The sequence below is a fragment of the Kribbella flavida DSM 17836 genome (genome assembly GCF_000024345.1).
Classification (GTDB): domain Bacteria; phylum Actinomycetota; class Actinomycetes; order Propionibacteriales; family Kribbellaceae; genus Kribbella; species Kribbella flavida.
In genome coordinates this window covers 2,189,045-2,246,715 of record NC_013729.1, presented here as the reverse complement: position 1 = coordinate 2,246,715, position 57,671 = coordinate 2,189,045, and the positions used below count along the sequence as shown (strand labels likewise).

General features: G+C 70.9%; 45 protein-coding genes and 1 tRNA gene (2 of these 46 running past the window's edge). 19 read left to right on the top strand and 27 right to left on the bottom strand.

Annotation, left to right across the window (positions count from 1 at the left end; genetic code table 11):
• From KFLA_RS10595 to KFLA_RS10575, 5 genes are all read right to left on the bottom strand, one after another.
• Positions 1 to 186, bottom strand: partial view of a hypothetical protein gene (locus tag KFLA_RS10595; RefSeq protein ID WP_012919783.1) — the 5' portion only. It extends 363 nt beyond the left edge of the window; only the first 186 of its 549 coding nucleotides appear in the window; it begins with the start codon at positions 184 to 186; the stop codon falls past the left edge of the window.
• A gap of 1 nt (position 187) precedes the next feature.
• Entirely contained in the window at positions 188 to 1,687 is a 1,500-nt protein-coding gene (locus KFLA_RS10590) for an Nramp family divalent metal transporter (protein ID WP_012919782.1), read from the bottom strand.
• A 108-nt stretch (positions 1,688 to 1,795) separates the two neighbouring features.
• Positions 1,796 to 3,940, bottom strand: coding sequence for an acetate--CoA ligase family protein (locus KFLA_RS10585; RefSeq protein ID WP_012919781.1), 2,145 nt, complete (start codon positions 3,938 to 3,940; stop codon positions 1,796 to 1,798).
• Between the two features lie 60 nt (positions 3,941 to 4,000).
• Positions 4,001 to 5,227: a formyl-CoA transferase gene (gene frc, locus KFLA_RS10580; protein WP_012919780.1), complete on the bottom strand. Its 1,227-nt coding sequence runs from the start codon at positions 5,225 to 5,227 to the stop codon at positions 4,001 to 4,003.
• 58 nt (positions 5,228 to 5,285) lie between these two features.
• Positions 5,286 to 7,010, bottom strand: coding sequence for a thiamine pyrophosphate-binding protein (locus KFLA_RS10575; RefSeq protein WP_012919779.1), 1,725 nt, complete (start codon positions 7,008 to 7,010; stop codon positions 5,286 to 5,288).
• A 266-nt stretch (positions 7,011 to 7,276) separates the two neighbouring features.
• On the opposite strand from KFLA_RS10575, the gene KFLA_RS10570 reads away from it, so the two are divergent.
• The gene (locus tag KFLA_RS10570) at positions 7,277 to 7,561 is read left to right on the top strand and encodes a hypothetical protein (RefSeq protein WP_012919778.1); all 285 of its coding nucleotides are present in this window, start codon (positions 7,277 to 7,279) and stop codon (positions 7,559 to 7,561) included.
• Positions 7,562 to 8,148: 587 nt separating this feature from the next.
• On the opposite strand, the gene KFLA_RS10565 is transcribed toward KFLA_RS10570, so the two are convergent.
• A complete protein-coding gene (locus tag KFLA_RS10565) occupies positions 8,149 to 9,540 on the bottom strand; it encodes an MFS transporter (RefSeq protein ID WP_012919777.1) in 1,392 nt (463 codons plus the stop codon).
• A 149-nt stretch (positions 9,541 to 9,689) separates the two neighbouring features.
• Between KFLA_RS10565 and sucC the strand changes: the two genes are divergently transcribed.
• The 3 genes from sucC to KFLA_RS10550 are packed head-to-tail and all read left to right on the top strand — an operon-like array spanning position 9,690 to position 12,643.
• Positions 9,690 to 10,844, top strand: coding sequence for an ADP-forming succinate--CoA ligase subunit beta (gene sucC / locus KFLA_RS10560; protein WP_012919776.1), 1,155 nt, complete (start codon positions 9,690 to 9,692; stop codon positions 10,842 to 10,844).
• A 14-nt stretch (positions 10,845 to 10,858) separates the two neighbouring features.
• A complete protein-coding gene (gene sucD, locus KFLA_RS10555; RefSeq protein WP_012919775.1) occupies positions 10,859 to 11,752 on the top strand; it encodes a succinate--CoA ligase subunit alpha in 894 nt (297 codons plus the stop codon).
• A gap of 12 nt (positions 11,753 to 11,764) precedes the next feature.
• Positions 11,765 to 12,643, top strand: coding sequence for a 2-hydroxy-3-oxopropionate reductase (locus tag KFLA_RS10550; RefSeq protein WP_012919774.1), 879 nt, complete (start codon positions 11,765 to 11,767; stop codon positions 12,641 to 12,643).
• A gap of 37 nt (positions 12,644 to 12,680) precedes the next feature.
• Here KFLA_RS10550 and KFLA_RS10545 read toward each other — a convergent pair whose 3' ends face one another.
• Both KFLA_RS10545 and KFLA_RS10540 read right to left on the bottom strand, forming a co-directional pair.
• Positions 12,681 to 13,109 carry a protein-tyrosine phosphatase family protein gene (locus KFLA_RS10545; protein WP_012919773.1) on the bottom strand — a complete coding sequence of 143 codons (429 nt, stop codon included), beginning with the start codon at positions 13,107 to 13,109 and terminating at the stop codon, positions 12,681 to 12,683.
• A 155-nt stretch (positions 13,110 to 13,264) separates the two neighbouring features.
• Positions 13,265 to 14,296 (bottom strand): LacI family DNA-binding transcriptional regulator, encoded by a 1,032-nt coding sequence (locus KFLA_RS10540; protein WP_012919772.1) that lies wholly within the window; start codon positions 14,294 to 14,296, stop codon positions 13,265 to 13,267.
• A 90-nt stretch (positions 14,297 to 14,386) separates the two neighbouring features.
• On the opposite strand from KFLA_RS10540, the gene KFLA_RS10535 reads away from it, so the two are divergent.
• From KFLA_RS10535 to KFLA_RS10515, 5 genes are read left to right on the top strand one after another with little or no spacing between them, the layout of a single operon-like run.
• A complete protein-coding gene (locus KFLA_RS10535; RefSeq protein ID WP_012919771.1) occupies positions 14,387 to 15,334 on the top strand; it encodes a carbohydrate ABC transporter permease in 948 nt (315 codons plus the stop codon).
• A complete protein-coding gene (locus KFLA_RS10530; protein ID WP_012919770.1) occupies positions 15,331 to 16,197 on the top strand; it encodes a carbohydrate ABC transporter permease in 867 nt (288 codons plus the stop codon). The genes KFLA_RS10535 and KFLA_RS10530 overlap by 4 nt, the downstream gene beginning before the upstream one ends.
• A 10-nt stretch (positions 16,198 to 16,207) precedes the next feature.
• Positions 16,208 to 17,671, top strand: coding sequence for a ricin-type beta-trefoil lectin domain protein (locus tag KFLA_RS10525; protein ID WP_012919769.1), 1,464 nt, complete (start codon positions 16,208 to 16,210; stop codon positions 17,669 to 17,671).
• Positions 17,672 to 17,715: 44 nt separating this feature from the next.
• Positions 17,716 to 19,068 carry an ABC transporter substrate-binding protein gene (locus KFLA_RS10520; protein ID WP_041289968.1) on the top strand — a complete coding sequence of 451 codons (1,353 nt, stop codon included), beginning with the start codon at positions 17,716 to 17,718 and terminating at the stop codon, positions 19,066 to 19,068.
• Between the two features lie 48 nt (positions 19,069 to 19,116).
• A complete protein-coding gene (locus KFLA_RS10515) occupies positions 19,117 to 20,865 on the top strand; it encodes a glycoside hydrolase family 35 protein (RefSeq protein WP_012919767.1) in 1,749 nt (582 codons plus the stop codon).
• A gap of 35 nt (positions 20,866 to 20,900) precedes the next feature.
• On the opposite strand, the gene KFLA_RS10510 is transcribed toward KFLA_RS10515, so the two are convergent.
• The 14 genes from KFLA_RS10510 to KFLA_RS10445 all read right to left on the bottom strand — a co-directional run bounded on the left by KFLA_RS10510 (position 20,901) and on the right by KFLA_RS10445 (position 42,146).
• A complete protein-coding gene (locus KFLA_RS10510; RefSeq protein ID WP_012919766.1) occupies positions 20,901 to 22,163 on the bottom strand; it encodes an MFS transporter in 1,263 nt (420 codons plus the stop codon).
• Positions 22,164 to 22,521: 358 nt separating this feature from the next.
• Positions 22,522 to 23,571, bottom strand: coding sequence for a 2-dehydropantoate 2-reductase (locus KFLA_RS10505; protein WP_012919765.1), 1,050 nt, complete (start codon positions 23,569 to 23,571; stop codon positions 22,522 to 22,524).
• A gap of 11 nt (positions 23,572 to 23,582) precedes the next feature.
• Complete coding sequence (gene gcl, locus KFLA_RS10500; protein ID WP_012919764.1) at positions 23,583 to 25,358, bottom strand: glyoxylate carboligase; 1,776 nt, start codon at positions 25,356 to 25,358, stop codon at positions 23,583 to 23,585.
• A gap of 12 nt (positions 25,359 to 25,370) precedes the next feature.
• A complete protein-coding gene (locus KFLA_RS10495; protein ID WP_012919763.1) occupies positions 25,371 to 26,198 on the bottom strand; it encodes a hydroxypyruvate isomerase family protein in 828 nt (275 codons plus the stop codon).
• Between the two features lie 236 nt (positions 26,199 to 26,434).
• Positions 26,435 to 29,092, bottom strand: coding sequence for an FAD/NAD(P)-binding protein (locus KFLA_RS10490; protein WP_012919762.1), 2,658 nt, complete (start codon positions 29,090 to 29,092; stop codon positions 26,435 to 26,437).
• 120 nt (positions 29,093 to 29,212) lie between these two features.
• A complete protein-coding gene (locus tag KFLA_RS10485; protein ID WP_012919761.1) occupies positions 29,213 to 30,250 on the bottom strand; it encodes an ABC transporter ATP-binding protein in 1,038 nt (345 codons plus the stop codon).
• Positions 30,235 to 30,894, bottom strand: a complete 660-nt coding sequence (locus tag KFLA_RS10480; protein WP_012919760.1) for an ABC transporter permease — start codon at positions 30,892 to 30,894, stop codon at positions 30,235 to 30,237. Before KFLA_RS10480 ends, KFLA_RS10485 begins: the two co-directional genes overlap by 16 nt.
• A complete protein-coding gene (locus KFLA_RS10475; protein WP_012919759.1) occupies positions 30,891 to 31,712 on the bottom strand; it encodes an ABC transporter substrate-binding protein in 822 nt (273 codons plus the stop codon). Before KFLA_RS10475 ends, KFLA_RS10480 begins: the two co-directional genes overlap by 4 nt.
• A complete protein-coding gene (locus tag KFLA_RS10470; protein WP_202797109.1) occupies positions 31,709 to 33,631 on the bottom strand; it encodes a molybdopterin biosynthesis protein in 1,923 nt (640 codons plus the stop codon). The genes KFLA_RS10475 and KFLA_RS10470 overlap by 4 nt, the downstream gene beginning before the upstream one ends.
• Positions 33,632 to 33,641: 10 nt before the next feature.
• Positions 33,642 to 34,868 carry a molybdopterin molybdotransferase MoeA gene (locus KFLA_RS10465; RefSeq protein WP_012919757.1) on the bottom strand — a complete coding sequence of 409 codons (1,227 nt, stop codon included), beginning with the start codon at positions 34,866 to 34,868 and terminating at the stop codon, positions 33,642 to 33,644.
• Positions 34,869 to 34,877: 9 nt separating this feature from the next.
• Positions 34,878 to 36,575 carry an NAD(P)H-dependent oxidoreductase subunit E gene (locus tag KFLA_RS10460; protein ID WP_012919756.1) on the bottom strand — a complete coding sequence of 566 codons (1,698 nt, stop codon included), beginning with the start codon at positions 36,573 to 36,575 and terminating at the stop codon, positions 34,878 to 34,880.
• Positions 36,572 to 39,487, bottom strand: a complete 2,916-nt coding sequence (gene fdhF / locus KFLA_RS10455) for a formate dehydrogenase subunit alpha (protein WP_012919755.1) — start codon at positions 39,485 to 39,487, stop codon at positions 36,572 to 36,574. Before fdhF ends, KFLA_RS10460 begins: the two co-directional genes overlap by 4 nt.
• Positions 39,484 to 41,292, bottom strand: a complete 1,809-nt coding sequence (locus tag KFLA_RS10450) for an aldehyde ferredoxin oxidoreductase family protein (RefSeq protein ID WP_012919754.1) — start codon at positions 41,290 to 41,292, stop codon at positions 39,484 to 39,486. Before KFLA_RS10450 ends, fdhF begins: the two co-directional genes overlap by 4 nt.
• Positions 41,293 to 41,297: 5 nt before the next feature.
• Positions 41,298 to 42,146, bottom strand: coding sequence for an NTP transferase domain-containing protein (locus KFLA_RS10445; protein ID WP_012919753.1), 849 nt, complete (start codon positions 42,144 to 42,146; stop codon positions 41,298 to 41,300).
• Between the two features lie 84 nt (positions 42,147 to 42,230).
• Here KFLA_RS10445 and KFLA_RS10440 point away from each other — a divergent pair, with 84 nt between their 5' ends.
• From KFLA_RS10440 to KFLA_RS10415, 6 genes are all read left to right on the top strand, one after another.
• Positions 42,231 to 43,352 carry a sensor histidine kinase gene (locus KFLA_RS10440; RefSeq protein WP_012919752.1) on the top strand — a complete coding sequence of 374 codons (1,122 nt, stop codon included), beginning with the start codon at positions 42,231 to 42,233 and terminating at the stop codon, positions 43,350 to 43,352.
• On the top strand, positions 43,349 to 44,011 hold the full coding sequence (locus KFLA_RS10435) for a response regulator transcription factor (RefSeq protein WP_012919751.1): 663 nt from the start codon (positions 43,349 to 43,351) through the stop codon (positions 44,009 to 44,011). The genes KFLA_RS10440 and KFLA_RS10435 overlap by 4 nt, the downstream gene beginning before the upstream one ends.
• A gap of 59 nt (positions 44,012 to 44,070) precedes the next feature.
• Positions 44,071 to 44,787: an ABC transporter ATP-binding protein gene (locus KFLA_RS10430; protein ID WP_012919750.1), complete on the top strand. Its 717-nt coding sequence runs from the start codon at positions 44,071 to 44,073 to the stop codon at positions 44,785 to 44,787.
• Positions 44,784 to 45,551: an ABC transporter permease gene (locus KFLA_RS10425; protein WP_012919749.1), complete on the top strand. Its 768-nt coding sequence runs from the start codon at positions 44,784 to 44,786 to the stop codon at positions 45,549 to 45,551. Before KFLA_RS10430 ends, KFLA_RS10425 begins: the two co-directional genes overlap by 4 nt.
• Positions 45,544 to 46,248: an ABC transporter permease gene (locus tag KFLA_RS10420; protein WP_012919748.1), complete on the top strand. Its 705-nt coding sequence runs from the start codon at positions 45,544 to 45,546 to the stop codon at positions 46,246 to 46,248. Before KFLA_RS10425 ends, KFLA_RS10420 begins: the two co-directional genes overlap by 8 nt.
• Before the next feature lie 249 nt (positions 46,249 to 46,497).
• The gene (locus tag KFLA_RS10415) at positions 46,498 to 46,701 is read left to right on the top strand and encodes a cold-shock protein (RefSeq protein WP_012919747.1); all 204 of its coding nucleotides are present in this window, start codon (positions 46,498 to 46,500) and stop codon (positions 46,699 to 46,701) included.
• Positions 46,702 to 46,765: 64 nt separating this feature from the next.
• Here the strand turns inward: KFLA_RS10415 and KFLA_RS36570 are convergent, their stop codons facing one another.
• Together KFLA_RS36570 and KFLA_RS10405 are read right to left on the bottom strand one after the other, a co-directional pair.
• Positions 46,766 to 47,635 (bottom strand): GNAT family N-acetyltransferase, encoded by an 870-nt coding sequence (locus tag KFLA_RS36570; RefSeq protein ID WP_012919746.1) that lies wholly within the window; start codon positions 47,633 to 47,635, stop codon positions 46,766 to 46,768.
• 33 nt (positions 47,636 to 47,668) lie between these two features.
• Complete coding sequence (locus KFLA_RS10405; RefSeq protein WP_012919745.1) at positions 47,669 to 50,875, bottom strand: AfsR/SARP family transcriptional regulator; 3,207 nt, start codon at positions 50,873 to 50,875, stop codon at positions 47,669 to 47,671.
• 115 nt (positions 50,876 to 50,990) lie between these two features.
• Between KFLA_RS10405 and KFLA_RS10400 the strand changes: the two genes are divergently transcribed.
• The 4 genes from KFLA_RS10400 to KFLA_RS39290 all read left to right on the top strand — a co-directional run bounded on the left by KFLA_RS10400 (position 50,991) and on the right by KFLA_RS39290 (position 53,760).
• Positions 50,991 to 51,896 (top strand): class I SAM-dependent methyltransferase, encoded by a 906-nt coding sequence (locus KFLA_RS10400; protein ID WP_012919744.1) that lies wholly within the window; start codon positions 50,991 to 50,993, stop codon positions 51,894 to 51,896.
• Between the two features lie 75 nt (positions 51,897 to 51,971).
• Positions 51,972 to 52,580, top strand: coding sequence for an oligoribonuclease (gene orn / locus KFLA_RS10395; protein ID WP_012919743.1), 609 nt, complete (start codon positions 51,972 to 51,974; stop codon positions 52,578 to 52,580).
• A gap of 46 nt (positions 52,581 to 52,626) precedes the next feature.
• Positions 52,627 to 52,699 (top strand) — tRNA-His (locus tag KFLA_RS10390).
• A gap of 545 nt (positions 52,700 to 53,244) precedes the next feature.
• Positions 53,245 to 53,760, top strand: a complete 516-nt coding sequence (locus KFLA_RS39290) for a hypothetical protein (RefSeq protein ID WP_012919742.1) — start codon at positions 53,245 to 53,247, stop codon at positions 53,758 to 53,760.
• Between the two features lie 124 nt (positions 53,761 to 53,884).
• Here KFLA_RS39290 and KFLA_RS10380 read toward each other — a convergent pair whose 3' ends face one another.
• The 3 genes in view from KFLA_RS10380 to KFLA_RS10370 are tightly spaced (at most 22 nt apart) and all read right to left on the bottom strand, a layout consistent with a single transcriptional unit that may run on beyond the window.
• Positions 53,885 to 55,252 (bottom strand): Gfo/Idh/MocA family oxidoreductase, encoded by a 1,368-nt coding sequence (locus KFLA_RS10380; RefSeq protein WP_012919741.1) that lies wholly within the window; start codon positions 55,250 to 55,252, stop codon positions 53,885 to 53,887.
• 22 nt (positions 55,253 to 55,274) lie between these two features.
• On the bottom strand, positions 55,275 to 57,353 hold the full coding sequence (locus KFLA_RS10375; protein WP_012919740.1) for a hypothetical protein: 2,079 nt from the start codon (positions 57,351 to 57,353) through the stop codon (positions 55,275 to 55,277).
• Positions 57,350 to 57,671, bottom strand: partial view of an ABC transporter substrate-binding protein gene (locus KFLA_RS10370; protein WP_012919739.1) — the end only. 998 nt of this gene lie beyond the right edge of the window; the window shows 322 of its 1,320 coding nt (coding positions 999-1,320); the start codon falls outside the window, past its right edge; the stop codon is at positions 57,350 to 57,352. The genes KFLA_RS10375 and KFLA_RS10370 overlap by 4 nt, the downstream gene beginning before the upstream one ends.

The following is a 57,671-nucleotide window of genomic DNA, read 5'->3' as shown; positions in this document are numbered from 1 at the left end:
CAGGGCGGAGTACCCGACGCCGAACACGACGAGCGGAACCGCCAGGCCGAGCCCGGTGACCACGGCCCAGCCGAGGGGCTGACCGGCGAAACCGCCCAGCAGCGCGGCGATCACCCCGGCAGCCACCCCGACCGCGGCGGCCGGCAGCGCGAACTCGACGAGCTGTCGAACGTTGAGCGAGGTCATGTCAGTCCAGTACCACGCCGAAGCGGATCAGGCTGTAGAACAGCATGCCGAGGTAGAACACGGCACCGAACCCGATGATGGCGTTGCGGAACGGCCCCGGCCGGATCGGTTTGGGCAGCAACTTGTTGTTCACCAGGAGCAACACGATGCAGTACGCGCCCATCGCGAAGGTGGACAAGAAGGCGAGCACGTCGAGGATCGCCGCCGGTCCGTCGGCCGGCCCGAACAGCAGGATCAGGATGCCGAACAGGATGACGCCCCACAGGAACCCGGCGTAGATGCGCGACATCGAGAACCGCTTCGCGCCCGGGACGAAGTAGTACGTCATGTCCGCCTGGCCGCGGCTGAACGAGTCGAACAGGCCGAGCGTCGCGTTCAGGCCGATCAGCGCGATGAAGCCGAAGAACAGCGAGCCCAGGAACGGGCTGCCGGCCGAGGCGAACGCGTCCGACATGGCCGCCAGCGCGGCCTCCCGGTCACCGCCCTCGATCAGGCTGCCCACGTTCGGGTTCTCCCGGGCCGCCGACAGCGCGAGCACCGTGAAGGAGATCGTGACCAGCATGGTGATGCCCCAGAAGAGCAGCAGCGCGTCGAAGGTGACCCACTTGCGCCACCCCTTCCACTTCTCCATCTCCTCGGGGTTCTCGGTGTCGAACATGTAACCCCGCGACGGCATCGCCTCGGCCTCGCCGGACGACCGCAGACCGCGGATCTTCGGGATGTGCGCCCCCATCGCGGCACCACTGTCGCGCAGCTGCAGGGTGTACCACATCTGCTGCATGCCGGACGGGCCGGCGAACGCGATCGAGCCGACCACGATCGGGAACCAGGCCGCCGACAGCGCCTTGTCCGGGAAGTAGCCGAACGCGAACATGCCCGACAGCGTGTCGGCCAGGTCGCCCCAGCTGCCGACGATGGCCGCGATCACCGAGGTCCCGACGACCAGCAGGCCGATCAGGAACCCGAGCAGCTTCTCCAGGAAGTTGTAGATCACCGAGAGCAGGCTGAACAGCACCCCGACGAACACCAGGGCCACGCACGCTGTCGCCTGCCAGGGAATGCCGCTGACCTCCTCGAACGCCGAGGCGCCGGCGGACAGGTGACCCGGCCAGATGTAGATCAGGATCGCGGCGACGTAGAAGAACCACATCATCGGTTTGAACACCCGCGCGGCGCCGAAGAAGATGCTCTCCCCGGTCGCCATCGCGTACCGGGCCATCTCCAGCAGCACGAACGCCTGCAGGGTCACCCCGACCAGGAACAGCCACCGGATGTCCGGACCGAACACCAGGACGAGCCGGGGCCACATGTAGGACTCACCCATGCCGACGCCCAGCGCGACCAGGAAGACGGTCGGACCGAGGATGTGCAGGGACGGCGGAGCCGCCGGCAACGGCCGGATCGGCATCGGTTCGAGCCGGCCGGCGCGCCAGACCCGCTCGGTCGTTTCGGCTGCCGCCGGCTCTTCGGGTACTCCTGAGGTCTTGCTTGTGACGTCCAAGGCGGACTCCTTATATCGACGCCAGCTTGACGAGACTTACGGCTCCCCCGTGCACTCCCCCCGGTCCAAACGCATCACCGCTTTCCTCTGGGTGGATCAAGTGACCGATCAGGAACCGAGCGGACCCGCGTTCCGGGCCCACCGGTACTTCGCGCCGAGCACCTGGACCGGCGTCTCGGTGGTGTAGGGGTAGGCCACCACCCCGTGCTCGAACAGGTACTGGCTGGCCTCCTCGACCTCGACGTCGCCGGACAGCGAGGCGACCACGGGCTTGTCGATGCCCTTGGCCCGGTACTGCTCGACCACCTCGGCAACCAGCTTCGCGAACACCATCGGCGGGGTGACGATCGTGTGCCAGTAGCCCAGGATCAGCGCGTGGATCCGCTCGTCCTCCAGCCCGAGCGCGACCGTGTTCCGGTACGTCGACGGCGGCTCGCCACCGGTGATGTCGACCGGGTTGCCGGAGGCGCCGAACGGCGGGATGAACTTCTTGAACGCCGCGTCCAGGTCGGCCGGCATCGTCATCAGCTGCAGCCCGTTGTCGACGCAGGCGTCGGACAGCAGCACGCCCGACCCGCCCGCGCCGGTGATGATGAGCACGTTCTCGCCCTTCGGCGTCGGCAGCAGCGGGATGCCGCGCGCGTACTGGAGCATCTCGTTCAGCCCCGGCGCCCGGACCACGCCGCTTTGGCGCAGGATGTCGTCGTAGACCTTGTCGTTGCCGGCCAGCGCACCGGTGTGCGAGCTGGCCGCGCGGGCTCCCATGGCGGTCCGGCCGGCCTTCAGCACGACGACCGGCTTCTTCTTGGACACCCGCGACGCCGTCTCGGCGAACGCCCGGCCGTCCTTGAGGTCCTCCAGGTGCATGGCGATCAGGTTGGTGTTGTCGTCGTTCTCGAAGAACGTCAGGAGGTCATCCTCGTCGATGTCGGCCTTGTTGCCTACTCCAACGATCGCGGAGACGCCCATCCGGCTGGACCGGGAGAAGCCGAGAATGGCCATCCCGATGCCTCCGCTCTGTGACGACAGCGCCACGCTGCCGCGCACGTCGTACGGCGTGCAGAAGGTGGCGCACAGGCTTTCGGGCAGGTAGTAGTAGCCGTAGATGTTCGGCCCGAGGATCCGTACGCCGTGCTTCCTGGCGATCGCGACGACCTCGTCCTGGAGCTCCTGCTCACCGGTCTCGGCGAAGCCGGACGGGATCAGGATCGCGCCGGCCACCCCCTTCTGGCCGCACTGCTCCAGCGCCCCGCCGACGAACTTGGCCGGCACCGCGAAGACCGCGACGTCCACGTCACCCGGCACGTCGGTGATGCTGGCGAACGCCTTGCGCCCGAGCACCTCGCCGCCCTTGGGGTTGATCGGGTAGATCTCGCCCTGGTAGCCGCCGTTCACCAGGTTCTTCATCACCGAGTTGCCGATCTTGCCGTCCTCGTTCGAGGCGCCGATCACGGCCACCGCGCGCGGCTTCATGATCCGGGTCATCGCGGTCAGGATCTCGTCCTGGCTGTAGCGCTCGACCGGCTTGCCGGCCTCGGCGTCGACGATGATCCGGAAGTCCACCGCGGTCGCGCCGTCCGGCCCGGCCAGCACCGGGTTCAGGTCCACCTCGGCGAACTGCGGGAAGTCCTCCACCAGGTCGGACACCTGCTGGATGACCGCGGCGAGCGCGTCCTTGTCGACCGGCTGCGCGCCGCGTACGCCGTTCAGCATCTCGTGCGCGCTGATCCCGTCCACCATCGAGCGCGCCTCGTCACCGGTCACCGGGGCGAGCCGGAAGGTGACGTCCTTCAGCACCTCGACCAGCACCCCGCCGAGACCGAAGGCGACGATCTTGCCGAACGTCGGGTCGGTCACCGCACCGACGATGACCTCCTGCACGTCACCGCCGGTGACCAGCATCTTCTGCACCTGCACACCGCTGATCCGCGCGTCGGCCTGGTACGCCTTCGCGTTGGTGACGATCCGCTCGTACGCCGCGACGGCGGCCTCGGCGCTGTCCACGCCCACCACGACGCCGCCGGCGTCGGTCTTGTGCAGGATGTCCGGCGAGACGATCTTCAGCACGACCGGGAAACCGATCCCGGCGGCCAGCGAGGCCGCCTCCTCGGCGGTGGTGGCCAGCCCCTCCCCCGGCGTCGGGATGCCGTACGCGTCCGCGACCTGCTTGGCCTCGGGCGCGCTGAGCGAACTGCGGCCCTCGGCCAGCGCCTGGTCGAGGATCGACTGGACCACTGCCTTGTCATAAGTCATTGCTGAAGCTCCTCAAAGCGGGATGGATGCCGTGCTGGGGGTGGACGGCGACGATCGAGCTCAGACCACGCCGGCGGCCTTGAGCTTCTCGAGCTCGGCGGTGTCGATACCGAGCCCGCCATAGATCTCGGAGTTGTGCTCGCCGAGGCCGGGTGAGGTCTCCACCTGGACCGGTGAGTCGGACAGCTTGATCGGGCAGCCGACGGTCTTGAAGCTGCCGCGGGCCGGGTGCTTGACCTCGACCACCGCGCCGAGCTCGGCCAGCGTCTCGTCCTCGATCAGTTCCTTGGTGGACAGGATCGGGCCGCACGGCACGTTCAGCGCGTTGAGCTTCTCCATCACCTCGAACTTGGAGTGCTGCGCGGTCCACTGCTCGATCAGCGCGAACATCTTGTCGAGCTTGTCGAGCCGCGCGGCCGGCGTGCTCCAGTCCGGGTCGTCGGCGAGCTCGGGCCGGCCGATCAGGTGCGCGATCGGTGCCCAGCCGGGCGGCTGCACGATCACGTAGATGTAGTCGTTGGGGCCGCCGGGCGCGGTCCGCACGGCCCAGCCCGGCTGGCCGCCGCCGGAGGCGTTGCCGGACCGCGGCACCGCGTCGCCGAACTCCTGGTTCGGGTACTCCTTGAGCGGTCCGTGCGCGAGCCGCTGCTGGTCGCGCAGCTTGACCCGGGTCAGGTTCAGCACGGCCTCCTGCATCGCCACGCTGACCCGCTGGCCCTTGCCGGTGACGGTGCGCTGGTAGAGCGCGGCCAGGATGCCGGCGACCAGGTGGATGCCGGTGCCGGAGTCACCGATCTGAGCACCGGTGGCGGTCGGCGGGCCGTCCTCGAACCCGGTCGTGCTCATCGCACCGCCCATCGCCTGGGCGACCACCTCGTAGGCCTTGAAGTCCTCGTACCGGCCGGGCCCGAAGCCCTTGATGGAGGCGAAGATCAGCTGCGGGTTGATCAGCTGCAGCCGGTCCCAGGTGAAGCCCATCCGGTCGATCGCGCCGGGCGCGAAGTTCTCCACCAGGATGTCGGCGTCCTTCACCAGGTCGGTGAAGATCTCCTTGCCCCGCTCGGACTTCATGTTCAGCGTGATGCTGCGCTTGTTGCAGTTCAGCATCGTGAAGTACAGGCTGTCGACGTCCGGCAGGTCGCGCAGCTGCTGCCGGGTGATGTCACCGGTCGGCGCCTCCAGCTTGACGACGTCGGCGCCGAGCCAGGCCAGGATCTGGGTGCAGGACGGTCCCGACTGCACGTGGGTCATGTCGAGTACGCGGACACCTTCAAGGGCCTTACCCATAGTGGTCCTCCAGTACTGGGCGTGCGGCCCGCCGGGGCGGACCGCACACCGGGGATCGCTACTTGTACATGGTTTGGTTCATGGTTCCGGGCGCGTACGCGTCCGGGTCGACCCACACGTTGATCAGCGACGGCAGCCCGGACTCGCGGGCCCGCTGCATGGCCGGCCCGATGTCCTTGGGGTCGCGGACCTCCTCGCCGTAGCCGCCGAGCATCTTCGCGAACTCGTCGTACTTCACGTCGCCGAGCGTGTTGCCGATCCGGCCGCGGTCGTGCCCGTACTTGGCTTCCTGGCCGTAGCGGATCTGGTTCATCGACGAGTTGTTGCCGACCACGCCGACGAACGGCAGGTTGAACCGGACCAGCGTCTCGAAGTCCCACCCGGTCAGCGAGAAGGCGCCATCACCGAACAGCGCGACGACCTCCTTGTCCGGCCGCGCGTACTTGGCCGCCATCACGAACGGGATGCCGACGCCGATGGTGCCCAGCGGGCCCGGGTCCATCCAGTGGCCGGGCGACTTCGGCTGCACCACGCCGCCGGAGAAGGTGACGATGTCGCCGCCGTCGCCGATGTAGATCGAGTCCTCGGTGAGGAACTCGTTGATCTCGTGGGCCAGCCGCAGCGGGTGGATCGGGTTGGCGTCCGACAGCTGCTTGGGCAGCCGCTTCTGGTACGCCGCGTCCTCCTCGGCGCGCAGCTCGGCGAACCAGGCCTTGCGGTCGCCGGCCTTCCGGACCCGGCCCGAGGCCGCCTGGGTCACCGCGGCCAGGATCGCGCCCGGGTCGCCGACCAGACCGAGGTCGATGTCGCGGTTCTTGCCGACCGTGCGGTAGTCCATGTCGATCTGCACCACGGTCGCGCCCTGGGGCAGCCGGCGGCCGTAGCCCATCCGGAAGTCGAACGGGGTGCCGACGATCAGGATCAGGTCGGCGTTGTTGAAGCCGTACCGCCGGGACAGGTGGAAGTGGTGCGGGTCGCCGGGCGGCAGGGTGCCGCGGGCCGAGCCGTTCATGAAGGCCGGCACGTTGTTCTCGCGGACGAACTCGATGGCCGCGTCGCTGCCGCGCGAGGTCCAGACCTGGGTGCCGAGCAGCACCACCGGCTTCTCGGCCCGGGCCAGCAGGTCGGCCAGCGCCTCGATGCCCGCCGGGTCACCGATGCTCTTGGTCGACGCGCGGTACCGGCCGGCCTCGGGCACCGTCGCGGCCTCCACCGGCACCGAGTTGTCCAGGATGTCGCGCGGGATCTCCAGGAACGACGGGCCGGGCGCGCCGTTGTAGCACTCACGGAACGCCATCGACACCATGTCGGCCACTCGCGCGGTGTGCGGCACGGTGGCGGCGAACTTGGTGATCGGCGTCATCATGTCGACGTGCGGCAGGTCCTGCAGGGACCCCATCTTGTGCTGGTTGAGCGCGCCCTGGCCGCCGATCAGCAGCATCGGGCTCTCGGCCCGGAACGCGTTCGCGACGCCGGTGACGGCGTCGGTGGTGCCGGGGCCGGCGGTGACGACGGCGCAGCCGGGCTTGCCGGTCATCCGGGCGTAGCCGTCCGCGGCGTGCGCGGCGACCTGCTCGTGCCGGACGTCGACGACGGCGATGCCCTCGTCCACGCAGCCGTCGTAGATGTCGATGATGTGACCGCCGCAGAGGGTGAAGATCACGTCGATCCCCTCGGCCTTCAAAGCCTTGGCCACCAGGTGCCCGCCCGAGATGGTGGCGGCCTGCGGCTCCGGCTCGGTCGCGCCCGCGACCGTGTTCGATTCGGACACTGTTTGGGCCATCTGTGCAGTCATCTCCTCGGTGGAAGGTCCGGTCTGCCCGGCTGGGAATCGGGCCACACTGCATACGTGGCTGCAAAGCTCGGACTGCCTGCTCGGATCATCAGGTCGGTAGATTGCATACCGTATGGTGTAGTCGTAGTCATATCGCACCGCCGAACCCGTTGTCCAGGGTTCGCGCCCCGCCAGAACCTGTCACGGCGACTGTATGCAGTATCCCGTATGCTGACGTAACACACCTGGCAACCACCACGATCAGGGGAGCTGCGATGAGCATTCACGACGAACTCGACCGGACCCGGCGAGCACTGCAGGCGCTGGAGAAGTCCGTGGCGGGCCTGCGGCAGCAGCTCGGCCCGCACCTCGACGTCCTGCGGCTGATGGACGACGTGGCCCGCTGCTCCGCCGACCTCGCCCGGCTGCAGGAGCAGGTTCGGGCACCGCACCGGCACGAACTCGTGGTGATCCCTGACGACGACCGCGACCACGGCCTGTGGGGTGCCGGCGACGTCGACCACGAGGGACTCGGCGCTCCGGGCCGGCGAGCACCGTGAGGCCCTCAGGCCACGGCCAGGCACTGCCGTAGGAGCCGCCGGAGCCGTACGTCGGGATCGCCGCCACGCGCGGCGATCCCGACCCGCCTCGGCGGCGTGCTCGGTCGCAACGAAGGTCCGGTAGAACGGCTCACTGAGCCGCAGCCGGTCGAGCACCGGCAGCCACCAGCGCGCCGGACCGGCCGGCGGCTCCCCGGCACGGTCCGTCAGCAGATGGAGTGCGGTCCGATGGCTACGCGTCAGCCGGTTCCGCTCGTCCCTGGTCATCTCCCCCGGCGCTGTCAGCGCGGTCGAGACGCACAGGGAGACCAGTCGCGCCGAGAGCTCGAAGCCGGGTCGGGCGGTAGCGAGGAACTGGGGCGCCAACGGCAACAGCGCCCGGCGGCCTGGCGTACTGCTGTGGTCGTGGACCGCGCGGGCGATCGAGCCGAGCACCGGGTGCACGCAGGACGGGCGATCCGTCCACGGTTCCCGGGCCAGCTTCGAGACGACCTCCAGCACGCAGGGATCGGGGCGCTTCACCCACACGAACTCACTGGGGCCGGGCTGGGCATCCGGTACGGCGCCCAGCCCGGCTTCCGTGCGGCTCATTCGCCCGGCCGTACCGCACCGGCGACCGGCGTACCGAGTTGTGGGCGGACCGGCAGGGCGGGCCGGCCGGGCTGCTTGAGGAAGCGCACGGTCAGGGCGGTGACCAGTCCGAGCAGGCCGGCGGCGAGGAAGAGCGGGCGATACCCGACCTCCGCGACCAGGCTCGCGGCGACACCGATGCCGAGCAGGCCGCCGACCGCCTTGGCGCTGTACAGGATCGCCTGGTTCTGGAGCAGGCTGTTCTCGCCGAAGAACTCCAGCACCAGGTTGGCCATGATCGCGTAGAAGGCGCCGCCGCCCAGGCCGGCGAACATCGCGCACAGCACGAACGCCGGGCCCGCTCCGGCCTCGCCGGCCAGCACCAGGCCGATGTGGGTGCAGCCCTCCACCGCCAGCACGGCCGCGAGCACCCGGCGCCGGCCGAACCGGTCCGACAGCGTGCCGGCGAACGACCGGCCAAGACCGTTGACGGCGGCAAGCATTCCGGCAGCGAGCCCGGCGACCGCGGCGCCGAGCTGCGCCTGGACCGCGTAGCTGACCACGAAGGCGATGCCGAACAGCGACAGCGCCGTACTCAGGGCGAGCGTCAGCCACATCAGCGGCAGCGCGCCGGTGCGCATCGCCTCGGCCGGGCGGTAGTAGCGGACCGCGGGCAGGTTGTGCGGGATGCTCCGGTTCAGCTTGCGGTCCACCGCCCAGGCCTGCGCGTCGATGTCGGCGGGCCACCAGTGCCGCGGCGGGTCCTTCAGCAGGCCGCCCGCGACGATGACGACGAGCAGCGCCAGCAGCGCGGCCAGGTCGAACACGACACGCAGGCCGCCGGCGGAGTCGAAGATCGCCAGCAGCGCGATGCTCGGCACCGCGCCGACCGCGAAACCTCCGGTGACGAACCCGATCGTGGAGGTTCGTCGCTCGGGGAACCAGCGGGCGGCCGTGGTGATGCAGGCGGAGTAGACGACGCCCGCGCCGGCACCACCGACCACGGCGTACCCGAGCACGACGCCCAGGTAGCTGTCGGCGTGCGCGAGCGTCACCAGGCCGACTGCGGCGAGGATGCCGCCACCGACGACGAGCTGGGTCGGGGACACCCGGCGGGTCCGGTGCGCCCAGGCCGCGGGGATCGCAACCAGCGCCTGGCAGGCGACGAAGAGCGCCAGCAGCCACATCGTCTCGGCGGCGCCCCACGCTCGGCTGGACTGCAGCCCGAGCGCGGCCGAGCCGAAGGAGTACTGCAGCGGGCTGATGGCGACCATGCAGGCCCATGCGGCCCACAACTGCCATCGGCGGGAGTGGCCGGTCAGCTCGTGAGCGTGCTCGCCGATCCGGTACCGGCGGCCGTACACGTCGCGCACGTCCCGGGGAGGCGTGCTGGTGGTCGCGTCATTCATGTCGCCTCCTGACTACTGCATACCGTATGGAACTGTGGTACTCCCCTCCGCCGCCGGTTGTCCAGAGCCCAGGACCTTGTGATCCAAAATGCATACAGCATACAGTCGCCATCACGACCGGCTCGTTGCTGTGAGGAGAGGACTGCCCTGTGGACCTGTTGGAGTACCAAGCCAAAGAACTCTTCGCCCGGCACGGCGTGCCGGTCACCCTCGGCCGGGTGATCGAGAACGCGGCCGACGCGGCGGCGGCCGCCGAGGCGCTCGGCGGGCGGGTGGTGGTCAAGGCCCAGGTGAAGACCGGTGGCCGCGGCAAGGCCGGCGGCGTCAAGCTGGCCGCCGACCCGGCCGAGGCGACCGAGCGCGCCCGCGACATCCTCGGGATGGACATCAAGGGGCACACCGTCCGCCGGGTGCTGCTCGCCCCGGCGGCGGCGATCGCCGAGGAGTACTACCTCTCCTTCCTGGTGGACCGCGCCAACCGCGACTACCTGTGCATCGCCAGCACCGAGGGCGGCGTGGAGATCGAGGAGGTCGCGCACAGCAACCCGGACGCGATCGCCAAAGTGTCGATCGACCCGGCGGTCGGCGTCGACGACGCGAAGGCCGCCGAGATCGTCGCCGCGGCCGGCCTTCCCGCCGGGGCCGTGGACGTGGTGCGCAGGCTGTGGGCGGTGTTCGTCGCCGAGGACGCCTCGCTGGTCGAGGTGAACCCGTTGGTCAAGCTGGCCGACGGCAGCCTGGAAGCGCTCGACGGCAAGGTCACGCTGGACGAGAACGCGGCGTACCGGCATCCCGACCACGCGGCGTTCGAGGACAAGGCCGCGGCCGATCCGCTGGAGGCCGCGGCGCAGGCCAAGGGCCTCAACTACGTCAAGCTCGACGGCTCGGTCGGCATCATCGGCAACGGGGCCGGGCTGGTGATGTCGACGCTCGACGTCGTCGCGTACGCCGGTGAGGCGCACGGCGGGGTGAAGCCGGCCAACTTCCTCGACATCGGCGGCGGCGCCTCGGCGGAGGTGATGGCCAACGGACTCGGCATCATTCTCGGCGACACGCAGGTGAAGAGCGTGTTCGTGAACGTCTTCGGTGGCATCACCGCGTGCGACGCGGTCTCCAACGGCATCGTGCAGGCGCTGGAGCAGCTGGGCAAGCAGGCGAACAAGCCGCTGGTGGTCCGGCTGGACGGCAACAACGTGGACGAGGGCCGCAAGATTCTCAGCCGCGCCAACCACCCGCTGGTCACCGTGGTGGACACCATGGACGGCGCCGCCGACCGCGCCGCCGAGCTGGCCGCGCAGGCCTGAAAGGACATCGAGCTATGGCGATCTTCCTGACCGAGCAGAGCAAGGTCATCGTGCAGGGCATGACCGGCGCCGAAGGGCAGAAGCACACCTCCCGGATGCTTGCCGCCGGCACCAACATCGTCGGCGGCGTGACGCCGGGCAAGGGCGGCCAGTCGGTCGACTTCGCCAAGCGGTCGATCCCGGTCTACGGCTCCTGCGCCGACGCGGTGCGGTCGACCGGCGCCGACGTGTCGGTGGTGTTCGTGCCGCCGCGCTTCGTCAAGGGCGCGGTGATCGAGGCCGTCGACGCGGGCCTGTCGCTGGTGGTGGTGATCACCGAGGGTGTGCCGGTGCACGACACCGCCGCGTTCTTCGCGCACGCGCAGGCGGCGGGGACCCGGATCATCGGGCCCAACTCCCCCGGCCTGATCAGCCCCGGGCGGGCCAACGCCGGCATCATTCCGGCCGACATCGCCGGTCCGGGCCGGATCGGCCTGGTCTCGAAGTCCGGCACGCTGACGTACCAGATGATGTACGAGCTGCGCGAGTACGGCTTCACGACCGCGATCGGCATCGGCGGTGACCCGATCATCGGCACCACCCACATCGACGCGCTGCGGGCGTTCCAGGACGACCCCGAGACCGACGCGATCGTGATGATCGGTGAGATCGGCGGTGACGCCGAGGAGCGGGCGGCGGCGTTCATCGCGGAGTACGTGACCAAGCCGGTGGTCGGCTACGTGGCCGGCTTCACCGCGCCGGAGGGCAAGACGATGGGCCACGCGGGCGCGATCGTGTCCGGCTCGTCCGGCACCGCCGCCGCCAAGCAGGAGGCGCTGGAAGCCGTCGGGGTGAAGGTCGGCAAGACGCCGTCGGAGACCGCCCAGCTGATGCGCGCCGCCCTGGCGCAGATCCTCGACCCCGTCTGAGAGGCGTGTGGCATGGCAAAGATCGGATTCATCGGGCTCGGCATCATGGGGTCGCACATGGCGGCCAACCTGGTCCGGGCCGGGCACCAGGTCACCGGGTACGACGTGGTCGCCGCCTCGGTGGACAAGCTGCTGCAGGCCGGCGGCAAACCCGCGCCGACGATCGCCGAGGCGGTGGCCGGCGCGGAGGTGGTGATCACCATGCTGCCCGACTCGCCGCAGGTCGCCGAGGTGATCCTCGGGTCCGGTGGCGTCCTGGAGTCGGCCACGGCCGGGGTGCTGCTGATCGACATGTCGTCGATCGCGCCGGAGACCTCGGCGGAGGTCGCGCGGGCCGGCGCCGAGCGCGGCGTACGGGTGCTGGACGCGCCGGTGAGCGGCGGCGAGCAGGGCGCGATCAAGGCCTCGCTGTCGATCATGGTCGGCGGTGACGCGGAGGTGTTCGAGGCGGCGAAGCCGATCTTCGAGGATCTCGGCCGGACCATCGTGCACGTCGGGGGTCACGGGGCGGGTCAGACCGTCAAGGCCGCGAACCAGCTGATGGTGGCCGGCATCATCTCGCTGGTCAGCGAGGCGATCGTGCTGCTCGAGGCCTCCGGCGTCGACGGTGAACGCGGCCTGGAGGTTCTCGCCGGCGGGCTGGCCGGCAACCGCATCCTCGACCTGAAGGCGGCGTCGATGCTGGGCCGGGAGTTCGCCCCCGGGTTCCGGATCGACCTGCACCACAAGGACATGGGCATCGCGCTCGCCGCCGCCCGTGCCGCCGGTGTCTCCCTGCCGGTCACGGGACTCGTCGCCCAGCTGGTGGCTTCCGCCCGCGCCCAGGGCCATGGTTCCCTGGACCACTCGGCCCTGCTCAAGGTCGTCGAGGACCTCTCCGGCCGCAACTGACGCCGGTAGGTGGGCCGGTCCTTCCCGGCCGGCCCACCTACCTCGCGTAGTTGCGCACGAAGCGCTTCTGCCACGGGGTCTCCACCGCATGCCGGTCGTAGTTGGCACGAACGAACGCGACCGCCTCACTCGCCGGTACGCCGTCCAGCACGGCCAGGCAGGCGAGCGCCGTACCGGTCCGCCCTTTGCCACCCCCACAGGCGACCTCGACCCGGTCGTCGGCCGACCGCTCCAGCGCCTCAACCAAAACCTTGCGCGCCTCTGCGTGATCGGCGGGAAGCCTGAAGTCCGGCCACCGAACCCACCGCGACTCCCAGCTGACCGACGGCGGCGTCTTCCCCAGCAGGTAGACCCCGAAGGTCGGCTCCTGCCCAGCCGGCAGCCCGTGCCGCAGCCCCCTCCCCCGCACCAACCGCCCAGACGGCAACCGCAGCACCCCCGGCGCCTCGGGATCCCAACCCTCCACAGCTCCTCCGCTTCGTCGAGCTCGTTCAATCCCCCGAAGCTAGCCGTCGCCGCACCGCCACCGGACTGCGGGCCTCCCGACCATCGCCCTGCGGAAAACCCCACCCCTGCACGCCGCTCGGAACCGATCGAGGCAGCAGAAGCCCGGACCCGGGTTCACCGACGCGGTGGGGCGGTGCTGTTGCGGATGATCAGTTCGGTGGGGACGGCGACGGGCTGGTGGTGGTGTTCGCCGGCGTGGATCTCGTGGATGAGGGCGTCGACGCTGCGGCGGCCGACCTCGGCGAAGGACTGGCGGATGGTGGTCAGGGGTGGCCAGAAGTGGGCGGACTCGGCGGTGTCGTCGAAGCCGACGACGCTGATGTCGCCGGGGATCGACCGGCCCTTCTCGTGCAGGGCGCGGAGCAGGCCGAGGGCCATCTGGTCGTTGGCGACGAAGATCGCGGTGACGTCCGGGTCGCCGGCCAGCGTCAGGCCGGTTTCGTAGCCGGAGCGGGGAGACCAGTCGCCCACCAGGACCGGCGGCACGGGGCAGCCGCGGTCGGTCAGGGTCTGCTGCCAGGAGCGCAGGCGGCGGTCGGCGGCGAAGGAGGACGGCGGCCCGCCCAGGTGCCAGACGGTCCGGTGGCCGAGGTCGAGCAGGTGCTCGGTCGCCAGGCGGGCACCTTGCGCCTGGTCGGTGTCGACGATCGGGTAGTCGTAGTGCGCGCTGGAGTCGACGACGACCACCGGTAGCCCTTCCGGCAGCATCACCTCGGCCTCGTCGAGCTGGTGCGCCTCGATCAGGATGATGACGCCGTCGACGGCCTGCTCCCCGAGCCGGGTGAACGCCGTCGACACCGCTCCCTGGGTCGCGTCGAGCACCGGCAGCAGGTTCACGGAGTACCCGCTGGTGGTGGCGGCGGTCGCGATCGCGTCCAGGGTGCGGGTGTTGCCGAAGCTGGACAGCTCGAAGACGATCACGCCGATGCTGCGGAACTGCCCGTTGCGCAACGCCCGGGCCGCGCCGTTCGGCCGGTAGCCGACCTCGCGCATCGCGGCGAGCACCCGGTCGCGGGTGGCCGCGTCGACGTTGTGCCGGCCGTTCGCGACCCGGGACACGGTCTGGCCGGACACGCCAGCCACCCGCGCGACGTCGGCCATCGACGCGCCACGGCGACGCCGTACCGGAGTGCCCTCCGCTGCCATCGAACCTCTTCTCGGGTCAGAACTGAACCATAGACATGTTGACGTAAACACGCTACCGTCGCGGCGATTCATGTTGACGTCAACATCGACGTGTTCCGCGCGTCGATCGAGCAGAAGGAGGGCGGCGACGCGATGGCCGACTCCGCTGTACCGCGTCCCCGGCGCGCCTGGCTGCACCGCGACACCAAGGGCTGGATCTTCGTCGGCCCGTTCCTGGCGGTGTTCGCGCTGACCTTCCTGGCGCCGATCGGGTACGCGCTCTACCTCAGCCTGTACCGCGAGCAGGCGTTCTTCGGCGGCACCACGTTCGTCGGCCTGGCCAACTACGCCGACGTGCTGGCCGACGCCAAGTTCTGGGAGGCGTTCGGCCGGGTCGCGCTGTTCCTGGTCGTCCAGGTCCCGGTGATGCTGGTGCTCGCGCTGCTGGCCGCGCTCGCGATCGACAGCGCCCGGCTGCACGCGGCCGGCTTCTTCCGGATCGTGATCTTCCTGCCGTACGCCGTGCCGGGCGTCGTCGCGGTGCTGCTGTGGGGCTACCTCTACGGCACCAACTTCGGCCTCGCCGCCGACCTCAACGACCTGTTCGGCGGCTCGGCGATCCAGCCGCTCAGCCAGAGCTGGATGCTGCCGTCGATCGCGAACATCGTCACCTGGGAGTTCGTGGGTTACAACATGCTGATCTTCTACTCGGCCTTGCGTACCGTGCCCGAGGAGCTCTACGAGGCCGCCGCGATCGACGGCGCCGGCACGTTCCGCACGGTGCTCGCGGTCAAGCTGCCGGCCCTGCGCGGCGCGATCGTGATCGCCACCATCTTCTCGATCATCGGCAGCTTCCAGCTGTTCAACGAGCCGAACATCCTGCGCACGCTGGCACCCAACGTGATCACCACCTACCTCACCCCGAACATGTACGCCTACAACCTGTCCTTCGCGGGCCAGCAGTTCAACTACTCCGCGACGGTCGCCCTGGTGATGGGCCTGATCACGGCGGTGATCGCGTACGTCGTCCAGCTGCGTGGCTCCCGGGAGGCGCTGTGAGTACGACGACGTCGCCGCTGCGGCCCCGGCGTTCGCCGCTGCTGACCGGCATCATGGTGCTGTACCTGATCTACACCCTGGTCCCGCTGGTCTGGTTGGTGCTCAGCGCAACCAAGACGCAGGCCGACCTGCTCTCCAGCCCGGGCCTGTGGTTCGGCGACCACTTCGCGCTGTTCGCCAACATCAAGGACACGCTGACCTACGACGGCGGCATCTTCGTCCGCTGGCTCGGCAACACGCTGCTGTACGTCGTGGTCGGCGCCGGCGGGGCGACCCTGCTGTCGACCGCGGCGGGCTACGGTCTGGCCAGGTACAACTTCGCGGGCCGGCGGATCGTCTTCGCCGTCCTGCTCGGCGCGGTCGCCGTACCGGGCACGGCACTGGCCGTACCGACGTTCCTGATGTTCTCCGACCTCGGGCTGACGAACACGGTGTGGGCGATCATCATCCCGTCGCTGGTCAGCCCGTTCGGCCTGTACCTGATGTGGGTGTACGCCGGTGAGGCGGTCCCGCCCGACCTGCTGGAAGCGGCCCGGATCGACGGCGCCGGCGAGATCCGGATCTTCTGCACCGTCGCGCTGCGGTTGCTTGCCCCGGGCATCGTGACCGTGCTGCTGTTCGCGGTGGTGTCGACCTGGAACAACTACTTCCTGCCGCTGATCATGCTCAGCAAGCCCAGCCTCTACCCGCTGACCGTCGGGCTCACCCAGTGGAGCAACCAGGCGACCGGCGTCGGGGCCCGCCCGATCTACAACCTGGTGATCACGGGGTCGTTGCTGACCATCGTGCCCCTCGTCGTCGCCTTCCTCCTTCTCCAGCGGTTCTGGCAGTCCGGCCTGACCGCGGGCAGCGTCAAGCAGTGAAAGGGAGCCCATGAAAACAACAGCCCGGCGGATCGCCGTCGCCGCGGTGGTCCTGGTGACCGCGGCACTGGCCGTTCCCGCCACCGCCCGATCCACCACGGCGGCGGCCGCCACGGCCGCACCGACCACCGACACTTCCACCGCCCAGAAGAACACCAGCGAGTTCCGCGGCGTGAACTGGGCCGACCCCCGCGACAACTACGCCTCGGACGAGGTCGTGCCGTCCGGTCTGAGCACCGCTGACGACTATCCGGCCACCTACCGCCGGGCGACCGGCATCGTCGGCGAGTTCCGCCGCGAGCTGGGCGCGAACACCGTCCGGCTGCCGATCAACCCGTCCAGCGTCGGCACCGCCTGGTGGGCGTCGTACCGGGGCGCGATCGACGCGGCCACCCGGCAGGGGTTCAAGGTGATCCTCAGCTACTGGGAGGCCCACGACGCGAAGGACGGCCGGGTCGACGACCGGGCGGCCTTCGACGCGATGTGGGACACCGCGGTCGCGGCGTACCGGACCAACCCACGGGTGTACTTCGAGCCGATGAACGAGCCGTTCGGCTACTCGCTCGACGAGTGGGTCTCGCTCACCTCGTCGTGGCTGGCGGAGCACCGCGACGTCCCGCGCGGCCGGGTCGTCATCTCCGGCACCGGCTACAACGACGACGTCACCGGCGTCGGCGCGGCCCGGGAACTGAAGGGCACTCTGCTGTCCCTGCACTTCTACGGCTTCTGGGACGACGCCACCACCGAGGCCGAGTGGCTGGCGAACCTGCGGCCGCGGATCGGCGCCTACGGTTCCCGCACGATCATCGACGAAGCCGGTGCGCCGATGACGACCGGCCTGAACTACGGCAACCACGAGGGCAACGTCTACACGTCGTACTTCGGTGCGCTCACCCAGACCGCGCGGGAGCTCGGCATGGGCGTCGTCTACTGGCCCGGCCTGCGGACCGGCGACGCGTACTCGCTGACGACGCTCGTCGGCGAGCACGACCTCGAGGTCACCAGCGAGTCCGGCCTGGCGCAGCTGCAGTGGGGATGGGGCCTGCAGAAGGACGAGCCGGTGAACGACCTGCCACCGGCCCCGCCCGGTGAGGTCCTGCGCGGCGTGGCGAGCGGCCGGTGCGTCGACGTCCCGGGGTTCTCCACCACCAACGGGACCGCGCTGGACCTGTGGGACTGCAACGGCGGCGGCAACCAGTCGTGGAACCTGACCGCCGACCGGCAGCTCACCGTCTACGGCACCAAGTGCCTGACCATCGGCGGCGACGGATCGAGCGCCGGCAGCCCGGCCGTCATCACCGACTGCACCGGAGCCTCCACCCAGGCCTGGCAGCTCAACGAGGACCTGTCGGTCAGCAGCGTCGCCCACCCCGAGCTCTGCCTCGACGCCGCCGGCGCCGGCACCGGCAACGGGACGCCGGTCGACGTGTGGTTCTGCAACGGCGAGACGAACCAGCAGTGGACGCGCTCGTAGCGATGAACACGGACAAGTTGTCGAACAACGAGAGGAACACCGTCATGAGCACCACTCATCGGCGCGGCGCGAGGCGGTTCATGCTCGCCGCCGCTGCCGTCACCGCCGCGTCGGTCCTGCTGGCCGCGTGCGGAGGATCGGACCAGACCGACAGCAGCAGCCAGCCGCAGGGCTCGGCCCAGGCGGTCGACGAGGCACTGACCAAGGGCGGCACCATCACCTACTGGAGCTGGACGCCGTCCGCCGAGGCGCAGGTGAAGGCGTTCGAGAAGCAGTACCCGAACGTCAAGGTCAACTACGTCAACGCCGGAACCGGCAACGACCACTACACCAAGCTGCAGAACGTGATCAAGGCCGGCTCCGGAGCGCCCGACGTCGCGCAGATCGAGTACCAGGCGCTGCCCCAGTTCGCCCTGCCCGGCTCGCTGGTCGACCTGCGCCAGTACGGCTTCGACAGTCTCGAGTCCGCCTACACCGCGTCGACCTGGTCCGCCGTGCACGCCGGCGACGGCCTGTACGGGCTGCCGCAGGACTCCGGGCCGATGGCGCTGTTCTACAACAAGGAAGTCTTCGACAAGTACGGCCTGACCGTGCCGAAGACCTGGGACGAGTTCATTGCCGCCGGCAAGAAGCTGCACCAGGCGGACCCGAAGAAGTACATCACCAACGACACCGGTGACGCCGGCTTCGCCACCAGCATGATCTGGCAGGCGGGCGGCAAGCCGTTCGGCACCGACGGCAAGAACGTCACGATCAACCTGGCCGACGAGGGCACCAAGAAGTGGACCGGCACCTGGAACCAGCTGGTCACCGGTGGCCTGGTGGCGAGCATTCCCGGCTGGTCCGACGAGTGGTTCAAGGCCCTCGGCGACGGCACCATCGCGACGCTGCCGATCGGCGCCTGGATGCCCGGCGTGCTGGAGTCGTCGGTGAAGGCCGGCGCGGGCAAGTGGCGGGTCGCCCCGCTGCCGACGTACGACGGACAGCCGGCCACCGCGGAGAACGGCGGCAGCGCCCAGGCCGTGCTCAAGCAGAGCGCGAACCCGGCGCTGGCGGCGGCGTTCGTCCGCTGGCTCAACCACGGCGAGGGCGTCAAGCCGTTCCTGGCCAGCGGCGGCTTCCCGTCGACCGTCGCCGATCTCAAGGACCCGGCGTTCGTGGACAAGAAGAGCGCGTACTTCGGCGGGCAGCCGGTCAACCAGGTGCTGACTGCGGCGGCCGGCACGGTGGTCAAGGACTGGAGCTACCTGCCGTTCCAGCTGTACGCCAACAGCATCTTCGGCGACACCGTCGGCAAGGCGTACCAGGCGAAGTCCGACCTGGATCCCGGGCTCAAGGCCTGGCAGGACGCGCTGGTGACGTACGGCAACCAGCAGGGCTTCCAGACCAACGGCTGACGCCGCCCTCTGCACACCAGACGCCGGTCCCCCGGCAGAAAGAGAAGAATGTCCGACTTCGCGATCGGTGAGTCCGATTTCCTGCTCGACGGCGAGCCGTTCCGGATCCTGTCCGGGGCACTGCACTACTTCCGGGTGCACCCCGACCTGTGGGCGGACCGGATCGACAAGGCGCGCCGGATGGGGCTCAACACCATCGAGACCTACGTGCCGTGGAACGCGCACAGTCCACGGCGTGGCGTCTTCGACACCGACGGCATGCTCGACCTCGGCCGGTTCCTGGAACAGGTCGCGGCGGCCGGGCTGTACGCCATCGTGCGGCCGGGTCCGTACATCTGCGCGGAGTGGGACAACGGTGGCCTCCCCGCCTGGCTCTTCCAGGAGCCGGGCGTGGGGGTCCGCCGGTACGAGCCTCGGTTCCTGGCGGCGGTCGAGCAGTACCTCGAGCAGGTGCTCGACCTCGTCCGGCCGCTCCAGGTCGACCAGGGCGGGCCGGTGCTGCTCCTCCAGGTCGAGAACGAGTACGGCGCCTTCGGCAACGACCCCGAGTACCTGGAAGCCGTGGCCGGGATGATCCGGAAGGCCGGCATCACGGTGCCGCTGGTGACCGTCGACCAGCCGACCGGGGAGATGCTGGCGGCCGGCGGTCTGGACGGCGTCCTGCGCACGGGGTCGTTCGGGTCACGCAGCGCCGAGCGGCTGGCGACCTTGCGGGAGCACCAGCCGACCGGGCCGTTGATGTGCATGGAGTTCTGGGACGGGTGGTTCGACCACTGGGGTGGACCGCACCACACGACCAGCGTCGAGGACGCCGCGCGGGAGCTCGACGCGCTGCTGGCGGCCGGGGCGTCGGTGAACATCTACATGTTCCACGGCGGCACCAACTTCGGGCTGACCAGCGGGGCCGACGACAAAGGCGTCTTCCGGCCGACGGTCACGTCGTACGACTACGACGCGCCGCTGGACGAGGCGGGCCGGCCGACGGCGAAGTACCACGCCTTCCGCGAGGTGCTGTCGCGGTACTCGACGGTGTCCGCCGAGGCTCCGCCCGCTGTTGCGGCACCGGCACCTCAGTTCAGCGTGCCGTTGGGTGAGCCCGTCCGGTTGCTGACTGATCCCGCGGTGTGGGGTCCGGCGAGCCGGCACGCAACGATGCCGACGCTCGACGATCTCGGGGCCCGGCTGGCGCTGTTCCGGACCGAGCTCGACGGCGACGGACCTGTGCTGCTGAGCATCGGCGAGGTGCGCGACCGTGCGCTGGTGTTCCTCGACGGCGACCCGGTCGGCGTGCTGGAACGGGACCACCGGGACCGTGCGCTCATGCTGCCCCGTGGACGCGGCCGGCTGGAGATCGTCGTCGAGGACCAGGGCCGGGTGAACTACGGCCCTCGCATCGGCGAGGTGAAAGGGCTGCTCGGCGACGTCCAGCTCGGCCCGGATCTGCTCACCGACTGGTCGGCCTGGACGATCGACCTGGACGCCGTACCGGCGCTGTGGGACTCCGCGGCGCCGGCCACCGGACCGGGCGTCGGTCCTACCGCCTGGCGAACGTCCTTCGCCGCCGAGCACCCGGTCGACCACTTCCTCGGCACCGATGCCTGGGGCAAGGGAATCGCCTGGGTGAACGGCTTCTGCCTGGGCCGCTACTGGCACCGCGGCCCTCAGCACACGCTCTACGTCCCCGCCCCGCTCATCCGATCCGGCGACAACGACCTCGTTGTCCTGGAGCTCGAAACCATGGCCGACCCGACCGCACACTTCGTTCCCGATCTCTCCCTAGGACCCGTCGAGAGCTGAGTCACCGGAGGCGGCCGGCCCGTCGGTGCAGCTGCTCACGTCTCGCCCGGCAACGTTCTGCCAAGGCGTCTCAACGGGGACAGCGCCAGGCACAGTGGGGACAGAAACATGCCGCTCACACTGAGCAGGAGTACGGTCCGGATTCCCAGCGGTCCGGCCAGTACGCCTGCGAGCACCGAGCCGAGCGGCGTCAACCCCATGCCGACGAAGTTGAGAGTGGCGACGACGCGACCTTGGGAGCGGATGGGCACGACCGCTTGCCGGACTGCCGTGGCGGAAACGTCGACCAGCTGGCTGAGGGCACCGAAGGCGACGTTGACCACCATCAGGACGACGACGGTGGCGGCACCGGCGCCACGCAGAGCTGGCACGCACAGCAGCACCAGGTCGGCTGCCAGCGCGGCGACCACCATGACCGGCCCGTACCCGACAAGTCTCGGCAGCTTGGCGGAGAACACGGCGCCGAGCAACGCGCCCGGACCGAGCGCGGCCAGGACCAGCCCCAGTACGCCGCTGGGCAACCGCAGGACTGTCGTCAGGAACACCAGGTAAGTGGTCATCAACGCAGCGAAGAAGAAGTGGTGGGTGGCGGAAGCGAGCCCGATCGCCCGCAGTGCGCGGTCGTGGAGCACCAGCCGAAGACCGGCCTTGATCTCCGGCAACATCCCGGCCGAGTGCGACTCGTACTCGGCCGGCGGATCCGGTCGGCGGATCCGGCGGATCGACGCGAACGACAGGATGAAGAAGACAGCGCCGGCGGCGAGGGCAAGGGGCGCTGTGAGCAACGCGACCAGGCCGCCACCCAGCGCCGGCCCGCAGATCTGAGTCGCGGACCTGCTGCTCTCCAGCAGGCTGTTGCCCTGAGCCAGCTGTCCGCGCTGCACCAAGCGCGGCAGACAGGCTTGGTACGCCACGTCGAAGAAGACCGTGAAGACACCGACCAGGAACGCGATCAGGGACAGCAGCGGCAGGCCGAGCGCGTCCAGCAGGAACGCCACCGGGACGGCCGCCAGTGCGAGGGCGCGCGCGAGGTCGGCGTACACCATCAGCGTGCGGGTGCTGAGTCGATCGACCAGCACACCGACGAAGAGTGAGCAGAGCAGGATCGGCACCTGCTGCGCAGCGCGGAGGCCGCCCAGCTCGGCCGCTCCTCCGCCGAGCGCGATGAGTGCGACGAGCGGCAGGGTGAACTGAGCAGTCTGCGCCCCGAACTGCGAGGCGGTGTGGCCGATCCAGAGTTTGACGAAGTCACGGTCGGTCCACAGGTTCGGCGGACAGGCCGCAGGCAGGTGTGGCACGGAGAATTCCTTCGGGTCGCCGGCGTGGTGCCGCTGCCGGGCCCACGCGGAAACGCGTCGGGCCGCAGGCAGGAAAGGGCCGCTGTGCCACCGGAACGGGCAGCACGCGATGACAAGGTTGCGTCAACGCGTGCGCGAGCGACCGGGCATGCCCAACTCCTCGAGATCCTGGGAAGGTACTGCGGACCTTAGCCACCGCGCCGGCCGAGGACCATCGGTTTTCAGCCGGCCGCACACCGGTTCCTACCGGCGGCAGAACACTGCGCCCGAAGGACCTCGCGGTGTCCTTCGGGCGCAGCGGGTGGAACAGGTGGGCCCGGAGGGCTGTCGGCAGGGGCTCTCCTCCGGACCCTCCTGGCTAGGGGGTGCTGCCGGCCGGCACCGAGCCGAGCGGCTTCGCACGGCCGGACGTCGGCGCGTGCGCGAGCTTCTCTGTCGACATACCGACCTTGCTGGACAGCAGATCGGCGACCGCGTGCACGGCACGCAGCGTCGGCGCGGGGGTGCCGGTCAGGTCGGCGAGCTCGACCACCGCGGCCAGAATCACGTCCAGCTCGAGCGGCTTGTCCTTCTCCAGATCCTGCAGCATCGACGTCTTGTGCTCGCCGACCCGTTCGGCGCCGTCGATGCGTTTGTCGACCGAGATGTCGGGGCTGCTGCCGACCGCGCGGGCGATCTCCAGCGTCTCCTCCATCATCAGCCGGATCATCGCCCGGGTGCCCTGGTGCTGGGCGATCTCCACCATCGTGGCCCGGGCCAGCGCGCTGATCGGGTTGAAGGCGGCGTTGCCGAGCAGCTTGATCCAGATGTCGTTGCGCACGTCGTTCTCGACCGGGCACTTCAACCCGCCCGCGACCATCGCCTGGCTGAACTCCCGGCAGCGCTCGCTCTGACCGCCGACCGGCTCGCCGATCGAGAACCTGGTGCCCTCCAGGTGCCGGACCACGCCGGGCCCTTCCAGCTCGGTCGAGCAGTAGACGACGCAGCCGATCGCCCGCTCCAGCGGGATCACCCGGGTCACGGCACCGCCGGGATCGACCGACTCGATCCGGTGCCCCTCGTACGGGCCGGACAGGCCGTGGAAGTACCACCACGGGATGCCGTTCTGCGCCGCGATCACCGCCGTCTTCTCGTGCAGCAGCGGTTCCAGCAGCGGCCCGCAGGAGGCGTACGAGTTGGCCTTGAGGCCGAGGAAGACGAAGTCGACCGGGCCGATCTCCGCGGGGTCGTCGGTGGCCGGAGTACGGGCCAGCCAGTCGCCGCGCGGGCTGTGGACCTGCACGCCGTTGGTCCGGATCGCGTCGAGGTGGGCGCCGCGGGCGACCAGGTGGACCTCGGTGCCGCCGCGGTGCAGGGCCGCTCCGACGTACGCGCCGATCGCTCCGGCGCCGAGAACTGCGACTCTCATCAGTCCTCCCCTCAGTCCCGGAGCCCGGACGCGGTCGGGATCGGGTCGACGACCCCGTCGAGCTCGTCGAACTCGATCACGTTGTCGATCTCGGTCCCCATCGAGACGTTGGTGACGCGTTCGAGGATCACCTCGACGACGACCGGCACCTCGTGCTCGACCATCAGCTTCTTGGCCTCTTCGAGAGCGGGCAGGATGCCGTCGGGCTCGACCACCCGCAGCGCCTTGCAGCCCAGCCCTTCGGCCACCTTGACGTGGTCGACGCCGTAGCCCCCGAGCTCGGGCGTGTTGATGTTGTCGAACGAGAGCTGGACGCAGAAGTCCATGTCCAGCCCGCGCTGCGCCTGCCGGATCAGCCCGAGGTAGGCGTTGTTCACCACCACGTGGATGTAGGGGATGTTGAACTGGGCGCCGACCGCGAGCTCCTCGATCAGGAACTGGAAGTCGTAGTCGCCGGACAGCGCGACGACGGTGGCCTCGGGATCGGCGACGGCGACGCCGAGCGCCGCCGGACCGGTCCAGCCGAGCGGTCCCGCCTGACCGGCGTTGATCCAGTGCCGCGGCCGGTACACGTGCAGCATCTGGGCGGCCTGGATCTGGGACAGGCCGATCGTGGAGACGTACCGGACGTCCGGTCCGAAGGCGTTGTTCATCTCCTGGTACACCCGTTGCGGCTTGACCGGCACGCTGTCGAAGTCGGTCCGCCGTTGCAGCGTGCGCTTGCGTTCGCGGCAGGCGGCGGCCCACTCCGACCGGTCGGGCAGCGGGCCGGCCGCCATCCGTTCCCGGGTGACGTGGATCAGCGTCTCCAGCGCGGCCTTGGCGTCCGACACGATGCCCAGGTCGGGCGCGAAGACTCGGCCGATCTGGGTCGGCTCGACGTCGATGTGCACGAACTTGCGCTCACCCCGGTAGACGTCCAGACCACCCGTGTGCCGGTTCGCCCACCGGTTGCCGATGCCGATCACCAGGTCGGAGGCGAGCAGCGTCTCGTTGCCGTACCGGTGCGAGGTCTGCAGGCCGACCATGCCGGCCATCAGCCGGTGGTCGTCCGGGATCGTGCCCCAGCCCATCAGCGTCGGCACCACCGGTACGCCGTTCAGCTCGGCGAACTCGACCAGCAGGTCGGCGGCGTCGGCGTTCACGATGCCGCCACCGGCGACGATCAGCGGGTGCTCCGCGGCGGCCAGCAGGTCGAGCACCCGCTCGGCCTGCGCCACGCTGGCTCGCGGCGTCGCCAGTGGCAGCGGCACGTACAGCTCGGGATCGAAGTCGATCTCGGTCAGCTGCACGTCCAGCGGCAGGTCGATCAGCACCGGGCCGGGACGCCCGCCGCGCATCAGCTGGAACGCCTTCTGGAACGTGCCGGGAACCTGGGCGGCCTCCAGCACGGTGACCGCCAGCTTCGTCACCGGACCGGCGATCGCCGGGACGTCGATCGCCTGGAAGTCCTCCTTGTGCAGCTTGGCCACCGGCGCCTGACCGGTGATGCACAGGATCGGGATCGAGTCGGCGGAGGCGGAGTACAGGCCGGTGATCATGTCGGTGCCGGCCGGACCTGAGGTCCCGACGCAGACACCGATGTTGCCGGCCTTCGCCCGGGTGTAGCCCTCGGCCATGTGCGAGGCGCCCTCGACGTGCCGGGCGAGCACGTGCTTCAGCTCGCCCTGGGCGCGGACCGCGGCGTAGAACGGGTTGATCGCCGCGCCCGGAAGGCCGAACAGGTGGGTGACACCTTCGCGGCGGAGGATCTCCACCGCCGCGCGGGCGGCAGTCATTCGTGGCATGCCAGCTCCTTCTCAGTCCGTCCGGTCCAGCTCGGTACGACGCAGCCAGCCGAAGCTGTCGGTGCTGCTGCCGCTGGGCTTGTACTCCAGCCCGATCCAGCCGGCGTACCCGGCCGCGCGCAGCTCTCCGAGGTGCTGGTCGATGGGGATCGTGCCGGTCCCGGGTTCGTTCCGGCCGGGTGCGTCGGCGAGCTGCACGTGCGCGATCCGGTCCGCGTACGTCGTGATCGCCTTGCTCACGTCGTCCCCGTTGACGGTCAGGTGGTACAGGTCGGCCAGCAGTCCGAGACCGGCCACGCCGGACTCCCGCTCGACCCGGTCGATCACGGCGACCGCGTCGGCCGCGGTGAGCAGCGGGTACCGCTCGGCCCCGCTGACCGGCTCGACCAGGACGGTCCCGCCGAAGGAACGGGCTGCCGTGGCGGCGAGGGTGAGGTTCTCGACGGCCAGTTCGTCCTGGGCGGCCGGGGCGACGCCGTCCACCCGGTTGCCGTAGAGCGCGTTGAAGCCGCGGCAGCCGAGTCGCTCGCCGATGCCCAGCGTGACCGCGATGTTGTCGCGGAACTCCAGCGAGCGTTGCGGCCACGACACCAGGCCGCGGTCACCGCCCGGCAGGTCGCCGGCGGCGAAGTTCAGTCCGGTCAGCCGGACGCCGGCGTCGCGGATCGCGCGTTCGAACGCGTCGACCTCCGCGTCGCCGGGCAGCGCCGACGCGAACGGCCACCAGAACTCGACGGCCTCGAACCCGGCCGCCCGGGCGGCCGCGGGTCTTTCCAGCAAGGGCAGTTCGGTGAACAGGATCGAGCAGTTCACGGCGTACTTGGGCGCAGCAGTCTCCATGGGTCCCGCCTTTCGGTGGGGCTCGGTATACCGCATACAGTAGGCTGGCCAGGTAGGCCGGTCAAGGCATGACCAACGTCACAGTGCCGATGTCCTGATAGCCCTTGCCTACCAGGGGATTTGGAAAGCGCCTGCCCGGATCCGCGCACGACTGCGCCCCGCAGACGCGGTCTGCGGAGCGCGGTCTGCGGGGCGCGAGGAACGGCCAGGCAGGTGGCCGGGGGCGCGAGGAACGGTCAGGCAGTGGCCGGGTGCGCGGCGAACGCGTCCCGGCGGCGGACGTCGAGCGGCGACGGTCTGCGACTGAGCCGGGAGTCGAGCAGCAGCGCCGCGTCGTCCCCGCGGCCGGCCGACGCCAGCGCGTAGACGAGAGTCTCCTCGACCACATCGCGCTGGGCCGCACTACCGCCGAGCGCGAGCAGCCGAGACGGCAGGGCTTGCAGGATGACAAGCGCGGTGCCCCAGTCGCCACTGACGACAGCGGCCAGCGCCGAGCACAGCGGAGCGACGACGTCCCGGAACACCGGGTCCGGATGGGCCGCGGCATTGCTGCGCAGGCGATCCAGACCGGTGAGGTCGTCGGCCGCGGCCAAGGTGATCGCGCTGTGCATGGCGGCGAAGCCCGTCGGCGGTTGCTCCAGCCAGCCGTCCGGCGCTGCGGCCAGCACGTCCGCGACCGGCAACGGACCCGGCCAGGCTCCCGTCATCCGGCAGCGCCACAGCATCGCGCCCGAGTCGACCAGGACGCGGGACCCGCTCACACCGGGCGGAGCGAGCTGGCTGTGGTATCGACGGCGGACCGCGTCGGTGTCCCCCATCATGAGCTCGTGCAGCGCCGCGTGCCAGGAGAAGTGCGCGCGATGGTTCGCCTGCGGTCCCCGCCGGCGGATCCAGCCGTCGAGCCACCGCAGGCCTTCGCCGTGCTGACCGGTCTCGTAGAAGACGTGCGCTCGGGCGTGCACCGCGTGTCCCGAGCACGGTTCGAGCGACAGCGCGTACGAGGAGAGTTGCTCGGCCTCGCCCCACCGTTCCTGCTCCTGCCGGACGAAGGCCAGCTGCCCGGCGTACCACCAGTCACCGCCGTACGCCGGAGCGAGGCTTTCCACCAGCTCCGCGGTCCGGCTGCCGGAGGTCAGACCGCCGAAGGCGACCGTCGGGATGGCGACGCTGACGACCAACGCGTCCAGCGGGTACTCGCGGAGGTGCGCGAGCAACGCCGAGGCATCGGCCCGATCGACGCGGGCCGAGACGGCGGTCAGGAAGCTCCGCTCGCGATCGTCCAGCAACCGGCGCTCGCTCGCCGCCTGCGCGGCGGTCAGTTCGGTGGCGACGTCGACGTCCATTCCCCACTCGTGACCGAGCAGGGCCAGGGCCGCATGCCCCACGGCGAAGTCCGGATCCTCTGTCACAGCCGTGGCGACGAGTTCCTCCGCGCCACCCTGCAACCGGAGCAGCCGCCCCAGCGCCTCGTTGTACGCCGCGGCCGCGCGACCCGTCGTCGTCAGGCGCAGCCCGTACACGTCGGTCTGACGCCGTACCGCCGGGCGGAACAGGTCCCCCAGCACAGCCTTCGCGACCTCGGCCGCCTGACCACGGATCTCGGGCAGCGCCGTCGACTCCCACAAACCCCCGCGACGCAGGGCGCCCAGCGTCCACATCGGCGCCCGGCGTCCGGTGGCACCCAGCAGCCGGCCGTCGTCCGCGGTCTCCAAGCCCAGCCCGGCAGAGCCGGAGCGGGCTAGTCCATCCGCCAGCAGCGAGGCGAGCAGCGGATCCGCGCTCGCAGCTGCGACCGGACCGGTGCAGTTGACCACGGCACCGACCGTCATCGCCGTCCCGTCGCTGAGCAGCACCTTGACCGCGTCGCCGGTGTCCTCGGCAGCGACCACCTCACCGCGGTGCAGGCACAACCGCCCGGTCTCCCGCACTGCGGCCAGGCGTTCCGCGGTCACCGGCGCCATACGGTGCCGATGCGCGTCCCACGTCCGCGCGTCGTTGCGCAGAAACTCCAGCTTGTCGTGCTCGGACAAACGCTTCCACACTGCCGCGGTGATCGGCCGCAACCCGTCGACAGCGGCCCGCCAGTCGCCAGTACGCCGTACCGTCTCGACCACGTGCCGCAGTAGGGCGGTCCGCAGCGTCGCCAAGTCATTGCTCTCGGCAAGCTCCGGAGGCGCCGCCACCGGCGGCGTCTTCTCCGCACGATGCACCGCCGGTACGACGCCCTGGCGCGACACCGCGTGCACACTTCGGCTCGGCCGGTCCAGCGACAGCGCGACGTCCACCATGGTCAGGCCGGTCCCGACCAGCAGGATGTCCGACCCGGACAGACCTTCCAGGGCACCCGGCGCCCACGGATCGACCACGAGCCGGTCGGAGCCGGCCAGGCCGGACGGCGCCCAGGCGATTCCCGGCGACGTGCCGGTGGCCAGGACCGCCGCCCGCGCGACCAGCGCCTCGCCGGTGTCGAGCCGGACGGTCAGTTGCCGTCGGCCCGTGTGGTCCACGGTCACGACCCGGGCATGCCGGCGCTCCAGCACGGCGGACGAGCGGCGCGCGCAGCCGGCGAGATGCTCGGCCAGGTAGTCGCCGTACCGGGCCCGGGCCACGAACGTCGACGGCTTGATGCCCGCGTCGACCCGGTCCCGCAGCCAGTCGACGAAGTCGTCCGGCCGGTCCGGAAGGGCACTCATCCCGGCCGCCGGCACGTTGAGCAGGTGCCGGCCGTCCGGCGTCGAGTACGCCGCCCCCTGGCCGGTCGCCGGGCCTGGATCGATCAGCACGATCCGCATCGTCCGGCCGGCCGCGGCGTCGAGCAGTCTGGCCGCCACCAACGTCCCGGCCGCTCCTGCCCCGATCACCGCGACCGTACAGTCCGCTGTTCCTTCGGTCATGCGACCCACCCCCCACAGGTGAAAACTCTAGTGAACCACTAGAGTTAATCAGTCGAACGTAACTGATCGTGGCGGCATCCGCCAGCAGTGGGCTGTCCGGGGTCGACGCGTGACCGACAGTCAGCTGCGCGGCAGGATCGTGCTCAGGGCCGGGTCGAACACGACCCGCACCCGGCTGCCCGCGAGCAGTGACGTCGCCGCCCGCACAGGGACGTGGGCCAGCAGGGAAACCGCGCCCGAGAGCGCGACCGTCCGGTGGCCGGGGCCAGGACTGACGCGAGCAACGCGGACCGGCAGGCCGGGCCAGTCGGCCGGCACCAGCCGGACGCCGCTGGCGAAGGCGGCGACCGTGACCGGGCCCGCGGGGCGGTCGCAGGTCAGCCCCGTGGGCGTCGCGCCGACCAGCACGGTGCCATCCGGCCCGACCTCGGCTTCGACCAGGTTCTCGTAGCCGACCAAGGCGGCAACGCCGGCGTCCACGGGATGCCGGTTGAGCGTCTCGGGCGTGCCGATCTGATGCACCTGGCCGGCCAGCAGGACGACGACCCGGTCGGCGAGTCCGAGTGCTTCCTCGGCGCGGTGCGACACCTGCACGACCGTGACCGACCGGTCCGCCAGGGCTTGGTCGAGATCGGCGAAGAAGGCCGCCCGGGACTGCGCATCCAGCCCGGCCGCCGGTTCGTCGAGCAGCAGGACGGCCGGATCGAGAACGAGCGCCCGGGCGAGGCTGACGCGTTGCTGTTCGCCTCCGGACAACGCCCGGGCCGGACGATCGGCCAGGTGGGCGACCCGCAGCCGCTCGAGCGCTTCCACCGCGAGGTCCCGGCGCCGACGGCGTGGCACCTTCCGCCACTGCAGCGGCAGCTCGACGTTGCGTCGCACGCTGGTGCTGAGCAGCCCGGCCCGCTGGGTCGCGTAGGCGACGCGCCGGCGCAGCTCCACCCCGCCGCTCGCCGTACCGAGTCCGTCGATCGCGATGGTGCCCGTCGACGGCGGCTCGACCGCGGCGAGCAGCCGCAGCAGCGTGGTCTTGCCCGCACCGTTGGGACCGAGCACCGACAACCGTTCACCGGCGGCGATGTCGAGCTGGTCGATCCGCAGTACTTCCCGGTCGCCGCGACGGTGCCGGACCCCGCGCAGCGTCAGCTCCGCGCCCACGACGCCCCTCGCTGCTGGATCGACACCAGCAGGCCGTTGACCACGAAGGCGAGCACGAGCAGGATCGCGCCGTACACGACGGCGACGCCGAACTCGCCGCGGCTGACGTTCTCGACGATCGCGGTCGTCATCACCTGGGTCTGACCATGGATGTTGCCGCCGACAAGCGTCGCCGACCCGACCTCGGAGATGGCGTGCCCGAAGCCGGCCATCGCGGCGGCCAGCAGCGGCAGCCGGGCCTCGATCCACAGCCGGGCCACCAGTTGCAGGCGGTTCGCGCCGAGCGAGCGCAGTTGTTCGGGCAGCTCCGGCGGCAGCAGTTGCAGCGCGGCCATCGTGATGCCGGTGATCAGCGGCGTGGCAATCGCGACCTGGGCGATGATCATGCCGCGCACGGTGTAGATGAGCCCGAGGTCACCGAGCGGGCCGCTGCGCCACAGCAGCAGCGCGACGACCAGCCCGACGACGACGGTCGGTACCGCCATACCGGTGTTGACGACCGCGGTCAGCAACCGGCGGCCGGGCAGTTTCGCCAGCGCCAGCAGCGTTCCCAGCGCGATGCCGATCAGCGAGGCGATCACGGTGGCCGACAGCGAGACGGTCGCCGACCGGGCCAGGACCTCGTGGACCGGCTCGGGGTTCATCGGCCCGCGTCGGCGAAGAACAACGGCTCGCCGAACCGGTCCTCGCCGTACTTCGCGATCAGCTGCTGCGCCGGCGCCTGCCGGACCCAGCCGGCGAACTCGGTGGCGCAGCCGGTGTTCACACCCTCGTGGTCGACGACGATCACGTGGTAGTCGTTGCGCAGGTCGGCCGAGTCCTCGAACAGCACCTTCGTCCGCAGTCCCTTTGTGGCCAGGAAGGTGCCGCGATCGGCCAGCGTGTAGGCCTGCTTCTGGTTCGCGATCGTCAGGGTGGCGCCCATGCCCTGCCCGGTCTCCACGTACCACCGGCCGCTCGGCTTCACGCCCGCGGCCTTCCACAGCGCCAGCTCCTTGGCGTGCGTGCCGGAGTCGTCGGCGCGGGAGGCGAACGGCGCCTGCCGGTCGGCGATCCGTTTCAGCGCCGCGGCGGCGGTGCCGGGCGCCGATCCCGCCAGCCCGGCGGGGTCCGCGGGCGGTCCGACCACCACGAAGTCGTTGTGCATCACGGGTTCGCGGCTGGCACCGTGCCCGGCCGCCATGAACTTCTGCTCGGCCGCCGGCGAGTGCACCAGCAGTACGTCGGCGTCGCCCTTCTCCCCCATCTTCATCGCCTGCCCGGATCCCACCGCAACCGTCTTCACGGCGCAGTCGCTGACCTCGTCGAAGGCCGGCAGCAGGTCGTCGAGCAGACCCGAGTCCTGCGTACTGGTGGTGGTCGCCAGCACGAAGGATCCCGAAGGACCCGAGCTGACGGCCGCAGTACCCCCGGAGCAGCCAGTGACCACCACTGCTGCCAGCAAGCAAACGACCCGCCTCATCGCAATCGCCTTCCTGTCTCGGTCGTGTTGTAGCCGCCCAGCTTCGCGATCGCGCCGTGGAAGTCGGCCGAGTGCAGCAACTCCCACAGCGGCGTGAGCAGCGGGTCGTCGAGGCTCGGTGCCGCCACGACCAGGTCGTACGGCTCCTCGGCCACCGGTACGAAATCCAGCCCGAACGCCCGGGCCGCGGCGAGAATGCCGAGCCCGCAGTCGGCCCGGCCCGCCGCGATGGCGGCCGCCACCGCCAGGTGCGTCGGTTCCTCCCGGGCGTAGCCGCGCACGCTCGACGGGTCCACGGCGAGCTTGCGCAGTTCCTGGTCCAGCAGCATCCGGGTGCCGGCGCCGCGCTGCCGGTTGACGTAGGAGAGGTCGCGCTCGCCCAGGTCCGCCAGACCGGTGACGCCGAGCGGGTTGCCGGGCGGCACGAGCAGCCCTTGGTCGCGGTGCACCAGCCGGATGACGGCCAGCTCGCGCCCGGGCATCAGCTCGTCCAGATAGGGCAGCGTGTACTCGCTCGTTGCCGGGTGCAACAGGTGGGATCCGGCCAGGTGGCACAGGCCGTCCCGCAGAGCGACCAGCCCGCCGAGCGATCCGACGTTCGACGACGCCAGCGTCAGCGTCGGGTCGGCGCCGCGCAGCATCGTCGCCGCGACGTCGACGACCAGGTCGTGCGAACCGATGGCGACGATCGTGCGCTCGATCTCCGGTAGCCGGCGCAGCAAACGCACCCCGACCTCCTCACCGGCGTGGTGTCCCTCGACGCCGGCCGGCACGAGCAGCAAGCCGTCCGCCCGGACCAGCGAGGTGAGAACGCCGGCACCGCGCGGCAGCGGCGAGGCCACCACCTGCCCGCCGACCGAACCGAGCCGCACCCGCACCCAGTCGTCCATGCCGACCACCGACGGCAGTTTGCGGGCCAGCTTGGCGGTGATCTCGGGCCGCTCGGCGGCCGCGGCGCCTTCCAGGGTCGCCAGCAGCGGCGCCACGAAGATGTCGAACGTGAGCGCCGCGGACACCGGATACCCCGGTACGCCGACGACCGGCGTGGCGTCCACCGCTCCGAGCACGACCGGGTGACCGGGCCGGACCGCCACGCCGTGCACGGCCAGCGTGCCGAGCTCGCCGACGATCCGCGCGGTGTAGTCGTCCCGGCCGGCGCTCGACCCGGCGATCACGATCACCAGGTCCGCGGTGCTCGCCGCATCCCGAACCGCCGTACGGAGCCGCTCGACGTCGTCCGGCTCGATCCCGGTCGGCCACGCCTCGCAGCCGACCTCCTGGGCCTGGGCGACCAGCATCAGCGAGTTGGTGTCCAGGATCTCGCCGCGGCGTACCGGCGAGCCGACCGGCACGATCTCGTCCCCGGTCGGGATCACCACGACCCGCGGCCGGCGGCGTACCAGCACGCGGGTGGCTCCGGCGGCCGCCGCGGCGGCCAGGTCGACCGGCCGCAGCCGGTGTCCCTCCGGCAGCAGCAACTCCCCCGCGCTGATGTCCTCACCGATCGACCGCACGTGCTGGTACGGCGGGACCGCGGACCGGATCTCCGCGTCGACCTTCGGGTCCGCACCGACGTAGTGCACCTGCTCGCGCATCACCACCGCGTCGAAGCCGTCGGGCATCGGATCGCCCGTGTCCACCACGACGTACCCGTCCGCGCCGAGCAGCAGCGGGCTGGTCGGCCCGGCACCGTGCGTGTCCTGAGCCAGTACGGCGATGCCGTCCATCGCCGCCACGTCGCTGACCGGCGAGGACCGGGTCGCCCAGATCGGCTCGGCCGTGACGCGCCCGGCCGCCTCGGCCAGGGGCACCAGGTCGGCCGCCACCCGGTCGGGACACCCGGCGGCCGCGCACGCGTCGTACCAGGCCTGCAGCGCGTCCGCGACGGGAACGTCACTGATGAAGGGACTGCTGTGCACCACGCCTCACCTACCTGTACATCGTCACGGTGACCGAAGTGCCGGCGTCGAGCCCGGTCGCCGGTTCGGGGATCACCACGTAACCGTCCGCGCTGGTCAGCAAGGACAGCAGTGCCGAGTGGCCGAACAACGGGGTCGCCACACCGTCGCGGACCGACACCTGGACGACGTCGAGACGGCCGGCAGCGGATGCGACCGGTCGCGCCATCGTCGCGGCCGTGGACGGCTCGGGCGGCACGGTGGTGATGCCGCCGACCAGCCGGAGCACGGGCAGCCCGACCATCCGGAAGACCACCAGCGCCGACAGCGGATTGCCCGGCAGACCGATCACCGGCACGTCCGCGCACTCGGCCAGCAAGGTCGGTTTGCCCGGCTTGATGGCGAGTCCGTGGCAGTAGACGCCCGGCGCTCCGAGAGCCTCGACGGCCGCGGTCGTCTCGTCCCGGGCCCCTACCGACGACCCGGCGGAGACGACCACCAGGTCGCACTCGGCGACCGCGGTCGTCAGCGTCTTGGTCAGCAGCTCGAGGTCGTCGGGCACGATCCCGTACGACGCCGGTTCGCCGCCCGCCTGGAGCACCAGGGCCGCCAGCGCCGAGGCGGTCGCGTCGCGCACCTGCCCCGGGCTCACGCATTCGGTGTCCGGCGCAACGACCTCGTCCCCGGTCGAGATGATCGCCACCCGCGGCCGGCGCAGCACCACCAGCCGGGTGATCCCGGCCGCCGCCAGCAGCCCCAGATCCTGGGCCCGCAGCGGCCGGCCGGCGGGCACCAGCTCGTTGCCAACAGCCACATCTTCGTCGGGCCGCACCACGCCGTCCCCGACCGCCACCGGCCTGGTCACCTCGATCACCCCGGGCATGGTGACCTGCGTGTGCTCGATCATCACGACCGCGTCGGCACTGCCCGGAACAGCTGCCCCGGTGGGGATCTGAACGGCGCCACCGGACCGGACCTCGACGTCGGCGGCCGTCCCCATCCGCAGCGCACCGACCACGTCGAGGTAGGCCGGCAACCCGTCGCCGGCGCCGTACGTGTCGGCGGCCCGGACCGCGTAGCCGTCCACCGTCGACCGCGCGAAGCCGGGCAGCGGTACGCCGGACCGGACCGCCCGGGCGGGAACCCGGCCCAGCGCGTCCTCCCGGCGTACGGTCTCCGGGCCGGTCCGGCGCCGCGGCCGGAACCCGGCCAGCGCCTGGCCGACCGACTGGGTCTGGAAGAACTCTCTCCCGGGCACGGGCGGGCCTCAGTTCCGCGGCTGCGGGCGGGCCGTCGTCCCGCCGCGTTGCCGGCCGAGCACGCTGACGACAGGTCCCAGCGCGACCTGGCCGAGACCGCAGATCGACGACTTGCGCAGAACCAGTTCGAGCTCCAGCAGCCGGGCCTTGCGGGCCTCGTCCAGTTCGCCCCCGGATCGCAAGGTGTCGGTCAGCAGGTCGTGCGCCTTGGTGGAACCGACCCGGCACGGCACGCACTTGCCGCAGGACTCGTTGCGGAAGAACCGCAGCACGTTGGTGGCGGCGGCCAGGGCGTCGGTGCCGGCGGCCATCACGACCATCGCGCCCGATCCCAGCATCGACCCGGCCTCGGCCAGCGTGCCGAAGTCCAGCGGTACGTCGAGGTGCTCCGGGCCGAGGAAGTTCGACGACGCCCCGCCGGGTTGCACCGCTTCCAGCTCCGCGCCACCGGCGACACCGCCGGCCACGTCGATCAGGTCGCGGATCGTCGTGCCCATCGGCACGCAGTACACGCCGGGCCGTTCGACGTGGCCGGAGACGGCGAAGAACTTGAGCCCGGTGGCGCCGTTGACGCCCTGCGCGTTCCACCAGTCCGCGCCGCGGGCAACGATCGCCGGGACGTCGGCGAACGTCTCCACCGAGTTCATCAGCGTCGGCTTGCCCCACAGGCCGTAGTTGCCGGGAAAGGGCGGCTTGTTCCGGGGTTCGCCCCGGTGGCCCTCCATGCACTCCAGCAGCGCGGTCTCCTCGCCGAGGATGTAGCCGCCCGGCGAGGTGAAGATGTCGAGCATCAGCCGGCGGCCGGTGCCGAGCACGTCCGGTCCGATCAGGCCCTGCTCGCGCAGCCGGCCGATCTCGCTGTGCAGCACCGCCTCCTCCGGCCCGTACTCGTGCCGGATGAAGACCCAGCCCTCCTCGGCACCGGTCACCAGCATGCCCATCAGCAGGCCCTCGAGCACGAGGTGCGGCTGCTCGGCGAGCAGCTGGCGGTCCTTGAACGTGCCGGGCTCGGACTCGTCGGCGTTGCAGATCGCGTACTTGACCGCGCCCTCGGCGGCCCGGACCAGCTCCCACTTCTTGCCGGTCGGGAAGCCCGCGCCGCCCATGCCGCGCAGACCTGCGTCCTGCAGCGCGGTGATCACCTCGTCGGCGGAGAGCTGCCCGCTGAGCAGCGCCCGCAGCGACCGGTAATGGTGCTCGCCCGACGCGTACGGGTCGTTGGGCCAGCCTCCGTCGGGCACGTAGGCGGCGACCGCGCCGAGGTCGCGATCGCCGGCGGCGACCTGCTCGACGGTGGCCGGCACGTCCTCCAGCCGGACCGGCTTCTCGTTGACCGTTGCCGCCGGCGCCATGTCGCACCGGCCCGGACAGGAGATCTCCAGCACCTCGACGTCCTCGGCTTCGGCGTACTGCGCTGTCAGCGCGGCGGCCGGCCCCTCGGCGCCCTTGAGCCAGCAGGCCAGGTCCCGGCAGACGCGCACGGTGACATCCTTCGGCGGCGCGGTGAGGAAGTGCGGGTAGAAGGAGACCAGGCCCTCGATCTCGTACAGCGGCCGCTTCTGCTGCCGCGCCAGCGCCTCCAGCTCCTCGCGCGGCAGCCAGCCGCAGCGGGCCTGGATCGCGTTCAGCAGCGGGATCAGGCTCGGACCGCGGAACTTGCCGGCCCTGGCCTCGACACCGGGGACCTTGTTCGCCGTGACCGTCACTGGGGTGCACCTCCGACTCGGACGCTGCCGCGGTCGCCGGCCGGGGCGATCGCGACGGCGCAGAACTTGAACTCCGGGATCTTGCCGGTGGGATCGATCTCGTCGATCGTCAGCAGGTTGGCCGCCGCCTCCCGGAAGTGGAACGGGATGAACACGTTGCCGCGGGCCTCGCGGTGCGAGATCTTGACGTTCAGCACGATCTCGCCGCGCCGCGACGACACCCGCGCGAACTCGCCGTCGACCAGGCCCAGCTCGGCGGCGTCGGCCGGGTGGATGGACACCTCGGCCCGGGGAGCGATCGTGTCCAGCGCGAACGACCGCCGGGTCATCGACCCGGTGTGCCAGTGCTGCAGCAGCCGCCCGGTGTTGAGCACGAACGGGAACTGCTCGTTCGGCAGTTCCTTGGCCGGCAGCCACTCCGCCGGGACCAGGTGGGCCAGCTCGTCGGCGGTGTTGAAGCGCTCGTCGAACAGCACCACGGTCCCGTCACTGTGCTCGGGATCCTCGACCGGGTAGAGCTTTCCGGACGCACCGAGGTTGTCGTAGGTCAGGTTCGCGTAGTCCGGCATCAGCGGGACCATCTCCTCGAACACCTCCCGCGGCGACGAGTAGTTCCAGTCCAGGCCGAGCCGCTGCGCGAGGTCCTGCACGATCTCCCAGTCCGCACGGGCGTCACCCGGCGGGTCGAAGACCTTGCGCCCGAGCTGCACCCGCCGGTCGGTGTTGGTGTACGTGCCGTCCTTCTCCAGGTACGACGTGGCCGGCAGCACCACGTCGGCGAACTCGGCCGTCTCGGTCAGGAAGATGTCCTGCACGACCAGGAAGTCCAGCTGGGACAGGGCCTTGCGCACCTTGTTGATGTTCGGGTCGGACAGGAACGGGTTCTCGCCGAGCATGTACATGCCGCGGACTCCGCCGTCGAGGATCGACCGGATCACCTCGGTGACGGTCAGCCCGTTCTCCGGGTTCAGCTCGGTGCCCCAGGCGTTCTCGAACAGCACCCGGGTCCTGGTCTCGTTCGCGCGCTGGTAGTTCGGGTAGAACATCGGGATCAGGCCCGCGTCCGAGGCACCCTGCACGTTGTTCTGCCCGCGCAGCGGGTGCAGCCCCGTGCCCGGCCGGCCGACGTTGCCGGTGATGCAGCACATCGCGATCAGGCAGCGCGCGTTGTCGGTGCCGGTGGTGTGCTGGGAGATCCCCATCCCCCAGTAGATGACCCCGGCCTTCGCCTCGCCCCAGACCCGAGCGACCTCGCGGATCAGCTCGACGTCGACGCCGGTGATCCGGGCCGCGAGCTCCGGCGGGTACTCCGCCACGGTCCGGGCCAGCTCGTCGTAGTTCGACGTCCGGCTGGTCAGGAACTCGCGGTCGATCAGCCCGAGCCGGATCACCTCGTGCATGATGCCGTTGTAGAGGGCAACGTCCGTGCCGGGCTTCAGCTGCAGGAACAGGTCGGCGTGGTCGGCGACGGTGCCGGCGCGCGGGTCGATGTAGACGATCGTGGTGCCGTTGCGCCGGGCCTGCTTGAAGAACGACGAGGCGACCGGGTGGTTCGCGGTCGCGTTGCTGCCGGTGATGATCGCGACGTCGGCGTTCTCGATGTCGCCGTACGTCGTGGACACGGCGCCGGAACCGACGCCCTCGAACAGCGCGGCGACGCTGGAGGCGTGGCACAGCCGGGTGCAGTGGTCCACGTTGTTGCTGTGGAACGCGGTCCGGATCAGCTTCTGGAAGAGGTACGCCTCCTCGTTGGAGCACTTCGCCGAGCCGAAGCCGGCGATCCCGTCGGACCCGCTCTCGGCGTAGATGGCACCGAGCTTCCGGGCCACCAGGTCGAGCGCCTCCTCCCAGGTCGCCTCCCGGAAGTGCGGCATCACTTCCTCGTACGGGACCAGTCCGCCCGGCTTGCGGCCCTTGCCCGCGCCGCGCTTGCGGCCCGGCCCGTCCAGCTCCTGCGTGCTGTTCTCCTGCGTCGCCGCCGACAGCGGTCCCTTCGGGTACGCCGCGTCGATCCGGATCAGCGGCCTGGTCAGGCGCTGCGGCGAGGACGCGTAGTCCCAGCCGTACCGGCCCTTGACGCAGAGCCGGCCCTGGTTGCCCGGCTGGTCCCGGCCCTCGGCGAACGAGATCCCGCCGCGTTCGCGGTCGACGTAGTACGTGAGGGCGCAGCCGACCCCGCAGTACGGGCAGACCGTGTCGACGGCCTCGAGCGTCTCGCGCGGCTGGATCGGGATGCTGTTGATCGCCTTGTTGGTGAGGGCTCCGGTCGGGCAGGCCGAGACGCACTCGCCGCAGGTGACGCAGGACGACTGGCCCATCGGGTCGTCCAGGTCGAACGCGATCCGGGTCGAGTAGCCCTTGCCGCTGCGGCCGATCACGTCATTGCCCTGGACGTCGTCGCAGGCCCGGACGCACCGGTCGCAGAGGATGCAGGAGTCGTGATTGACCTCGATCACCGGGTTGGACGTGTCCACTCCGCGGGCCGGGCCCGGCCACAGGTCCTCGATGTCGGTGATGAAGTAGTCGTCGGCGACCGCGAGCAACTCGTTGTCCGCGGTGGTCGTCTGCTTGGGGTCCTGCTCCCGCGGCGGCTGGTCCACCAGCAGCAGCTCGGCCAGGACGGCGCGGCTGCGTTCCAGCTCGGGTGTCGAGGTGGCCACCTCCATGCCCGGTTCGCACGGGCGGATGCAGGACGCCGCGTAGGCCCGGCCGCCGGTGTCGACGACGCACATCCGGCAGACACCGACCGGGTCGTAGCGTTCGTCGTGGCACAGCACCGGGATGTCGATGCCGGCCTCCTTGGCCGCGGTCCAGATCGTGGTGCCCTCGGCGACGGTCAGCGACTGCCCGTCGATGGTGAGCGAGACCGTGCGCTGCTCGACCTCCGGCGCTGCAGGGCGCGTGATGGTCATGGTGTCGGCTCCGTTCCGGTAGCGGTGGTGACGGTGGTGGGCAGGGCGGTGGGGCGGCCGTCGGCGTCCAGTCCGCGCTCGGCGTAGTAGCGGGCGATCATCGAGCGCAGCCGCTCGGCCGGCAGGGTGGCGGTCCGGCCCGACGCCAGTTCGAGCGAGCTGTCCAGGAACCGGTCCGGCAGCCAGTCGTCCTCGGGGGTCCAGCCCTCGCGCAGGTTGTAGGCGCGTTTGGCGTGCACGATCCGGCGAGCGGTCTCGCGCAGCTCGGCGCCGTCGACGTCCCAGCCGGTGACGCCGGCCAGCAGCGCGGCCCACTCGCCGAAGGGCTCGGTGAAGACACCGCGCAGGAACTTGCAGAGGATCAGCGAGTCCATGATCGCGGCCCGGTCCTCGGTCTCGATGGCCGCGCGGACGTGCTCGTCGGTGCCGCGGACCCGGTCGAGGCCGCCCTTCAGATCGGCCTCGTAGGCGCCGGACCGGTTGTGGTCCGCTCCGCGGGCGTTGACGGCCAGCCCGAGCGCCATCGACTGCATCGTGCGCGGTTCGTACCCCGGCATCTCCAGGCCCTTGACCTGCGCGGCGAACGCCAGCGAGCCCTGGCCGACGATGCCGGCCGCTCGCCGGGTGCCCTCGGACAGCAGGACCCCGACGCCGGTACGGGCACTGATCTCGTCCAGCGCCCGCAGCAGCGCGTCGCCGTCACCGAAGCGCAGCCACGGGACGTCCAGCAGACCGCGGTCCACACACTCCATCGCCCAGGCGATCGTGCCGCCGGCCGAGATGGTGTCCAGCCCGAGCTCGTCGCAGCGGGCGCTCGCGGCCAGCACCAGGTCGGGGTCGGACACTCCGCACATCGGCCCGAGCGCGAACATGTTCTCGTACTCGACCCGGACCTTGCCGCCGCCCTTGGTCGCGTAGATGTGCTCGCACCCGATCGTGCAGGACGCGCAGCTGGTCTTGGCCACCGAGCGCTTCGACGCCAGGTCCTCGGCCGAGAGCCGCGCCGCGCCGTCGAAGGTGGCCGCCTGGAAGTTGCGGGTCGGCAGGGTGCTGATCGCGTTGAACGCCAGCAGGTTCGCCAGCGTGCCGAGCTCCCGGTACTTCTCGGTGGCCGGGCCGAACGACCGCCCGCGCAGGTCCTTGGCCGCCGCGAGCACGCCGTCCTTGTCGTGCAGCGACACCCGTTTGCGGCCCTTCACCGCGAGTGCCTTGACGTTCTTCGCGCCGAGCACGGCCCCCAGGCCACCGCGTCCGGCGTGCCGGCCGTCGTGCGAGATGGTCGCGTACCGGACGAGCGCCTCGCCGGCCGGGCCGATGCTCGCCGCCCGCCACGTCCGCCCGTACTGCGTCCGGATGGACTCCTCGGCCTGTCCCGCGGACAGGCCCCACTGCGCGGACGCGTCGAGCACCCGGACGCCCGACTCATCGACGAACACGTTCGCCGGTGTCGCCGACCGGCCGGTGAGCACGATCGCGTCGTACCCGGTGAACTTGCCGGCGATCGCGAAGTGGCTGGAGGCGAGCGCGTCGGTGAGCAACCCGGTCAGCGGCGACTTGGCGACCACCGCGAACTTGGCGCTCGTGGTCAGCGGCGTACCGACCAGCGGGGAGAAGACGAAGGCCAGCGGGGCGGCCGGGTCGAGGGGATCGACGCCGGCTTCGCCGAGCTGGGTCAGCAGCCAGACGCCGAGACCCGCGCCGCCGAGGTAGGCGCGCAGCACGTCGTCCAGCAGCGGCAGGACGGTGGAGGAGCCGTCCGAGACGTCGATCACCAGTGCTTGGCCGAAGTAGCCACCTGGAGGCATCCGGATCACCCGCCCGCGTCCGCGGAGATGAAGGCGACCGTGTCGCCGGCGACCAGTGGGACCAGTCCGTCGCCGCGGATCTGGTCACCGTTGATCGCCGCCAGCACGTGGCCGTCGAAGGCGAGTCCGACCTGCTCCGCCGCGGCGCCGAGCGTCGCCGCCCGGACCCGCCGGGGACCGCGCTCACCGCCCCGGTTGGCGAGCACGCCGAAGCGCTCGACGACGATCTCGGGGGCAGGCCGGTCGCGGGCCGCGCGGTACTCGGCCGGCTCGTTGACGTTGACCACCGAGTCCAGCCGCGGGTCGACCCGGGCGAGCTGGGGATCCGCGAGCAGTTCCGCCTCCTCGACCCGCAGGACGTCGCACTCCTTGAACAACTGCGCCGGCCGGAGCTGCCCGGCGTCGAGCAGCTTGGTGATCCGCGGTGCCAGGTCGGTGCGGTAGCCCGCGGTCATCGGCTGCCGGTAACCGTGCACGAACGGGAGCACCACCTCCGGACCCTCCGGACCGAAGCGCCGCAGGACGGCCTGGACGAAAGCCACGTGCAGGAAGGGCAGGTCGGTCGAGCAGACGAACACGGTGCCGGCGCTGTCGGCGGCGACGGCCAGGCCGACGGCGAGTCCCTGCAGCGGCCCCCGTCCTTCTTCGGGGTCGTCGCGGACCAGCACGGCCGGATCCAGCGCCGGCAGCTGCTGACCCGGTGCCCGGACGACGACGACCGGTCCGTCCACGGCCCGGGCGACCACACCGGTGACGTGCCGGAGCAGCGTCGAGCCGTGCCACTCCAGGCCCGCCTTGGCGGTGCCCATCCGCGACGACCGGCCGCCGGCCAGCACCACTGCAGCAGCTCTCATACTGTCGACGGTATACGATGTTCGGTGAATGCGCTTCCCTCGGCGTGCAGTCGGTTTCGGGACCGCTCCCGTATCGTCGGCCCCATGCTTGGTGGGCAGTGGCGCGCGGGTGGGACCGCGCTGAACGCGGCGGTCGGGATGCTCGTGATCGCGGTGTTCTGGCTGCCGGTGGACCTGACCGGTTCCGGAGCGGTGCTGGAGCTCGGGCTGACGGTCGTCCTGCTGGGCGGGCTGCTGCTGCGGGGCCGCTTCGCGACGACCGCCTTGGTCCTGACCGGCGCGACCACCTTGACCGGAGCTCTGCTGAACATCACCCAGGACCCGTTCGTCGCCGTCGCCTGGACGCTGTACCCGGTCGCCGTACGGCGGAGCTCGGCCAAGATCGCGCGGACGGTCGGGACGGTGGTCCTGGTCGCGGTGACGGTGCTCGGCTTCACCGGGACCCGGGAGGTCGCCGAGGCCGCGCGGTACGCGCTGATCAGCGTCCTGGTGCTCACCGGCAGCTGGGCCCTCGGTGAGGCGACCCGCCGGCAACTGGTCGAGGTCGAGCAGAACGGGCGGCTGCAGGCGGAGCAGGCCGTCCTGGCCGAGCGGCTCCGACTCGTTCGCGAGGTCCACGACGTGGTGTCGCACTCGCTCACCAGCATCACGCTGTCCGCCGGCGTGGCGGCGCACGTGGCACCCGGCGATGCCGAGCGGTTGTCCCGCGAGCTGATCCGGGTGGAGCAGTCGGGCCGGCAGGCGCTGGCCGATCTCCGGATCGTGCTGGGCGCCGCTCGGGACGACAACGCCACGGCCGAACGAGCTCCGACTCCCGGCCTGGAGGCGCTGGCCGGACTCGTTGCCGACGTGCGGCCGGCCGGCGTACCGGCAGAGCTGGCGCTGACCGGTCGCGAGCACGTTCCGCCCAGTCTGGAGCCGACGATCTACCGCATCGTCCAGGAGAGTCTGACCAACGCCGTCCGGCACGCGCAGGGCGCACGCTGCACGGTCACCGTCACCGGTCGCCCGGAGGTGGTGGACGTCGAGATCGTCTCCGGGCGCGGCACCGGCACGACCGTGCGACCGCCGGCCGGCGGCGCGGGGTACGGGCTGCTCGGCCTGCGCGAACGCGTCGAGCTGGTGAACGGCGACTTCCACTCCGGTCCCCTGCCGGACGGCGGCTTCCGCGTCGCCGCGGTGATCCCGACCCAGGACCGGCGATGAGCGCCCGGATCGGCGTGGTCGTCGCCGAGGACCAGAGCAGCGTACGAGCCGCGCTGGCCGAGCTGGTCGGCAGCGATCCGGCCCTCGACCTGCTGGGCTGCGGCGCGACCGGTGACGAGGCGATCGAGCTGGCCACCCGGCTGCACCCGGACGTCGTCCTGATGGACATCCGGATGCCCGGGACCGACGGGCTCACCGCTACCCGCGTCGTCTGCGCACGGTTGCCGGCCACGAAGGTGCTGGTCCTGACGACGTTCGACCTGGACGAGTACGTCTACGAGGCACTCGGCGCCGGAGCCACCGGGTTCCTGCTCAAGAGTGCGCCGGTGACGGACATCCTGCGCGCGATCCACACCGTGCACGAGGGCCAGGCGATGCTGTCGCCGGAGATCACCCGGCGGCTGATCGCCGAGGTGTCCCGCGGCCGGACCCGGCGTACGCCGGAGGCCTTCGAGCAGCTGAGCCCGCGCGAGCTGGAACTGGTCGGCGCGGTGCTGCGCGGACTGTCCAACGAGGAACTGGCCGCCGAGCTGTTCCTCAGCCTGTCGACGGTGAAGACCTACCTGAGCCGGATCTTCAGCAAGCTCGACGTCCGCGACCGCACCCAACTGGTGATCCTGGCCTACGAGTCCGGCCTCGCCGACGAGTACCGGCGCTGAGGTGACAGTCAACCTTTGACCGATGCCGCGCGGGTGCACCCCGGCGCCAGACTGCTCTGGTGATCGAGATCGCCAACCTGACCAAACACCATCGCGGTACGACGGCTGTCCGGGACGTCAGCTTCCAGGCGGTGCCGGGCCGCGTCACCGGATTCCTCGGCCCCAACGGCGCGGGCAAGTCCTCGACCTTGCGCATCCTGCTCGGCCTCGACCGGGCCGACGCCGGCAGCGCGACCATCGGCGGCCGGGCCTACCGCGACCTGCGCTCGCCGCTGCGGACCGTCGGCGCTCTGCTCGAAGGCAGCGGCGCCCATCGGAGCCGGACCGCCCGGGCCCACCTGGAGTGGGTTGCCCTGAGCAACGGCCTGCCGCGCGACCGGGTGCGGCACGTGCTCGAGGAGGTCGGTCTCGCCGACGCGGCCGGCACCCGGGTCCGCAAGTTCTCGCTCGGCATGGGCCGCCGGCTCGGCATCGCCACCGCACTGCTGGGTGATCCCGAGGTGCTGGTGCTCGACGAACCGGTCAACGGCCTCGACCCGGAAGGCATCCGCTGGCTGCGGCAGCTCGTCCGCACGGCCGCCGACGAGGGGCGCACGGTGTTGCTGTCCAGCCATTTCATGGCCGAGATGAGCAGCACCGCGGACGATCTGGTGGTGATCGCCGGCGGCTCGGTCGTCGCGCAGGGATCGATCGACGAGGTCGTCGGCGACCACGCCGGCCTGGAGGAAGCCTTCTTCACTCTGACCGCTGGCGCACCGAACGCAGGCAAGGCATGAAGCAGATCGTCGTCGCCGAGCTCCGAAAGCTCCTGTCCTTGCCGGTCGCGCTGCTGGCGATCGGGCTCGGCACCGTCGGCCCCGCGGGGATCGCAGCGCTCACCACCGGTCGTCTGCGGGACGAGCTCGACGCCGGTACGGCGTACAACTCCGCGGCGGACAGCGTGTTCCAGCTGGTCCTGCCGGGCTCGGTGGCCGCGATCGTGCTGGGGGTCGTGCTCGTCAGCAGCGAGTACACCACCAACAGCTCCGACGCCGGCGGTGGGCGCCAGATCACCACCAGCCTGCTCGCCGTACCGAACCGCATTCGGCTGCTGGTGGGCAAGGCATTGGCGCTGGCCATCGTGTCGGTCGTGGCGGCGACAGTCGCACTGGTGGCAGTTCTCGCAGTGACGAGCGCTCTCCTCGGACCACACAGCCTGCTGACCAACGGACTGGACGGCGCCGAGCTCGGCCGAGTGGTCGGTGGCCTCGTGTACTGGACGCTGAGTGCGCTGATGGGCTTCGGCATCACCTGGGTCACGCGCAGCGGCATCGTTCCGCTGATCGTGCTCGTCATCAACTCCACGTTCGTCTCGGTGACATTCCTGCTCTCGAAGCTCACCTCGCTGGCGCACTACTTCCCCGATCTGGCCGGCTTGCGGATGATCACGCGCGACACCGGCACCGGCGTCGCACCGGTGACGGGCGGCCTGGTGATGGCGTTGTGGACCGCCGGCATCCTGCTGGTGTGCGGCTCCGTGTTTGCGCGGCGTGATGCCTGAGCGGCCCGGCCCGGGTGCGGGCTCCGTCGTCGCGGCGGAGCTGCTGAAGCTGCGCAGCCTGCCGGCCGTGAGCGTCACCATCGCGACCACCGCAGTCCTGACCGGCCTGCTCACGCTGGCGGTGAGCGCCTCCGACGGGGCCGCGATACCGCCGCTCGCCGTCGTTGCCCAAGTCATGCAGTACGGCCAGATCGGTGTCGTCCTGGTCGGCCTGCTGGCGGCGACCAGCGAGTACGACGACCGGCAGATCGTCACGTCGCTGATCAGCGTCCCGCAGCGATTGCTGCTCGCCGGCGCGAAGGCGATCGCCTGCGTGGTCGCGGTCACCGTCGCGTCCGCGCTGACCGTCGCCGCGGCGCACCTCGCGGTCGTGAACCGGTTCGCCGACACCCCGGGGACGGACATCGCGACCGGCGCAGTGGGGTCGATCTGCTACCTGACCCTGCTGGCGATGTTCGGCCACGGCGTCGGCCTGCTGCTGCGCGGCACGATCCCCACGCTGATCGTGATCCTGCTGCTGGCGTACGTGGCGTCGCCGTTGCTGGGCCGCGTGGGTGACTACCTGCCGGGAAAGGCGGGCAGTCAGCTGTACCAGAGCACGCCGACTGTCGGTCTGTCGACGGTCGTCCTGGTGGCCTGGGCCGTCGCGACACTCCTGGCCGCGACCACGCTCTTTCTCCGGCGCGACGCGGCGTGAGCAAGCCGAAGATCGACACGGATTCGCTGCTGATGACCGGGCGCACTGTGCAGCCGGGCAATTCGTGCTACCGTTTCCGTCGGTTGCAGTTTTGCAGTTCCACGTTCGTTCTTGAAACGCCCGCGGGAAGTGTGATCCGCAGGGCGTTTTTCTCATTTCCGGGCCACGGTCCGGGTGGGAGGGCTCGTTCGGCAACCCGGGTGCCGGCGACCGTCGGACCTGATACCCGCCCCACCAAAGGAGCAGATCATGGCTAGCGGAACAGTGAAGTGGTTCAACGGCGAAAAGGGCTTCGGCTTCATCTCGCAGGACGGCGGCGGCGCCGACGTGTTCGTGCACTACTCGGCGATCGCGACGGACGGCTTCCGGACCCTCGATGAGAACCAGAAGGTCGAGTTCGACCTCGCGCAGGGCCCCAAGGGCCCGCAGGCGGAGAACGTCCGCCCGGTCTGAACCCCGTACGTAGCAGGCCCCGCCGACTCGTCGGTGCGGGCCTGCTCCGTTTTTCCGGACCTTTTCACCGGAGCTGGAGCACCCAGAGCTGCTCGCCGTCGTCCAGCTGCTCGGTCCGGCTGAGCCCAGCCGCGGACGCGACCGCCGCCGACGCCGCGTGCTCCGGATGGACATGGGCGACGATGCGCTCCAGCCCTTGGCCCCGCAGCCAGCCGACCAAGCCGGTTGCAGCCTCGCGGGCGATGCCTCGGCCCTGCCAGTCCGCGCCGACCACCCAGGCGATCTCCGCCTCGTCCCCGGTCACCGTTGCCTGCACGTAGCCGACCAGTACGTCGTCCGGCCGGAGCCGAAGCACCCAGTTGAGCCAGTGCTCCCCCGGTCGTCCCGATCCGGCAACCTGGCGCTGGTAGCGCTCGGCCAGCTGCTCCAGGCTCGGCGGCTCCCCACCGATGAAGCTGTAGAGCTCCGGCGCCGACAGCACGCGCGCCATCGGCTCGGCGTACTCGGGTGAGAGCGGGAGGAGCGCGAGGCGGTCGGTGTCGAACCTGGTCGCGATCACCCGCTCACCGTACGCCGGACGGCTGACATGCACGTCGAACCGTGGGTTGCGCCGGTCCGCCGGCCGGTACGGCGTGACCCGTTCCTCGTAGTGCAGGTGCGGGCCGAGCGCTAGCCCCAACTGGTCCCCGGTCTCCACCGTGTCCCCCCGTCGAACCGCTGGCTCGGACAGGTGGCTGTACAGGTGCCAGATCCCGTTCGACTCGACCACCACCCGGTCCCCCTCGACCTGCACGACGACACCGGCCAGCGTGGCCCGGACCGCCGTGCCGTGCTCCGCCCGGTAGTCACGTCCCGGATGGACTCCGCCCCGGCACTGCTCACCCGTCGCCCCGAACTCCCGGACGACGACTGCGTTGTGCACCGGCGCTGCCATGACCCGATGGTCCGCTCAGCGCTTCAGAAAGCCTTAAAGCCGCGCGGGGACGCCCGGGTACGGCGCCGGCTCGACCTCCAGCTCGGTCATCCGCTGCACGTAGGTGCGGTAGGCCCGCCTCGCTTCCCCGTGCGCACCGCTCGCCTGGAACGCGGTGACCAGGCCCAGGTGTGCCCGTTCGTCGTACTGGTCGCGCTGGAGGATCCGGAGCAGGTAGCCGGCGGCCGCGTCGGGGTCACGCTTGCTGCGCTCGGCCAGCACTCGCGCGACCCGGACGTAGAGTGCGCGGGCTTCCTCCCGCAGCCCGGCGGCCCAGTCGGCGTACACGTCCTCCTCCAGGAAGTCGCCGCTGTACGCCGCCTCGGCCGTCCGCAGCCGGGCGAGATCGTTGGTGTCGAGGCCCGTCCGGGCGTCGTGCAGGAAGTTCTCGACGTCCACGGCGGTCTGGTCGCGGTCCAGCCAGATGGTGGCCCGGTCGGCGCCGACGAAGGCGTCCGGGGCGAACTGCTTGGTCGGGTCCAGCACCGACCGCACTGTCGACAGAGCCACCGAGAGCCTCGGTGACGCGACAGCTTCGCCCTGGTCGGGCCAGAGCAGGTCGAGCAGCTGAACGCGAGCCACCGGCCGGCAGCGCCGTGCCACCAGGATCTTCAGTAGGTCCCGCGCCTTCTTCGACGGCCACTCGCCAAGCTGCACCGGCTTGCCGTTGCGCAGGACACGGAAGCCACCGAGGCACTCGACCCGCACCGGCGCCGGACCGGTCTCCTCGCTCGTCGCCAGCGCCGCAGCGGCGTACCGGGTGGCACCGGCGGCCAGAAACTGCTCATGGGCACGCAACGCCAGCTCACGGCGTACTGGACCTTGGGAGCGCCTGGCCAGCATGAGTTCTGCACGGGCCTGTCCGAGGGGATCGCCCAGTTCGTTCCTGATGTTCAGTACTTCGTGCAGCACCTCGCTGCCGTCAGCCGCGGCGTACAGTTCCAGCGCGTCGGCCAGACCGGCCCGGTCGCGGCGCTTCCGGCTGAGCGCTGCGGCCTCTTCGGCGGTCTTCGCGGCGTCCTGCTTGTTGCCCGCGTGCAGCGTGACCCAGCCCAGCGCCACCAGAGCTCCGCACTGACCGAGCACCGGGCCGTAGCCGACCGCCTGCCTGGCCATCTCGGCCAGCTCGGCGGCGCGTTCGGGCTCCTCCATCGCCAGCACCCGCGCCAACCCGGCCAGAGACGGAACCAGCGACTGCATGTCCTTGGTGTCGGTCGCCATCGCGATCGCCTCCTCGAAGCAGGCGCGCGCCATCGCCCGGTCACCGCGCTCACGGTAGACCTCACCCAGCACAGCCAGGGGTTGCGCGACCCGCTTGGATTCCAGCTTCTGGTAGAGCGCTCTGGACGCCTCCAGCTCCCCGATGGCTTCGTCGAGGCGGCCCAGCCGCAGCAGCGCCTCACCACGGTTGTTCAGCGCCAGCGCGCGAAACACGGCGAAGCCGGCCCGGTCCGCGAGTTCCAGCGCCTGGTCCAGCTCTTCCAGGCCGAGGGTGTAGTCGCCCTCGGCGATGTGGTGCGAGCCGCGGTTCACCCGGATCCGGATCGACTGCAACAGGTCACCGGCCCGCTCGGCATGGTCCAGAGCACGCAGGTAGTGGGACGCGTTGCCGCGAGGGTCGCTGTCGACCGCCGCGAGCATCGCCAGGACCGTGTGGGCGATCGCCAGCGCCCGGTCGTCACCGGATAGCCTGGCGGCGGCATGGGCAGCGTCGATCAGCTCACGGCACTCGTCGAACTCCCCGCGCAACCAGTGCGCCCCGGCCCACCACGCCTGAAGCAGGGCCTCGTCGGCCGGCTGCTGCCCGTCGACCCGCCCGCGCCGATAGGTGGCGATGGCAACGTCGGTGCGACCGCGCAGATGGTGGATCAGTCCGAGGCGCCAGGCGATGCCGACCGGAATCTCACCGTCCGCGTCGATGATCCGGTGGAAGCACTGCTCGGCACCCTGCCAGTCGCCGAGGACCTGACGGGCCTCGCCTTCCAGCTGATCGGTGGCCGGAGTACGCAGGTCCGTCGGCAGTGCGGCGACCGCTGCGACCACGACCTCGGCCAGCCCGCCGCTGACCAGGACATGGCCGCGCTCGGTGAGCATGCGCGCCACCTCGTCCGAGTCCACCGCCTGGAAGCAAGCCAGGGCGTCCCGGTGCTCGCCGACCGACTCGAACCACCGGCCGGCACGTCGTACGAGGGCCTTCATCTCCTGCTCGTCGGAGGACAACCTGTCCCGGGCGAAGTCGCGAACCAGCGGGTTCAGCTCGTAGTCCGCGTCCCCGGCGGACACCAGCAAGCCGCGGGTCCGCAGTTGCTGCAGGATGTCGGCGCTGTCCGACAGACCGATCGCCTCGCACAGGCCGGAGCTGAACCGTGGCAACACCGCGACAGCCGCGACCAACCGGCGTACGGCGGCAGGCTGGGCGGCGAAGACTTCCTCGGCCAGGTAGTCGTACAGCGGCCCGTCGGACCGCAGCGCGCGCCGCAACCGGCTCCGGCGCTCAGCAGCCGACACGGTCCGCAACGCCTCGACCGCAAGCCGCACAGCCGCCGGCCACCCCTGTACTGCGGCCTGCAGCGGCTCGGCGAGTTCCTCGGCTCCGTCGCCGAGCACCACCCGCAGCACCTCGACTGTCTCGGGCACTGTGAACGCGAGTGCCGTCGCATCGATCTCCAGCACCTGGCCGCGACCGCGCAACCGGTCGATACCGAACGGCACAGCGGTCCGTGACGCCACCACCAGGTGCAGCGCGGGCGGCGCGATCCGGACCAGGCCTTCGATCAACCGGGCGGCCGGATCACCCGCGGCGAGCTCGTGCAGGTCGTCCAGGACGAGCACCAGGTCGGCCGTGAGGTTCTGCTCGAGCGCCTCGGCCAGCACAGCGGCGTACGCGAGTGCTCTGGTCTCCTGCTCCGCGTCGGCGTCCGGGCCCCGCGGTCCCTGGAGCTCCGCGGTCAGGACCGTGGACAGCGCGGGCACCTGCCGCCGGAGCGACTCGACGAGGCCGGAGACCACCGCGGCAAGCGAGCGGTCCTCGGCACGGACCGTGTACCAGGCGCAAGGGCGCTCGGCGGCCCAGGAGCCGAGCAGCGTGGACTTGCCGAACCCGGCGTCCGCCACGACGGTGAGCAACCGCCGCTGGACCCCCTCCTCCAGCAACGCTGTCAGCCGTGGGCGCGCGACAGTCCCCTGCGCGGGCTCCGGCATCTGCCACCTCCTGTCCCCTCGGACAGGACAGCACTGTGGGTAGTGCCGCGCAACCATGACCGCCTCCGACACGGAAGTTGAACGTGAATATCGGCCGGTCCGGGACACTGTCGGCATGACCGAGATCAACTGGGCCGACCAGGCCGAGCACCTGCGCAGCTCCGCCACCGACGACGCCGGATGGAACGAGATCGTTGCCGCGGGCCTGGTCCGGCCGACCGACCGGGTGCTGGTCGACGTCGGCTGCGGCGGCGGAGGCATGGCGAAGGCCCTCGCCGCGGCGCTGCCCGCCGCGACAGTGGTCGCGCTCGACGCCGACGAGCAAGTGCTGCGGCAGGCCCGCGAGCACACCGGCGGCGCCGTCCGGTGCGAACTGGTGTCGATGGACGACGGCCCCGAACCGTTGCGACAGGCAATCGGTACGCCGGCCGACCTGGTCTGGGCGTCCGCCTCGGTGCACCACGCCGCCGACCAGCAGTCGGCGATCGACGCGCTCGCCTCGCTGCTGGCACCGGGCGGGCGGCTCGCCCTGGCCGAAGGCGGGTTGCCGGCGCGGAGCCTGCCGTGGGACCTGGGCATCGGCGAGCCCGGGCTGGAGCTGCGGCTGGATCTGGCCCAGGACCGGTGGTTCGCGGGCATGCGGGCTGTGCTGCCCGGTTCGGTCCCGATGCCGTACGGGTGGACCGACGCGCTGCGACGGGCCGGGCTGACCGGCGTCACGACCCGCACGATCCTGACCGAGAAGCCCGTACCCCTGTCGGACGAGGACCGGACGAAACTGATCGAGCAGTTCCGCCACCGCATCGACCGGCTCGACCCGACGGCCACGGCCGAGAACAGCGGGCACGGGCATGGTCATGGGCACGGTCATGGGCCGGCGCAGGAAGAATGGCTCAGCCCTGACGACTTGGCCGTCTGGCGGCAACTGCTCGATCCCGCCGGCCCGCACCACCTCGGCCGCCGTACCGACCTCGCCGCCATCTCGGCTCGCAGCATCCACGTCGGTCACCTCCCGGCCTGAGGTTCGGCCGCCGCCACGCCCAGGGTGGGGCTCCGGGCGCGGACAGCCGAACGGCGCGCCGTAAGGTGGGTCCTCATGAACGACCGGCTGGTGTGGATCGACTGCGAGATGACCGGCCTCGACCTGGCGGCGGACGCCCTGATCGAGGTCGCGGTACTCGTCACCGACTACGAACTCAACGTGCTCGGCGAAGGCATCGACCTGGTCATCGCGCCGCCCCCGGCCGCGCTCGAACAGATGGGCCAGTTCGTCCGCGACATGCACACCGGCTCCGGCCTGCTCGACGAGCTCGCCACCGGCATCCCGCTCGCCGAGGCCGAGCAGCAGGTCCTCGACTTCATCACCGGCTACGTCAAGGAACCCCGCAAGGCCGCCCTGGCCGGCAACTCCGTCGGCACCGACCGCACCTTCCTGGTCCGCGACATGCCCAAGGTCGAAGCCCACCTGCACTACCGCAACGTCGACGTCAGCTCCATCAAGGAACTCGTCCGCCGCTGGTACCCGCGGGTCTACTACGCCACCCCCGCCAAGACCGGCAACCACCGCGCCCTCGCCGACATCACCGAGAGCATCGCCGAACTGCGGTACTACCGGCAGACCGTCTTCGTGCCGCAACCCGGCCCCGACACCGACACCGCGCGCGCCGTCGCGAGCCTGATCAGCGGCCCGATTTCCGACAACTGACCATCGTCGCTATGATTACCCAGCCGTCGCAGTCAGGGCGGCAATGGTGGGTGTAGCTCAGCTGGTAGAGCACCTGGTTGTGGTCCAGGTGGCCGCGGGTTCGAGTCCCGTCACTCACCCTCAGGCGAAGGCGACCTGTGTCCGCGGAGAGCGCGGACCGGGTCGCCTTCGGCGTGTTGTGCGCCTTCGCTTCGCTCGGCGCGAGCGGGGGCTCCGCCACCCGCACCCCCTGGGGCCTTGGCTTCGCTCGGCCGCTGTGGCTGGGGGCCGCGGTCGGGTGGGCCATCGCTTCGCTTGGCCGCTGTGGCTGAGGGCCGCGGCCGGGTGGGCCATCGCTTCGCTCGGCCGCTGTGGCTGGGGGCCGCGGTCGGGTGGGCCATCGCTTCGCTTGGCCGCCTACGCTTCGCTCGGCCGCTGTGGCTGGGGGCCGCGGTCGGGTGGGCCATCGCTTCGCTTGGCCGCCATCGCTTCGCTTGGCCGCTGTGGCTGAGGGCCGCGGCCGGGTGGGCCATCGCTTCGCTTGGCTGATGGGGTGGGCGCGGGCGGTGGGGTGTTCGCTGTGCTCGCGGTTGTGGTGCTCACCACATCTTGGTGAGGGGTGGGGTGGTGGGTGTTCTGCGTTTCTTGCGAGGGTTGGGGCTTGGGGGCTGGGAGGATCGACAGGGTGAAGTCGTCCGGCAGCGTGTGGTTGGTGTACGGGGTTGCGGTGGTGGTGACCTTCCTGGTGGGGGTGGTCGCGTTCAGCGTCTTTGTGCTGTCGAAGGTGTTCGGGGGGTCTGAGCCGGAGGGGTCGGGGGCGGCGGAGGGGGCCGGGGTGGTGCAGGCGGCGCCTAGTGTTCGGCCTTCTGCGGTGGTGCCGAAGGTTACGGCGGCTCGGGTGTACGGGGTGCGGGCGGTGGTGGCCGATGAGCGGCAGGTGGTTGTGGTGGTGGCGACGCCGGTGGGGTGCACGCGGTTTCTGCGGGCCACGGCGTACGCCGAAGGGCCGGGCGCGGTCGCCGTACGGGTGACTCAGCAGGTGGAGAAGCCTGGGTGTGCGTGGCAGCGGAAGCCGGTGCTGGTGACGGCTCGGCGGGCTATGGGAGATCGGGCGTTGATCGTCAACGGGGTGCTGTGGACGCCGACGGCGAATGGGGCGTACCGGCAGGCGCTCGGCGGGGCGGAGCGCACCGGCAACTGATTGCTGGCCGTCGCGCAGCGTTCTGCGGGTCGCCAGGGAGAGCTTGAACAGGAACGCGGGACTGTGAACACGCTAGGTGGTGTTCACAGTCCCGCGTCGGGGGTTCACGGGTCCGCCAGGCGGGCTACGCCTCGCGGTCGAGGGGCAGGCCGAAGTCGCGCAGGTTGACGGGCAGGCCTGATTCCAGGGAGCGGTTGGCGGCAATTCCGACCGCCACGCTGCGCAGGCCGTCGCGGTAGCCGGCGCGGCGGTCCAGCGGGTCTGGTTCGCCGGTGGGGCGGAAGACGTCGTCGAGCAGGTGGCTGTCGCCGCCGCCGTGGGCGCCGTCGCCTGCGGGAATCGGGACCTCCCGCGCCGGTTCCCAGTGCCGCTGCACGAGAAGACGTTCACCGGCCGGCCGCGGGTTCGCGGTACCTCCGGCTGTGGGGTCGTCCGGGTTCACGCTCGGGTCGACGGCCGGGCGGCCGACCACGCCGTCGGCGCCCTGCACGAAGCCGCGCTCGACCACGTCCAGCTCGAGCCGTCCCTCGGTGCCGTTGATCGCGACCCGGTAGCCCTCCCACGGCGAGTGCGCGTTCAGCGCGTAGGTCAGGATCGCGCCGGACCGGTAGGTGACCAGCAGCCCCATGTTGTCCTCGATCGTGATGCCGGGGCTGAACACGTCCTGGTCCCGGAGGTAGCCGTCGTCGCCCTCCGCGTCCAGGTACAGCGCGCGCAGCTTCTCGTCCGCCGCCAGGTCCAGCGCGAACGGGTCCTGCGCCGCGCCGGGCGCCCCGGCCGATCGCGCCGGCCGGTCGGTCAGCCTGCGCTCGGCCGCGTTCTTGTCGCCGTAGAAGCGCAGCCCGCCGGCCGCGGTCACCACCTCCGGTACGTCGGCCAGCCACCAGTTCACCAGGTCGAAGTGGTGGCTGGACTTGTGCACCAGCAGGCCACCGGAGATCTCCTTGTTCCGGTGCCAGCGGCGGAAGTAGTCGGCGCCGTGCACGGTGTCCAGCACCCACTCGAAGTGGATCGAGGTGACCTTGCCGATCGCCCCGGACGCGATCAGCCGCCGGACCTCGCTGTTGCGCGGCGAGTACCGGTAGTTGAACGTCACCACCAGGTCCCCCGAGGACGCCTCGACCGCCTCGACGATCGCCTTCGCCGGCTCCAGCGAGGTGGTCAGCGGCTTCTCCACCACGACGTCGCAGCCGGCGTCGAGCGCCGCGGTCGCGTAGATGTGGTGGGTCGCGTCCGGCGACGTGACGATCACGACGTCCGGCCGCTGCTGCTCGAGCAACCGGGCGAAGTCGTCCGGCGCGTACTGCGGCGGCGCGGTCCGCCCGGCGGCCGTGACCACCTGGTCGTAGTACCGCATCCGGGTCGGGTTGGGGTCGCACCAGGCGACGACCGAGCCGACGTCGGCGTACGTCGTCGCCAGCGCTTCGACGTACATGGCGGCGCGGGAGCCGGTGCCGACCACGGCGTAGCGGCGGTTCTGCGGGAGCGTCACGAGTCTCCTTCGAGGGTTCGGTTCACGGTGAGCGGTGCAGTCCTTCGTGCCGGACGGTCCAGGTGCCGTCCGCCGGGAAGCCGGGCGCGGGCGATCCGTCGTCGCCGTCCCAGCCCGCCGCCATCAGGGCGACCGCCGCGAGCAGCCCACCGTTGCCCGGCAGGTAGAGCGGCAGCGACGGGGTCTGCCGGTTGTGCCCGTTGGGCAGGTACTCGTTTTTCGTGGCCTTCAGCAACAACGCGTCGACGGCCGTGGCGGGATCGCCGAGCCGGGCCGCGGTCATCGCGATCGCCGGGTAGTCCCAGCCCCAGGTGCTCTCCCAGTCCCAGTCGTCCAGTACGCCGGCCAGCGTGCGGCTCATCGTCGCTCGGTCGAGGTAGCCGGTGTCGGGCACCACCCCGAGTCCGTACAGCATCGACGGGTGGTCCGTCCGGATCGTCCACGGCTCGCCGTCGATCGCCGCGTAGCAGCCGTCCCGCACCGGCGCCGGAACGAGGCCGTCGGCAACAACCGTCCACCGCTGATCCGGCTCGAGACCGAGGTACCCGCGCCACTGCTGCGCGACGAGCAGCGCCCACCGCCAGTACGCGAGCTCGAACGTCGGATTGACCAGCTCGGCCCGGATCGCGGAGTACGACTCCTGCGCCGGGATCAACGGCGGGCCGAGCTGATACCCGGCGTCGGTCGCCCCGGCGTACGACGCCATGAACTCGGCTGTTTGCAGCACCATCCGCCCGTACCGCTCGACCACCACCCCCGACGCGTCCTCACTGGCGGCGCGGCGGATCAGTTCGGCCAGGTAGATCGGGTGCGGCTGCTGCCAGATCAGGAACGGCCCGATACTGCTCGGACTCTCCCGGCCGTCCGGTCCGACCTGCTTCGGCCAGCGGACTCCGTCGTACCCCTGCAGCGCAGCCGTAGCTCGCGCCTCCGGCAGTACCCGCTCGTACCACCCGAGGCTGCGCTCCAGCAGCTCAGCCCTTCCCCACAAGGCGAAATGCGCCCCGTGCCACCAGTGCATCTCCAGGTGGAACCGCCCGCGCCAGCTGTTGCACACCAACCCGGTCTCCTGCGGCGGCAACGAACCAGCGCAGTTCACCGCCGTCAGGTACTGCGACAGCACCACCCGGCGCTCCAACTCAACCCCACGCGGGTCCTCACTCGCGGCCAGCTCAACGACAGCGCCCGACTCCCAGAACCGCTGCCAGTGCCACCGACTCGCCGCCTCCACCACCTCGTACGCCGGCGGCAACGACCTCTCCCCCGGCGCGAACCCGATCCGCAGCTCCAAAACCTCGGCAGTGCCGGTGACGACCAGCTCATGCGGCCCGGCGACCTCCAGCCGCGCGTCGTCAGCCCCGACCACCACCCGGTACGCCGTGCTGTCGAGCCGCCGGTCGATCCGCCAGCCGCCGTCGACCTCCCGCACAGTGGTGGTGTGCGCGTCCGGCCGGCTCCAGTCCGCAGCGTTGCCCCAGGCACCCGATCCGTACGGGAAAGCGAACCGCACGCCCAGGCCCACCGCGAGCGCCGGCGACTCGATCCGCACCGCGACGACGTCGTCGTCGGGCGCGCACACCGTGCGGACCCGCACCGGCATCCCGGCGACCACGAACGAGCTCTCGATCAGCCCGCTCCACAACTCCAGCCGCTGCCGAGGCGTCTCCACCGCGGGCAGCGGCAGCCCGTCCAGCACGAACCCGATCCGCCCGAGGTCGAGCCGGTGCGGATTCGCCCGCAGCCACTGCTCGGCGTCGGTCTGCCGCGGTTCGGAGGTCGTGGCGAGGTCCATCTCGCCGCCCAGGTCGACGTACGGCACGCTGCCGCCCGGGGTCGAGTACTCGCGGCGGGTCTCGGCCAGGTCGTACTCGCGCTCGGTCGGCAGGCTGTGCCAGCCCCACTGCGACAACGTGCCGAGCAGTGTCCCGACCTCGTCGCCCTCCGTCCGCGGCTCGACCGGGTACCGCTCCGGCCGGCTCTGCAACCCCGTGACGTCCACGGTGAAGCAGAGCTCGCCGTTGCCGACGGACAAGGGCGACTCGGCCACGACGCCCGACAGTTCGACGTCGTGCCGCCCTACCAGCGCCCGCCGATCGATCACTGGATCGCCGAGGTCAGCTCTTCGAGGAACCGCTTGGCGCCCTGCGCCGGGGTCTGCCGGTTGAACAGCACCTCCGCGTTCGTCCGGTCCAGGATCTTCACGCTCTCCGTGGAGCCGGTGGGACCGATGATCAGCGCCGAACCGACCTTCGGCGTGATCTGCGCGATGAACTCGGCCGACGCGGCCTCGTCCTTCGGCAGCGCGGGCTTCACCGCGGTCAGCACCTCGGAGTTCGCCGGGATCCCCCGGTTGGCCAGCGTGATCTTGCCCGCGGCCGGGTCGTTCACCAGGAAGTTGACCAGCTTCGCGGCGGCCTCC

Excerpts from the sequence above, each read along its gene's own strand:
- KFLA_RS10585 (WP_012919781.1), bottom strand. The coding sequence starts at position 3,940 with ATGACTTATGACAAGGCAGTGGTCCAGTCGATCCTCGACCAGGCGCTG.
- frc (WP_012919780.1), bottom strand. The coding sequence starts at position 5,227 with ATGGGTAAGGCCCTTGAAGGTGTCCGCGTACTCGACATGACCCACGTG.
- KFLA_RS10575 (WP_012919779.1), bottom strand. The coding sequence starts at position 7,010 with ATGGCCCAAACAGTGTCCGAATCGAACACGGTCGCGGGCGCGACCGAG.
- KFLA_RS10570 (WP_012919778.1), top strand. The coding sequence starts at position 7,277 with ATGAGCATTCACGACGAACTCGACCGGACCCGGCGAGCACTGCAGGCG.
- KFLA_RS10565 (WP_012919777.1), bottom strand. The coding sequence starts at position 9,540 with ATGAATGACGCGACCACCAGCACGCCTCCCCGGGACGTGCGCGACGTG.
- sucD (WP_012919775.1), top strand. The coding sequence starts at position 10,859 with ATGGCGATCTTCCTGACCGAGCAGAGCAAGGTCATCGTGCAGGGCATG.
- KFLA_RS10550 (WP_012919774.1), top strand. The coding sequence starts at position 11,765 with ATGGCAAAGATCGGATTCATCGGGCTCGGCATCATGGGGTCGCACATG.
- KFLA_RS10540 (WP_012919772.1), bottom strand. The coding sequence starts at position 14,296 with ATGGCAGCGGAGGGCACTCCGGTACGGCGTCGCCGTGGCGCGTCGATG.
- KFLA_RS10525 (WP_012919769.1), top strand. The coding sequence starts at position 16,208 with ATGAAAACAACAGCCCGGCGGATCGCCGTCGCCGCGGTGGTCCTGGTG.
- KFLA_RS10520 (WP_041289968.1), top strand. The coding sequence starts at position 17,716 with ATGAGCACCACTCATCGGCGCGGCGCGAGGCGGTTCATGCTCGCCGCC.
- KFLA_RS10515 (WP_012919767.1), top strand. The coding sequence starts at position 19,117 with ATGTCCGACTTCGCGATCGGTGAGTCCGATTTCCTGCTCGACGGCGAG.
- KFLA_RS10505 (WP_012919765.1), bottom strand. The coding sequence starts at position 23,571 with ATGAGAGTCGCAGTTCTCGGCGCCGGAGCGATCGGCGCGTACGTCGGA.
- gcl (WP_012919764.1), bottom strand. The coding sequence starts at position 25,358 with ATGCCACGAATGACTGCCGCCCGCGCGGCGGTGGAGATCCTCCGCCGC.
- KFLA_RS10495 (WP_012919763.1), bottom strand. The coding sequence starts at position 26,198 with ATGGAGACTGCTGCGCCCAAGTACGCCGTGAACTGCTCGATCCTGTTC.
- KFLA_RS10490 (WP_012919762.1), bottom strand. The coding sequence starts at position 29,092 with ATGACCGAAGGAACAGCGGACTGTACGGTCGCGGTGATCGGGGCAGGA.
- KFLA_RS10480 (WP_012919760.1), bottom strand. The coding sequence starts at position 30,894 with ATGAACCCCGAGCCGGTCCACGAGGTCCTGGCCCGGTCGGCGACCGTC.
- KFLA_RS10475 (WP_012919759.1), bottom strand. The coding sequence starts at position 31,712 with ATGAGGCGGGTCGTTTGCTTGCTGGCAGCAGTGGTGGTCACTGGCTGC.
- fdhF (WP_012919755.1), bottom strand. The coding sequence starts at position 39,487 with ATGACCATCACGCGCCCTGCAGCGCCGGAGGTCGAGCAGCGCACGGTC.
- KFLA_RS10450 (WP_012919754.1), bottom strand. The coding sequence starts at position 41,292 with ATGCCTCCAGGTGGCTACTTCGGCCAAGCACTGGTGATCGACGTCTCG.
- KFLA_RS10445 (WP_012919753.1), bottom strand. The coding sequence starts at position 42,146 with ATGAGAGCTGCTGCAGTGGTGCTGGCCGGCGGCCGGTCGTCGCGGATG.
- KFLA_RS10440 (WP_012919752.1), top strand. The coding sequence starts at position 42,231 with ATGCTTGGTGGGCAGTGGCGCGCGGGTGGGACCGCGCTGAACGCGGCG.
- KFLA_RS10435 (WP_012919751.1), top strand. The coding sequence starts at position 43,349 with ATGAGCGCCCGGATCGGCGTGGTCGTCGCCGAGGACCAGAGCAGCGTA.
- KFLA_RS10425 (WP_012919749.1), top strand. The coding sequence starts at position 44,784 with ATGAAGCAGATCGTCGTCGCCGAGCTCCGAAAGCTCCTGTCCTTGCCG.
- KFLA_RS10420 (WP_012919748.1), top strand. The coding sequence starts at position 45,544 with ATGCCTGAGCGGCCCGGCCCGGGTGCGGGCTCCGTCGTCGCGGCGGAG.
- KFLA_RS10415 (WP_012919747.1), top strand. The coding sequence starts at position 46,498 with ATGGCTAGCGGAACAGTGAAGTGGTTCAACGGCGAAAAGGGCTTCGGC.
- KFLA_RS36570 (WP_012919746.1), bottom strand. The coding sequence starts at position 47,635 with ATGGCAGCGCCGGTGCACAACGCAGTCGTCGTCCGGGAGTTCGGGGCG.
- KFLA_RS10405 (WP_012919745.1), bottom strand. The coding sequence starts at position 50,875 with ATGCCGGAGCCCGCGCAGGGGACTGTCGCGCGCCCACGGCTGACAGCG.
- KFLA_RS10400 (WP_012919744.1), top strand. The coding sequence starts at position 50,991 with ATGACCGAGATCAACTGGGCCGACCAGGCCGAGCACCTGCGCAGCTCC.
- orn (WP_012919743.1), top strand. The coding sequence starts at position 51,972 with ATGAACGACCGGCTGGTGTGGATCGACTGCGAGATGACCGGCCTCGAC.